At 70.0% G+C, this 56,305-nt stretch carries 54 protein-coding genes (1 of these 54 cut by a window edge); 29 read left to right on the top strand and 25 right to left on the bottom strand.

Translation table 11 applies throughout. From position 1 onward, the window contains the following. From ASH02_RS11895 to ASH02_RS11870, 7 genes are all read right to left on the bottom strand, one after another. A protein-coding gene (locus tag ASH02_RS11895) for an ABC transporter ATP-binding protein (protein ID WP_056681418.1) crosses the window boundary here: on the bottom strand, window positions 1-470 show its 5' end (the start). 505 nt of this gene lie to the left of the window's left edge; 470 of the gene's 975 nt are visible here — the first part of the coding sequence; the start codon lies at window positions 468-470; its stop codon lies off the left edge, out of view. Next, on the bottom strand, window positions 467-1,258 hold the full coding sequence (locus ASH02_RS11890) for an ABC transporter permease (protein ID WP_082563775.1): 792 nt from the start codon (window positions 1,256-1,258) through the stop codon (window positions 467-469). The genes ASH02_RS11895 and ASH02_RS11890 overlap by 4 nt, the downstream gene beginning before the upstream one ends. Then, complete coding sequence (modA, locus tag ASH02_RS25640; RefSeq protein ID WP_082620877.1) at window positions 1,255-1,998, bottom strand: molybdate ABC transporter substrate-binding protein; 744 nt, start codon at window positions 1,996-1,998, stop codon at window positions 1,255-1,257. The genes ASH02_RS11890 and modA overlap by 4 nt, the downstream gene beginning before the upstream one ends. 7 nt (window positions 1,999-2,005) lie before the next feature. Further along, a complete protein-coding gene (locus ASH02_RS11885) occupies window positions 2,006-2,407 on the bottom strand; it encodes a TOBE domain-containing protein (RefSeq protein ID WP_200949830.1) in 402 nt (133 codons plus the stop codon). 95 nt (window positions 2,408-2,502) lie between these two features. Beyond that, the gene (locus tag ASH02_RS11880) at window positions 2,503-3,069 is read right to left on the bottom strand and encodes a maleylpyruvate isomerase family mycothiol-dependent enzyme (protein WP_056681416.1); all 567 of its coding nucleotides are present in this window, start codon (window positions 3,067-3,069) and stop codon (window positions 2,503-2,505) included. A gap of 1 nt (window position 3,070) precedes the next feature. Beyond that, window positions 3,071-3,571, bottom strand: a complete 501-nt coding sequence (locus ASH02_RS11875) for an SRPBCC domain-containing protein (RefSeq protein WP_056681415.1) — start codon at window positions 3,569-3,571, stop codon at window positions 3,071-3,073. Beyond that, window positions 3,568-3,933 (bottom strand): ArsR/SmtB family transcription factor, encoded by a 366-nt coding sequence (locus ASH02_RS11870; protein ID WP_056681414.1) that lies wholly within the window; start codon window positions 3,931-3,933, stop codon window positions 3,568-3,570. Before ASH02_RS11870 ends, ASH02_RS11875 begins: the two co-directional genes overlap by 4 nt. Before the next feature lie 270 nt (window positions 3,934-4,203). On the opposite strand from ASH02_RS11870, the gene ASH02_RS11865 reads away from it, so the two are divergent. Beyond that, complete coding sequence (locus tag ASH02_RS11865; protein WP_056681413.1) at window positions 4,204-4,758, top strand: DUF4245 family protein; 555 nt, start codon at window positions 4,204-4,206, stop codon at window positions 4,756-4,758. Window positions 4,759-4,773: 15 nt separating this feature from the next. Here ASH02_RS11865 and ASH02_RS11860 read toward each other — a convergent pair whose 3' ends face one another. Both ASH02_RS11860 and xseA read right to left on the bottom strand, forming a co-directional pair. Further along, entirely contained in the window at window positions 4,774-4,989 is a 216-nt protein-coding gene (locus ASH02_RS11860; protein WP_056681412.1) for an exodeoxyribonuclease VII small subunit, read from the bottom strand. Continuing rightward, window positions 4,982-6,241, bottom strand: a complete 1,260-nt coding sequence (gene xseA / locus ASH02_RS11855) for an exodeoxyribonuclease VII large subunit (RefSeq protein WP_056681411.1) — start codon at window positions 6,239-6,241, stop codon at window positions 4,982-4,984. The genes ASH02_RS11860 and xseA overlap by 8 nt, the downstream gene beginning before the upstream one ends. 92 nt (window positions 6,242-6,333) lie before the next feature. Between xseA and ASH02_RS11850 the strand changes: the two genes are divergently transcribed. Continuing rightward, a complete protein-coding gene (locus ASH02_RS11850; protein WP_056681410.1) occupies window positions 6,334-7,341 on the top strand; it encodes a 4-hydroxy-3-methylbut-2-enyl diphosphate reductase in 1,008 nt (335 codons plus the stop codon). Between the two features lie 9 nt (window positions 7,342-7,350). Continuing rightward, complete coding sequence (locus ASH02_RS11845) at window positions 7,351-7,971, top strand: L-threonylcarbamoyladenylate synthase (RefSeq protein ID WP_056681409.1); 621 nt, start codon at window positions 7,351-7,353, stop codon at window positions 7,969-7,971. A gap of 39 nt (window positions 7,972-8,010) precedes the next feature. Here ASH02_RS11845 and eccCa read toward each other — a convergent pair whose 3' ends face one another. Then, window positions 8,011-11,982, bottom strand: a complete 3,972-nt coding sequence (eccCa, locus tag ASH02_RS11840) for a type VII secretion protein EccCa (RefSeq protein ID WP_056681408.1) — start codon at window positions 11,980-11,982, stop codon at window positions 8,011-8,013. Window positions 11,983-12,102: 120 nt separating this feature from the next. Between eccCa and eccD the strand changes: the two genes are divergently transcribed. Further along, window positions 12,103-13,494 (top strand): type VII secretion integral membrane protein EccD, encoded by a 1,392-nt coding sequence (gene eccD, locus ASH02_RS11835; RefSeq protein ID WP_056681407.1) that lies wholly within the window; start codon window positions 12,103-12,105, stop codon window positions 13,492-13,494. 27 nt (window positions 13,495-13,521) lie between these two features. Here eccD and ASH02_RS11830 read toward each other — a convergent pair whose 3' ends face one another. The 3 genes from ASH02_RS11830 to ASH02_RS11820 are packed head-to-tail and all read right to left on the bottom strand — an operon-like array spanning window position 13,522 to window position 15,813. Further along, window positions 13,522-14,085: a dihydrofolate reductase family protein gene (locus ASH02_RS11830; protein WP_057294825.1), complete on the bottom strand. Its 564-nt coding sequence runs from the start codon at window positions 14,083-14,085 to the stop codon at window positions 13,522-13,524. Between the two features lie 16 nt (window positions 14,086-14,101). Beyond that, window positions 14,102-14,740: a hypothetical protein gene (locus tag ASH02_RS11825; protein WP_057294824.1), complete on the bottom strand. Its 639-nt coding sequence runs from the start codon at window positions 14,738-14,740 to the stop codon at window positions 14,102-14,104. Continuing rightward, window positions 14,737-15,813, bottom strand: a complete 1,077-nt coding sequence (locus ASH02_RS11820) for a type VII secretion protein EccE (RefSeq protein WP_057294823.1) — start codon at window positions 15,811-15,813, stop codon at window positions 14,737-14,739. The genes ASH02_RS11825 and ASH02_RS11820 overlap by 4 nt, the downstream gene beginning before the upstream one ends. A gap of 81 nt (window positions 15,814-15,894) precedes the next feature. Here ASH02_RS11820 and eccB point away from each other — a divergent pair, with 81 nt between their 5' ends. From eccB to ASH02_RS11800, 4 genes are all read left to right on the top strand, one after another. Next, on the top strand, window positions 15,895-17,262 hold the full coding sequence (eccB, locus tag ASH02_RS11815) for a type VII secretion protein EccB (RefSeq protein ID WP_056681404.1): 1,368 nt from the start codon (window positions 15,895-15,897) through the stop codon (window positions 17,260-17,262). A 143-nt stretch (window positions 17,263-17,405) separates the two neighbouring features. Beyond that, window positions 17,406-17,720 carry a WXG100 family type VII secretion target gene (locus ASH02_RS11810; RefSeq protein WP_156388501.1) on the top strand — a complete coding sequence of 105 codons (315 nt, stop codon included), beginning with the start codon at window positions 17,406-17,408 and terminating at the stop codon, window positions 17,718-17,720. Between the two features lie 11 nt (window positions 17,721-17,731). Continuing rightward, window positions 17,732-18,019 (top strand): WXG100 family type VII secretion target, encoded by a 288-nt coding sequence (locus tag ASH02_RS11805; protein ID WP_056681402.1) that lies wholly within the window; start codon window positions 17,732-17,734, stop codon window positions 18,017-18,019. A gap of 178 nt (window positions 18,020-18,197) precedes the next feature. Further along, a complete protein-coding gene (locus ASH02_RS11800) occupies window positions 18,198-18,860 on the top strand; it encodes a hypothetical protein (protein ID WP_156388500.1) in 663 nt (220 codons plus the stop codon). An 82-nt stretch (window positions 18,861-18,942) separates the two neighbouring features. On the opposite strand, the gene ASH02_RS27385 is transcribed toward ASH02_RS11800, so the two are convergent. Next, window positions 18,943-19,977, bottom strand: a complete 1,035-nt coding sequence (locus ASH02_RS27385; RefSeq protein WP_056681400.1) for a collagen-like protein — start codon at window positions 19,975-19,977, stop codon at window positions 18,943-18,945. 1 nt (window position 19,978) lies between these two features. Next, window positions 19,979-20,320: a hypothetical protein gene (locus ASH02_RS11790; RefSeq protein ID WP_056681399.1), complete on the bottom strand. Its 342-nt coding sequence runs from the start codon at window positions 20,318-20,320 to the stop codon at window positions 19,979-19,981. A 287-nt stretch (window positions 20,321-20,607) separates the two neighbouring features. Here ASH02_RS11790 and ASH02_RS11785 point away from each other — a divergent pair, with 287 nt between their 5' ends. Both ASH02_RS11785 and ASH02_RS11780 read left to right on the top strand, forming a co-directional pair. After that, window positions 20,608-21,417 (top strand): 2OG-Fe(II) oxygenase, encoded by an 810-nt coding sequence (locus tag ASH02_RS11785; RefSeq protein WP_082563771.1) that lies wholly within the window; start codon window positions 20,608-20,610, stop codon window positions 21,415-21,417. 7 nt (window positions 21,418-21,424) lie between these two features. Then, entirely contained in the window at window positions 21,425-22,144 is a 720-nt protein-coding gene (locus ASH02_RS11780; protein WP_056681398.1) for an SDR family oxidoreductase, read from the top strand. Window positions 22,145-22,156: 12 nt separating this feature from the next. Here ASH02_RS11780 and ASH02_RS11775 read toward each other — a convergent pair whose 3' ends face one another. The 4 genes from ASH02_RS11775 to ASH02_RS11760 form a co-directional block, all read right to left on the bottom strand. Next, window positions 22,157-23,407: a S8 family serine peptidase gene (locus ASH02_RS11775; RefSeq protein ID WP_056681397.1), complete on the bottom strand. Its 1,251-nt coding sequence runs from the start codon at window positions 23,405-23,407 to the stop codon at window positions 22,157-22,159. 88 nt (window positions 23,408-23,495) lie between these two features. After that, window positions 23,496-23,963 (bottom strand): DUF6542 domain-containing protein, encoded by a 468-nt coding sequence (locus ASH02_RS11770; RefSeq protein WP_200951141.1) that lies wholly within the window; start codon window positions 23,961-23,963, stop codon window positions 23,496-23,498. Between the two features lie 155 nt (window positions 23,964-24,118). Next, entirely contained in the window at window positions 24,119-25,243 is a 1,125-nt protein-coding gene (locus ASH02_RS11765; protein WP_056684831.1) for a DNA recombination protein RmuC, read from the bottom strand. A gap of 74 nt (window positions 25,244-25,317) precedes the next feature. After that, entirely contained in the window at window positions 25,318-26,298 is a 981-nt protein-coding gene (locus ASH02_RS11760; RefSeq protein WP_056681396.1) for a GlxA family transcriptional regulator, read from the bottom strand. A 70-nt stretch (window positions 26,299-26,368) separates the two neighbouring features. Here ASH02_RS11760 and ASH02_RS11755 point away from each other — a divergent pair, with 70 nt between their 5' ends. Next, window positions 26,369-27,685 carry an MFS transporter gene (locus tag ASH02_RS11755; RefSeq protein WP_235532567.1) on the top strand — a complete coding sequence of 439 codons (1,317 nt, stop codon included), beginning with the start codon at window positions 26,369-26,371 and terminating at the stop codon, window positions 27,683-27,685. Between the two features lie 81 nt (window positions 27,686-27,766). Further along, complete coding sequence (locus ASH02_RS11750) at window positions 27,767-28,528, top strand: potassium channel family protein (RefSeq protein WP_082563943.1); 762 nt, start codon at window positions 27,767-27,769, stop codon at window positions 28,526-28,528. Window positions 28,529-28,634: 106 nt separating this feature from the next. On the opposite strand, the gene ASH02_RS11745 is transcribed toward ASH02_RS11750, so the two are convergent. Further along, complete coding sequence (locus ASH02_RS11745) at window positions 28,635-29,426, bottom strand: exodeoxyribonuclease III (protein WP_056681393.1); 792 nt, start codon at window positions 29,424-29,426, stop codon at window positions 28,635-28,637. A gap of 57 nt (window positions 29,427-29,483) precedes the next feature. On the opposite strand from ASH02_RS11745, the gene ASH02_RS11740 reads away from it, so the two are divergent. Then, the gene (locus ASH02_RS11740) at window positions 29,484-30,206 is read left to right on the top strand and encodes a CDP-alcohol phosphatidyltransferase family protein (protein ID WP_056681392.1); all 723 of its coding nucleotides are present in this window, start codon (window positions 29,484-29,486) and stop codon (window positions 30,204-30,206) included. Here the strand turns inward: ASH02_RS11740 and ASH02_RS11735 are convergent. Genes ASH02_RS11735 through ASH02_RS11725 form a run of 3 tightly spaced genes read right to left on the bottom strand, consistent with a single transcriptional unit; the run spans window position 30,169 to window position 33,175 of the window. Continuing rightward, window positions 30,169-31,656, bottom strand: coding sequence for a PH domain-containing protein (locus ASH02_RS11735; protein ID WP_057294822.1), 1,488 nt, complete (start codon window positions 31,654-31,656; stop codon window positions 30,169-30,171). The two genes, ASH02_RS11740 and ASH02_RS11735, sit on opposite strands and share 38 nt — an antisense overlap. Continuing rightward, window positions 31,653-32,150, bottom strand: coding sequence for a PH domain-containing protein (locus ASH02_RS11730; protein ID WP_057294821.1), 498 nt, complete (start codon window positions 32,148-32,150; stop codon window positions 31,653-31,655). Before ASH02_RS11730 ends, ASH02_RS11735 begins: the two co-directional genes overlap by 4 nt. Beyond that, window positions 32,147-33,175, bottom strand: coding sequence for a M48 family metallopeptidase (locus ASH02_RS11725; protein WP_056681389.1), 1,029 nt, complete (start codon window positions 33,173-33,175; stop codon window positions 32,147-32,149). The genes ASH02_RS11730 and ASH02_RS11725 overlap by 4 nt, the downstream gene beginning before the upstream one ends. A 102-nt stretch (window positions 33,176-33,277) precedes the next feature. On the opposite strand from ASH02_RS11725, the gene ASH02_RS11720 reads away from it, so the two are divergent. Next, window positions 33,278-33,484 carry a LuxR C-terminal-related transcriptional regulator gene (locus ASH02_RS11720; protein ID WP_082563768.1) on the top strand — a complete coding sequence of 69 codons (207 nt, stop codon included), beginning with the start codon at window positions 33,278-33,280 and terminating at the stop codon, window positions 33,482-33,484. Between the two features lie 161 nt (window positions 33,485-33,645). Continuing rightward, entirely contained in the window at window positions 33,646-38,388 is a 4,743-nt protein-coding gene (locus ASH02_RS11715; RefSeq protein WP_156409759.1) for a family 78 glycoside hydrolase catalytic domain, read from the top strand. Between the two features lie 56 nt (window positions 38,389-38,444). Here the strand turns inward: ASH02_RS11715 and ASH02_RS11710 are convergent, their stop codons facing one another. After that, window positions 38,445-39,461, bottom strand: a complete 1,017-nt coding sequence (locus ASH02_RS11710; RefSeq protein ID WP_056681387.1) for a LacI family DNA-binding transcriptional regulator — start codon at window positions 39,459-39,461, stop codon at window positions 38,445-38,447. 191 nt (window positions 39,462-39,652) lie between these two features. On the opposite strand from ASH02_RS11710, the gene ASH02_RS11705 reads away from it, so the two are divergent. The 11 genes from ASH02_RS11705 to ASH02_RS11655 all read left to right on the top strand — a co-directional run bounded on the left by ASH02_RS11705 (window position 39,653) and on the right by ASH02_RS11655 (window position 52,321). Next, on the top strand, window positions 39,653-41,170 hold the full coding sequence (locus ASH02_RS11705) for a sugar ABC transporter ATP-binding protein (RefSeq protein ID WP_056681386.1): 1,518 nt from the start codon (window positions 39,653-39,655) through the stop codon (window positions 41,168-41,170). Continuing rightward, a complete protein-coding gene (locus ASH02_RS11700; RefSeq protein ID WP_056681385.1) occupies window positions 41,167-42,243 on the top strand; it encodes an ABC transporter permease in 1,077 nt (358 codons plus the stop codon). The genes ASH02_RS11705 and ASH02_RS11700 overlap by 4 nt, the downstream gene beginning before the upstream one ends. Next, a complete protein-coding gene (locus ASH02_RS11695; RefSeq protein WP_056681384.1) occupies window positions 42,240-43,325 on the top strand; it encodes an ABC transporter permease in 1,086 nt (361 codons plus the stop codon). The genes ASH02_RS11700 and ASH02_RS11695 overlap by 4 nt, the downstream gene beginning before the upstream one ends. 2 nt (window positions 43,326-43,327) lie before the next feature. After that, on the top strand, window positions 43,328-44,344 hold the full coding sequence (gene rhaS / locus ASH02_RS11690; RefSeq protein WP_056681383.1) for a rhamnose ABC transporter substrate-binding protein: 1,017 nt from the start codon (window positions 43,328-43,330) through the stop codon (window positions 44,342-44,344). Between the two features lie 108 nt (window positions 44,345-44,452). Further along, window positions 44,453-44,812 carry an L-rhamnose mutarotase gene (locus ASH02_RS11685; RefSeq protein ID WP_056681382.1) on the top strand — a complete coding sequence of 120 codons (360 nt, stop codon included), beginning with the start codon at window positions 44,453-44,455 and terminating at the stop codon, window positions 44,810-44,812. A 7-nt stretch (window positions 44,813-44,819) separates the two neighbouring features. Continuing rightward, the gene (gene rhaI / locus ASH02_RS11680) at window positions 44,820-45,983 is read left to right on the top strand and encodes an L-rhamnose isomerase (protein WP_056681381.1); all 1,164 of its coding nucleotides are present in this window, start codon (window positions 44,820-44,822) and stop codon (window positions 45,981-45,983) included. 5 nt (window positions 45,984-45,988) lie between these two features. Continuing rightward, window positions 45,989-48,034 (top strand): bifunctional aldolase/short-chain dehydrogenase, encoded by a 2,046-nt coding sequence (locus tag ASH02_RS11675; RefSeq protein WP_156388496.1) that lies wholly within the window; start codon window positions 45,989-45,991, stop codon window positions 48,032-48,034. Window positions 48,035-48,040: 6 nt separating this feature from the next. Continuing rightward, window positions 48,041-49,465 carry a rhamnulokinase gene (locus ASH02_RS11670; protein ID WP_056681379.1) on the top strand — a complete coding sequence of 475 codons (1,425 nt, stop codon included), beginning with the start codon at window positions 48,041-48,043 and terminating at the stop codon, window positions 49,463-49,465. 11 nt (window positions 49,466-49,476) lie between these two features. Further along, window positions 49,477-50,250: a (Fe-S)-binding protein gene (locus tag ASH02_RS11665; RefSeq protein WP_056684826.1), complete on the top strand. Its 774-nt coding sequence runs from the start codon at window positions 49,477-49,479 to the stop codon at window positions 50,248-50,250. Beyond that, entirely contained in the window at window positions 50,247-51,728 is a 1,482-nt protein-coding gene (locus tag ASH02_RS11660; RefSeq protein WP_056681378.1) for a lactate utilization protein B, read from the top strand. Before ASH02_RS11665 ends, ASH02_RS11660 begins: the two co-directional genes overlap by 4 nt. Continuing rightward, window positions 51,725-52,321 carry a LutC/YkgG family protein gene (locus ASH02_RS11655; RefSeq protein WP_056684823.1) on the top strand — a complete coding sequence of 199 codons (597 nt, stop codon included), beginning with the start codon at window positions 51,725-51,727 and terminating at the stop codon, window positions 52,319-52,321. Before ASH02_RS11660 ends, ASH02_RS11655 begins: the two co-directional genes overlap by 4 nt. On the opposite strand, the gene ASH02_RS11650 is transcribed toward ASH02_RS11655, so the two are convergent. Then, window positions 52,318-52,689: a hypothetical protein gene (locus ASH02_RS11650; RefSeq protein ID WP_057294819.1), complete on the bottom strand. Its 372-nt coding sequence runs from the start codon at window positions 52,687-52,689 to the stop codon at window positions 52,318-52,320. The genes ASH02_RS11655 and ASH02_RS11650 overlap by 4 nt on opposite strands. A 186-nt stretch (window positions 52,690-52,875) precedes the next feature. Between ASH02_RS11650 and ASH02_RS11645 the strand changes: the two genes are divergently transcribed. The 3 genes from ASH02_RS11645 to ASH02_RS11635 all read left to right on the top strand — a co-directional run bounded on the left by ASH02_RS11645 (window position 52,876) and on the right by ASH02_RS11635 (window position 55,736). Continuing rightward, a complete protein-coding gene (locus ASH02_RS11645; protein WP_057294818.1) occupies window positions 52,876-53,817 on the top strand; it encodes a hypothetical protein in 942 nt (313 codons plus the stop codon). A gap of 66 nt (window positions 53,818-53,883) precedes the next feature. Further along, entirely contained in the window at window positions 53,884-54,978 is a 1,095-nt protein-coding gene (gene ychF / locus ASH02_RS11640) for a redox-regulated ATPase YchF (protein WP_057294817.1), read from the top strand. Window positions 54,979-54,980: 2 nt separating this feature from the next. Beyond that, a complete protein-coding gene (locus ASH02_RS11635) occupies window positions 54,981-55,736 on the top strand; it encodes a TIGR02391 family protein (RefSeq protein WP_057294816.1) in 756 nt (251 codons plus the stop codon). Window positions 55,737-56,305 lie beyond the last annotated feature (569 nt).

Below are 56,305 nucleotides of genomic sequence, written 5' to 3'. Positions count from 1 at the left end.
AGCCCGCTCATCGGCTCGTCGAGCAGCAGCAGGTCGGGTTCGGTGACCAGGGCCCGGGCGATCGAGACGCGTTGGGCCTGCCCGCCGGAGAGCTCTCCGGGTCTGCGGTGGGCGAGGTCGTCGACCCCGAGACGCGTCAGCCACTGCTCGGCGCGACGCAGCGCCTCGGCCTTCGGTACGCCGCGGGCCCGGGGTCCGAAGGCCACGTTGTGCCGGGCATCGAGGTGGGGAAACAGCAGCTGGTCCTGGAACACCATGCCGACGCCGCGCTCCCGAGTGGGCACGCCGGTGAGGTCCACGCCGTCGAGCGTGGCGTGGCCGCGCGCGGGCACGAGACCGGCCAGCGCCTTGACCAGGCTCGACTTGCCCGCGCCGTTAGGACCGATCACCGCGATCACGTCGCCGCGGTCGGCGTCGAGCACAGCGTGGACCCGGCCGGGCACCTCGAGGTCGAGCGACAGGGCGCTCATCGGGCCACCAGCCAACGGTCGCGCAGGGCCACCAGCACGACGATCGAGAAGACCAGCAGCACCAGGCTCAGCGACCTGGCGGCCTCGGGCTCGGAGTTGATCGAGACGTAGATCAGCGTCGGCATCGTCTGCGTGGTGCCGGGGTAGTTGCCGGCGAAGGTGATGGTGGCGCCGAACTCACCGATGGAGCGGGCCCAGCCCAGCATGATCCCGGCCAGGATGCCGGGCATCGCCAAAGGCACGGTGACCGCGCGGAAGGTGAGCCAGCGCGTGGCGCCCAGTGTGGCGGCCGCGGCGTCGTACTCACGGCGTGCGGTGCGCAGGGCGCCCTCGATGCTGAGTACGACGAACGGCAGCGCGACGAACGTGTGGGCCAGGACCACGCCGGCCGTCGTGTAGGGGAGGGAGAAGCCGGTCAGCTCTCGCAGGGGTTCGCCGATGAAGCCCGTGCGGCCGAAGGCGCTGGCCAGCGCGACGCCGGCGACCACCGGGGGCAGCACGAGCGGCACCGTGACCAGGGTGCGCACGACCCCGCGCCCGGGGAACTCGACCCGGGCCAGCACCCAGGCCAGCGGCAGCCCGAGCACGAGGCAGATGGTCATCGCGACCGTGGCGGTGAGCACCGAGAGCCACATGGCCTCGCGCAGCTCCGGCGAGGCGAGCTGCTCGCCGAGCAGGGACCACGGCGTGCCCGCGACGAGCGTGACGAGGGGGAGCAGCAGGAGCAGGGTGCCGAGGGCGGCCGGGACCAGCAACCTGACCGGCGGTCGCCCGAGGGGGTCGGTCACGGCTTCCCGAAGCCCGCGTCGTCCAGGATCTTACGACCCTCGTCGGAGCTCACGAAGTCGACCCACTCCTGGGCCAGGTCGCCGCTGTCGTTCTGGTCGAGCGGGGCGATGAAGTAGGGGTTGAGCTGCTCGGCGGCGCCGGGCACGTCGAAGACCAACACGTCGTCGCCGGCGGCGACCGCGTCGCTGGCGTAGACGAAGCCGGCGTCGGCCTCACCCGAGGTGATCTTGGCCAGCACGGACTTCACGTCGACCTCCAGGCTCCTGGGCTCCGCCGTCACCTTGTTCTCCTCCAGCAGGCTCAGGGCGAGCCGACCACACGGTACGTCGTCCGCACAGCGCACCCAGTCGGTGTCGGCGAGGTCGTCGAACCCGGTGATCTTCGCGGGGTTGTCGGCCGGGACGACCAGGACGAGCTCGTTGGTCGCGAACTGCATCGGGTCCGCGGCCAGTGCGTCGCCGTCCTCGGCGATGGTCATGGACTTCTCGTCGGCGGTGGCCAGCACGTCGCCGGGGGCGCCGTCGACGCCCTGCTCGGCCAGGGTCGTGCTGGAGCCGAAGTTGAACTTCACGTCCACGCCGTCGTGCTCGTCCTCGAACGTCGAGGCCAGCGTCTCGAAGGTCCCGGTGAGGGAGGCTGCGGCCAGCACGGTCAGCTGCTTCTCGTCGTCATCGGAGGAGCAGGAGGTCAGGGGGAGCAGGGTGAGGACGGAGACGGCGATCAGTGGGCGCATGCGCATCAGGGGTTCAGTGCCTCTCGATCACGACGTTGGTGGACTTCACGGACGCGACGGCGCGCACGCCCGGTTCGAGGCCGAGCTCGGCGGCGGCCTCGCTGCTCATCAGGCTGACCAGCCGGTAGGGGCCGCAGATCATCTCGACCTGCGCCATCACGGTGTCCCTGACGACCTTGGTGACGATTCCCGACAGCCGGTTGCGCGCGCTGACCGTCGTGCTCCGGGGGTCGTCCCGGTCGGGCCGGTCGGCCAGCTCTGTGGCCAGGGCCGCGAGGTCGGTGCCACGGATGGTGGTCGGGCTGCCTTCCGTGCCGGCCACGGAAGGGAGGCGCCCGCCGTCGATCCAGCGACGCACGGTGTCGTTGCTGACGGCGAGGACTTCTGCCGCTTCCGCTATTCGGTAGGTGGTCACGCGGCGAGTATTCCGCATCTGCGGCTTTCCTGCCCAGACAGTCCGCGAAATTGCTCCTGACGACCAGGCCGGCCGAGCTCGTTCGGGCCAGCCGTTCAGGCCGGGGGCGCCCAGGCCGGGTCGCGGCCGATGAAGCCCATCAGGCGGTCGACCACGGGGGCGTCATCGGCGACGGGCACGGCGGCGCCGTACTGCCCCGACGAGCGCAGCAGCTCCTCGATCGGCGCCATGCCCTCGAGGAGCGTGGCCGCGAAGTCCACGTCGAGGCCGTGCTCCTGGCCGGTCGCGGTCGAGAGGTCCCAGGTGTGCATGAAGACGTCGGCCGTGTAGAAGCGGTCCGCGGCGTCGGCCAGCCGGTGGGTGCCGGCGATCGGGTGGGTGAAGGACTCCTCGCCCCGGGTCTCGATCAGGTGTTGTACGGCGTCCGCATGGTGCTGCCACGCCGCCACCGGGTCGTCGGCAACGGCGGGACCGGCCGGCAGGGTGATTCCGCCCCCGCCCAGGAATCCCGGGAACCACTCGACCAGGTGGGCGACCACGTCGCGGGCCGTCCAGCCGGCCACGGGCGCGGGAGCCTCCCAGTCCGGGGTCGTTGCGACCCTGGCCGCGAAGGCGCCGGCGACCTCGCGGTGGCGGTCGGCCGCCGAGTCAGGCAGGGCCATCTCAGACCGACCCGTCGGCGAGCAGGGCGTCGAGCTTGGCGTAGCCCTCGTGGACCCCGACCTCCATGCCGCTCGACAGCATGCCGTCGCGGCTCTCGAACGAGTCGCACAACGAGAACGCGTGCATGCGGGTGCGGCCGTCGCCGAGGTCCTCGAAGGTCATCGTCTCCAGCGCGATGGCCTCGGGCATGCCCTCCCAGGTGAAGGTCTGGACCAGCTTGTTCTCGCCGACGTAGGGGAACGTGCCACGGAAGGCGAACTCCTCGTCCCCACGACCCGCGACGTAGCGGTAGGAGCCGAGCGTGCGGCAGTCCCACTGGTCGATCCGGGTCGTGAGCGAGTCGGGTCCGATCCACTTCGCGAACAGCTCGGGGTCCATGTGAGCCTTCATGAGCTGTTCGGGAGTGCCGGCGAAGTCGCGCCAGATGTGCACGGCGGGGACCTTCGGGTCGGCCTCGATCGCGGCCTCGGTGTAGCGGGCGGTCGGGTTCGTGGTGGTCATGATGCTGTTCCTTCCTTGCGGGTGGGGGTCTCTGCGGTCTTGTCCTCGTTCAGCTCGGCCAGCACGGCGTCGAGGCGGCTGAACCGTTCCTCGGCACGTTGGCGGTATCGCTCGATCCACTTCGTCATCAGGTCGAACACCTCTGCTTCCAGGTGCACAGGTCGACGCTGGGCCTCCCGGCTCCGGCTCACCAGTCCGGCGTCCTCGAGCACCTTCAGGTGCTTGGAGACCGCCTGGACGCTGACGTCGTACGGCGCCGCCAGGTCGTTGACCGTCGCGTCGGACTCGGTCAGACGAGCGACCATGTCGCGCCGGGTCGGGTCGGCCAGGGCGGCGAAGACCTTCGAGAGCTGGTCGGTCATGCGGACACCTTCTTCAACTGATTGGTTGAATAAACCGTACGACGACCAAGGTGCCTTGTCAACCGTTTGGTTGAATAGCCGCAGCGGTTCGCGGCGTGCACGACGTCACACACGCGGCGACCCGACGTGCGGCCGCCAGCGACCGCCGTGGCGGCAGGCGCTAGCGTTGCCGCGAAACCGTTCGACCCACAGCAGGAGCGCCGTGCACAACGCGAAGCACCACGACGACCGGCCCGCAGGTCGTCGTACGACGGACGCCGGGGTCGTGCGATGAGCCAGCAGCGTGGCGGCAGCCACTACTCAGGCAGCAGCATCGGCATGGTCGGCGCGATGATCGTGACTGTCGGCGTGATCCTGGTCTTCGTGATCTTCCGGTCGGTGACCCGCGACGACCTCGACGTCGAACGGGAAGCCATCGACTACCTGCCCGCCGTGCAGGGCCTCCAGAAGAGCGTGGACTTCAACCTCGCCTACCCGCCGAGGCTGCCCGAGGGCGCCAAGGCCGTCGACGTCGAGGGTGCGCTCGGTGCCGGCTGGTCGCTCGACATCCTGACCCATGACGACGAGTTCATCGGGGTCTACCAGGGCGCGGCTCCCGTTGAGGACTTCCTCAAGGAGTACGTCGACGACGATGCCGTCGACAAGGGCGACTCGGTCACCCTCAAGAGTGCGATCGCCCCGACCTGGCAGTCCTGGAAGGACGAGGACGGTGACTACGCGCTGACCGCGGAGCACGACGGCACGGTGGTGCTGGTCTTCGGGACCGCCGACCACGGCACGATCCAGCAGGTCGCCGAGTCGCTGGTGACCGAGCCGGTCACCTGAACCCCGAGGTTCCGCTCACTCGTCGTCGGTGGCCTCGACGGCTGCGTCGAGCCGCTTGCGGGCACCGTCGAGCCAGCCCTGGCAGGTGCGGGCCAGCTTCTCGCCGCGCTCCCACAACGCCAGTGACTCCTCGAGCGAGGTGCCACCGGCCTCGAGCCGCTGCACCACGGTGATCAGCTCCTCGCGGGCGCTCTCGTAGGACAGTTCTTCGTCAGTGGTCTGCTCAGGCATCTGCTTCCTCGGTGTCGACCTCGACCACGGGTGTCGCGGTCTCGATGCTGGTGGTGGTGGCGTGCACGCGTCCGTCGGCGACGCGCACGGAGATCTCGGCGCCCTCGTCGACGCCGGTGACGGACGTGAGGACGTGGCCGTCGGGCCCCTGCAGCACGGCGTACCCCCGGCGCAGGGTGGCCAGTGGCGACAGGGCCGTGGCCCGCGCGGCGTGGTGGGCGATCTCGTCGCCGGCCCGGTCGAGACGGTGGCGCACGCTGCGCCTGGCGCGGTCGCGGAGGTGCGCGACCTCGTCGGCCCGGTCGTCGAGCAGGTTGCGCGGGTCGGCCATCGCCGGCCTGCTGCGGATCGCCGCCAGCCCGGTCTGCTCGCGGTCGAGCCAGGCCAGCATCGAGGAGCGCAGACGTTGCCGGGCCTGGTCGATGCGCTGCGTCTCCTCGGCCATGTCGGGCACCACGCGCCGCGCGGCGTCGGTCGGTGTGGACGCACGCACGTCGGCGACCAGGTCGAGCAGCGGCTGGTCGGCCTCGTGGCCGATCGCGGAGACCACGGGCGTGCGGGCCTTGTGCACGGCGCGCAGCAGGCCCTCGTCGGAGAAGGGCAGCAGGTCCTCGACCGAGCCGCCGCCGCGGGCGATGACGATCACCTCGACCTCGGGGTCGGCGTCGAGCCTCTGCAGGGCCTCGGTCACCTCGAGCGGGCTGTTGTGTCCCTGCATGCGGGCGGCCGCGACCTTCACCTGCACCGACGGCCAGCGCCGGCGGGAGTTCTCGATCACGTCGCGCTCGGCGTCGGAGCCGGGGGAGGTGACCAGGCCGACGGTGTGCGGAAGGAACGGCAGCCTGCGCTTGAGCTCCATGCTGAACAGGCCCTCGGCGGCGAGCAGCTGGCGGCGTCGCTCGATGCGGGCCAGCAGCTCGCCGAGCCCGACCATGCGGATGCCGCGAGCCTGCAACGACAGCGTGCCGCGGACGGCGTAGAACGTCGGCTTGGCCTGGATCACCACACTGGCGCCCTCGACGACCGGAGGGTTCAGGCCGTCGAACAGCGTGCGCGAGCAGGTCACCGGGATGGAGATGTCGGCGACCGTGTCGCGCAACGTCAGGAACACGGTGTTGAGGCCGGGGCGGCGGCTCAGCTGGGCGATCTGGCCCTCGACCCACACCACGCCGAGCCGGTCGACCCAACCCGAGATCGCGTTGGCGATCTGCCGGACCGGGGCCGGTGATTCGAGGGAGGTCTCCATTGCCATGACCGCGAGCCTAGGGGAGGAGACCGACAGCCCGCCTCCGGCTCTCCACAGCGCCGACAGGGCGCGTACACCCGACGTCTAGACTCGGGCCCATGAGCACCGACCTCGGCACCCCTGCCGTCCTCAGTCCCGACGAGGCAGAACGCGCCGTACGCCTGGCCGCGCCGCGTGGCTACTGCGCCGGCGTCGACCGGGCCGTGATCACTGTCGAGAAGGCGCTCGACCTGTACGGCGCCCCTGTCTACGTCCGCAAGCAGATCGTGCACAACAAGCACGTCGTCTCCGATCTCGAGAGCCGTGGCGCCATCTTCGTCGAAGAGCTCGACGAGGTGCCCCAGGGGGAGACGGTGGTCTTCTCCGCCCACGGCGTCTCGCCCGAGGTGCACCGCCAGGCAGAGACCCGCAGCCTGAAGACCATCGACGCCACCTGCCCGCTGGTGACCAAGGTGCACCACGAGGCGAAGCGGTTCGCCGCCGACGACTACGACATCCTGCTGATCGGCCACGAGGGCCACGAGGAGGTCGAGGGCACCGCCGGTGAGGCACCCGACCACATCCAGCTCGTGCAGGGCCCCGAAGACGTCGCCAACATCGTGGTCCGCGACCCCAACCGGGTCTCCTGGCTCTCCCAGACCACCCTGTCGGTCGACGAGACCCTCGAGACCGTGGCCGCGATCCGGGAGCGCTTCCCCGCGCTGCTCGATCCGCCGAGCGACGACATCTGCTACGCCACCCAGAACCGCCAGCTCGCGGTCAAGGAGATCGCCGCCGACGCCGACCTGGTGATCGTGGTCGGCTCCGGCAACTCCTCCAACTCCGTGCGCCTGGTCGAGGTGGCCCTCGAGGCCGGGGCCAAGGCCTCCTACCGCGTCGACGACGCCACCGAGATCGACGAGGCCTGGCTCGAAGGTGTCGACAAGGTCAGCGTCACCTCCGGTGCCTCCGTGCCCGAAGACCTCGTCGACGGCGTGCTGGCCTTCCTCAGCGCCCGCGGCTACCCCGACGCCAAGGCAGTGCACACCGCCGAGGAGTCACTGATCTTCGCGCTCCCGCCCGAGCTGCGTCGCGACCTGCGCGCCGCCCAGAACGCCGGCAAGTAGCCCACGACGATGGCGCGCTACCTCGACGTACACCCGGAGAACCCGCAGCAGCGACTGATCGACCAGGTCGTCGAGCAGCTGCGCGACGACGCGCTGATCGCGTACCCGACCGACTCGGGCTACGCGCTGGGGTGTGCCCTGGGCAACCGTGACGGCCGCGACCGAATCCTGCGGATCCGCGAGCTCGACGACAAGCACCACTTCACCCTGATGTGTCGCGACTTCGCCCAGCTCGGCCAGTTCGTGCACGTGAACAACACGGCGTTCCGGGCGATCAAGGCCTCGACGCCGGGGCCCTACACCTTCATCCTGCCGGCGACCGGCGAGGTGCCGCGGCGGCTGATGCACCCGAAGAAGCGCACCGTGGGCGTGCGCATCCCGACCTCGCCGCTGGTCCACGCGCTGCTCGACACTCTCGGTGAGCCGCTGCTGACCAGCACGCTGATCCTGCCGGGCGAGGACGAACCCCGCACGCTGGGCTGGGAGATCAAGGAAGAGCTCGACCACGTCGTCGACATCGTGATCGAGGCCGGTGAGGTCTCGGCGCAGCCGACCACCGTCATCGACTGGTCGGGCGACGCGCCCGAGATCGTGCGCGTCGGCGCTGGAGACCCCACGCGCTTCGAGTGACGGCGTGCGTGCCGCCACACGGCGTACGCCGGTCAGCGGTCACTTGGTCATGATCGGGGTCTGGATGACCTTCACGCCGGTGCGCCGGTCGACCAGCTTGCCTCGGCCCTGGGGCTGGGGCTCGAACTTGTTGCCGTGCAGCACCGCGCCCTCCTCCTTGGAGCCGGAGAGCAGCAGGCCCGGCGTGCCGAGCTCCTTGAGGCGCTTCTGCAGCGGCTCGAAGCTGCCGCCGCCCGAACCGCCGGCAGAGCGTGTCAGCACCACGTGGAGGCCGATGTCGCGGGCCTGCGGCAGGAACTCCAGCAGCGCGTGGAGCGGGTTGGGCTGGGCGGCCGCGATCATCTCGTAGTCGTCGATGAGCACGAACAGCTTGGGCCCTTCCCAGCGCGGCACCTCCTGCGCCGTCGGGTCGACCTTGATGCCGGCGAGGCGGTCACGCATCGCGGAGGCGATCTGCTTGACCATCTCGGGCGCGTCACCGGAGTTCGTCACGTAGGCGAGCTGGTGCCCGGTCGTGACCGCGCCGATCATGCCCCAGCGGTAGTCGAACGTGACGATCTTCGCCTGCTTGGGATCCCAACGTGTCGTGATGCCCCGGGCGATGGCCCGCAGCACGTTGGACTTGCCGGACTCGACGTCGCCCAGGATCAGGAAGTGCGGCTCGGCGTCGAAGTTCACGAACACCGGCGAGAGCGTGTCCTCGTCGAGGCCGAGCGGCAGCGCCGACTTCTCCTCGTCGGGCACGGGCAGCTGGTCGTACGGCATCTTCCGGGGCAGCAGTCGCACCTCCGGCGCCTCGGGGCCGGTCCACGCGTTGCGCACCCGCTTGACCATGTCGGCCACGCCGTCGGCGACGTCGTCGGAGCTGGAGGACCCGTCGATGCGCGGGAGTGCGGTCAGGTAGTGCAGCTTGTTGACGCTCAGGCCGCGTCCGGGCATCTTCTCCGGGACGTTCTTGGCGGCCCTGCGGTCCACGTCGGACTCGGCGGGGTCACCCAGTCGCAGCTCGAGGCGCTGGCCGATGAGGTCGCGAAGGGCCGGCCGCAGTTCCATCCAGCGCTGGATCGAGACCACCACGTGCACGCCGAAGCCGAGGCCACGCGTGGCGATCTTCGTGATCTGGGCTTCCATCGCCTCGTGGTCCTGGCGCACCGTGCCCCAGCCGTCGACGACCAGGAACACGTCGCCGAACCCGTCACCCGGCTCCGCGCCGGAGGCCACCATGCGGCGGTAGGTCTGCATCGAGTCGATGCGCTTGGCGGTGAAGTGCGCCTCGCGTCCGTCGATCAGCGCGTTCATCTCGGAGACCGTGCGGCGCAGACGCTCGGGGTCCATGCGGGTGGCCACGGAACCGACGTGCGGCAGGTCGGAGAGACCGCTCAGCGTGCCGCCACCGAAGTCGATGCAGTAGAACTGCACCTGCTGCGGCGTGTGGGTCAGGGCCAGGCCGCTGATCAGCGTGCGGAGCAGCGTGCTCTTGCCGCTCTGCGGACCGCCGACCACGACCGCGTGCGAGCTGGCCAGGCCGACCCACAGGGGGTCACGACGCTGCTCGAACGGCTTGTCCTCGATGCCGATCGGCGCCGACAGCATCCGCGAGTTGTCCCACTGCCCGGGGCGCAGACCGTGTTCGGTCTCGGCGAGCGGGGGAAGCAGGTCGTTGAGGGACGGCGACTCGTCGAGCGGCGGCAGCCACACCTGGCGTGCCGGGGTGCCGCGGCCCTTGAGCCGGTCGACCATGATCTCCATCAGCGTCTCGCTCGGCCCGGTCGGCTCGGCCTCGGGCGTCGTGTCCTCCGGCTCGACCTCCTGCTGGCGCGGCTCGAGGTACGCGACCTCGTAGGGCAGCACGTAGCCGCCGACCGCAGACTCGCTCAGCCCCGCACCGACGGCGTTGGGGTTGCGCTTGTACGGCGCGGAGACGTAGGCCGCACGGAACCGCACGAGGCCCTCGCTGGCCTCCTTGAGGTAACCGTGGCCGGGAGCACTGGGCAGCTCGTAGGCATCGGCGACACCGAGCACCGTGCGACTCTCCATCGCGGAGAACGTGCGCAGCCCGACCCGGTAGGACAGGTGGGTGTCGAGGCCGCGGAGCTTGCCCTCCTCGAGGCGCTGTGAGGCGAGCAGCAGGTGTACGCCGAGGGAGCGGCCGAGTCGGCCGATCATCACGAACAGGTCGATGAAGTCGGGCTTGGCGCTGAGCAGCTCGCTGAACTCGTCGACCACGATGAACAGTGAGGGCATCGGGTCCAGGGGAGCGCCCTGTTCACGGGCCTTCTCGTAGTCCTTCAGCGACGAGTAGTTGCCGGCGGCGCGCAGCGCCTCCTGACGGCGCACCATCTCACCGGCGATGGCGTCCTTCATGCGGTCGACGAGGATGAGCTCGTCCTCGAGGTTGGTGATCACCGCCGAGGTGTGCGGCAGGACGTCCATGCTGGCGAACGTGGCACCACCCTTGAAGTCGACCAGCACGAAGTTGAGCATCTCGGGGGAGTGGGAGACGGCCAGTCCGAGCACGAGGGTGCGGAGCAGCTCGGACTTGCCGGATCCGGTGGCACCGATGACCAGGCCGTGGGGCCCCATGCCGCCCTGCGCCGACTCCTTGATGTCGAGGTCGACCGGGTGGCCGGTGGGCCCGACCCCGATCGGCACCCGGAGCCGGTTGCGGGCCGCCCGGGGGCGCCACGTGGTGTCGGTGTCGATGTTGTGCGGGTCGCCGAGACGCAGCAGCTCGGGGAGGGTGACGTCGACGGTGAGCAGGTCGGTGGGGTCGTTCTCGGCGCCGGCGGACATGCGGTAGCGGGTCATGGCGCGGGCCAGCGTCGTGCACTCCGTGGTGGAGAGCGCGTCGGGGGCGCCCAGCGGGGAGCGGGTGATGTCTCCCGAGGTGCCCTCCTTGCGCACGATCGAGACGGTGCCCTTGCGCAGCTCGAGCTGCAGCACACCGGAGGAGTGCTCGGTGGGCAGCACGCCGCGCAGGTCGACCACGGTCACGCCCTGCACCAGGCCGGCGGCCAGCTGGGCTTCAGGCGGAACGCGTCCGCCGTCGAGTACGACGACGAGGTGCGGGCCGTCGGACGCGGCATCGGCACCGAACCGCGGACGGCTGCTCAGCAGGTCACCCAGCCGCGCCTCGATGGCGATCAGGTCGTCGCGGACCAGTCGCACCTGGCCGACGGCGTCGGTGTCCTCGGACAGGGCGTGGGGCAGCCACTTGAGCCATTCCCAGTCACTGACCGTGTTCTTGCCGGCGCAGACGGCGATGCGGACGTCGTCGGGCGACTGCAGCGTGGCCAGCTGGGCGATCATCGCCCGCGCCATGGCACGGGTCTGGTCGACCTGCCCGTTGAGGCTGATCAGGCCGAAGGCACGCAGCGACACGGCCACCGGGAGGTCGGGGACGGACTTGTGGGTGCCGACGAAACGACGCAGCGCGCCTGCGGAGATCGGCTCGAGGTCCTCGACCGGCTTGGTCTCCGGCGTGACCAGCGTGACCGCCAGCCGCTGCGGGCCGCGACCGATGCGGACGGCGAGATGGTCGACATCGGTGGCACGGCGCTCCCACAGCCGGGTGCCGAGTGCGAGGCACCAGAGGGAAGCGGGGTCCGGGTGGTGCCACAGGGCTGCCTTGCGCTGCTGCTCGACGGCCTTGCGGACGCGGCGGCGTACCTGCACGAGGTAGCGCTGGTAGTCGCGGCGGTCGCCGTCGAGCTTGCGGCGCTTCTCGCCGGACTGGCGTCCGATGTTGCCGACCATCATGCCGGCGAAGGCGACCGCCATCATGCCCATCGCGAGCATCATGATCGGGCTGCCGCCGGTGCCGCCGCGCGCCGTCATCATGAGTCCCATGCCGCCGGCGCCGGCCAGCATCGGCAGCATGGTCAGCGCCTGGCCGACCCCGCCGCCCTGGGTGGTCTCGGGCAACTCAGGGGGTGACTCGAGGACGATCTCGCCGCGTGGTTCCCGCGGCGCGCGCTGCCGAGCCGGCCGCTTGAACAGTTGCGTTCCCACACACACCTCCCGAGTCAGCCGGTGCGGCGTGTTCGACCCGCACCGGTGGAAACCACCCTCGATGGTCCACAATGCTGGTGACAATACCGGGCGCGGACCCGGATGACGTCTGGAGGTGTGATGGCTGCGAGCACGATGTCGAGTCTGTGCCGGCTGACGGTGATGACCACGAACACGCGAGTCGATCTCGCGGTGCCACTGGACCTGACCGTTGCCGAGTTGCTGACGAACCTGGTGGGGACCCTCGGCCCAGAGGTGGCCGATCAGGGTGCCGCGGCCGGCGGTTTCGTCCTTCAGCGCACGGGGGAGGCGCCGTTCGACCCAGCCCTGACCTTGCGGGCAGGGCAGATCAGCGACGGCGACCTGCTCCACCTGCGCATGCGCGCGACCCAGTTGCCCGAGGTGGCCTACGACGACGTGCTCGATGCCGTCGCCACCGGTGTGCTCACCAAGTCGGCGCGGTGGTCCGACGCCCACACCGCACGGGCCTGCACCTGGTTCGCGTCGTTGTCGATCGTCTTCGTGCTCTTCGCCTGCCTGCTCTCGGGTCCGTCGTGGATCGCTCCCGCGGCCATCTCCGGAGCCCTGAGCCTGCTGCTGCTCGGCGGCGCGGTCGCCCTCGACCGGGCCTACGCCCAGCCCGGGCCAGCCCTGGTGGCGGCCGGCTTCTCGATCGCCACGGCCTTCGCGGCGGGCGCCATGGTGGTCGGTGGCGACGAACGCGTGTGGTCGTTCGGCGCGACCCAGCTGTTGCCCGGTGCCGCTGCCGCGGTGCTCATCGCCCTGGTCAGCCTGGTCATGCTGAGCCGCGGCGTCCCCGGCTTCACCGCCGTGATCGGCAGCGGTCTCCTGGCCGCGATCGGTTCTGCGGCCGCCGGTTTCGGCGACCTCGACGTCGCGGCGACGGCCGCATTCACCGCGGGCGTGGCGCTCCTCCTGTCACCGATGATCCCGATGGTCGCGTTCAAGCTGTCCCGACTGGCGCTGCCGTTCGTCCCGACCGGTGCCGACGACCTGCGCAACGAACGCACGACCGTCGACGGCACCCGCGTGCTGGGGCAGGCAGTCCGGGCCGACCAGTTCATGACCGGCATCGTGGCCGCACTCGCCGCTGCGGTCGGTGGCGGTGCGGTGTTCCTCGCCTCCGCCGGAACCGTCGAGCAGGTGCTGGCCGCCGTCCTCGGTGGCATCGCACTCTTCCGGGCGCGCCTGTTCACCGGTCGCTCGCAGCGCCTGTCGATGCTGATCGCGGCGGCGGCTGCCGGCGTGGCCGTGCTGGCCGGGCTGTCCGCCGACGCCGAGCCGCTCGTGCGACTGCTCGTCCTCGTCGTACCCGTCGCTGCACTGGCCCTGGCCATGTTGGCCCTCGTGGTGGTCCTTCCGGGTCGCCGTTACGCCCCGCCGACCAGCCGTGCCGCCGACATCTTCGAGTCGCTGCTGGTGCTGTCCGTGCTGCCGCTGATCCTGGGCATCGTCGGGGTCTACGGCAAGATCCGCGAGATGGTCGGCTGACGTAGTCGATCGGGGGCGGGAAGGCGCTCAGCGCCTGGTCTCGTACCTGCTCAGGACCACCCCGCCGGGAAACGTACGCGTCTCCACGAGGTTCAGGTTCACCCAGCTGTCCAGCGCGGTGAAGAACGGTGTGCCGCCGCCCACCAGGACCGGATGGGTCACGATCGTGTACTCGTCGACCAGCCCGGCCCGCATGGCCGCGCCGGCGAGCATGGCACCACCAACCCGCATCGGCTCGCCGTCCTCGGCCTTGAGCCGGGTGATCTCCGCGACCGCGTCGCCGGTGACCACGCGGGTGTTCCAGTCGGCCCTCTCGATCTGCGAGGAGAAGACCACCTTCGGTGTGTCCCGCCAGTTCCGCGCGAACTCGACCTGCGCCGGGCTGGCATCGGGCTGCTGGTCGCCGGTCGGCCAGTGAGAGCTCATGGCCTCCCACAGCTTGCGCCCGTACAGCAACAGGCCGGTCGCCAGCTCCTCGTCGAGCCACCACTGGAACAGCTCGTCGCTCGGCACACCCCAGCCGATGTCGTCACCGGGCGCAGCGACGTAGCCGTCGAGTGTGAGGTTCATGCCGTAGACCAGTTTCCGCATCGCGCCCTGCCTCCTGTCAGCCGCGCAGGGCGTCGCGTTCGCCCGGCGTGGCCTCGAGGCGCACCAGCTGCACGCTGCCTCGCGCCACGACGGCGACCGCGTGCGGCGGTACGACGGTCAGGGACGCGGCCGCGTCACCCAGGTTGAAGACCCGGCCGGCCGCGTTGGCCAAGGTGGTGCTCAGTGCGCCGAAGAACGCCACGTCGGCGTTGCCGAAGCTCGAGAGCCGTGCCGCGTCCGCCTCGTCGTGGCCCTCCGGCAGGTTGCGGAGATCCAGCAGGCACTGCCAGTCGGAGACCTCCGCGAGCGGGCGAGGCTCGTCGGGCCGGTCCTCGATGACCAGGCCCGGGCCCTGGATCGCGGGCGGCAGTGGTCCGTTGGCCGGCACCAGCCGGGTGTCGGAGCCGTTCCGCAAGGTCGGTGCCCAGGCCGCCTCGCGGTTGGTGACGATGCGCACCGCGACACCGGACACGGCAGCGCGCAGCGACATGAGCTGGGCGGCGTAGGGTCCCGAGAACACCACGATCCGGGTGCCACGGGGCCGGAGCAGGCGCAGCGTCAACGGGCCGGACTTGTTGCGGCCGAGGAACACTCCGGTGGTCGGTGCCGGTACGACGTGCTCGGGCATCAGGGGCTGCCGCCAGGCGCGGCTCATGCTGCCTCCGCCGAGACGCCGAGCAACGTGGTGGCCTTGAGCAGTGGCACCTGCTCACCGAGGACCCGGTTGATCCGCAGCCCGAGGTCACGGCTCACCGAGTCGAGATGGTCGACCGCACCCTGCACCACCTCGGTCGGGCCGCTGAGGCGCAGCAGGAGCAGCAGCGTGGGATGGCGGTGAAGCGGTCCCGGCTGCAGGACCGCACTGGTCGCCACGATCGGCACCGGGAGCACCGCGGCCAGCTGGTCGAGCTTGGTCACCGCGTCGTCTCCCGAGACCGCGAAGGTCATGGACATGGACCCCTCCAGTCGGACGTCGTTGAGTGATTCGGTGGCCGAGGGCAGCGTGCCGTCCGGGGACATGGGCACGGGCCCGAGACAGCTCGCGCTGTCCATGGCCACGACCTTCTCGGTCAGGCGGCGGACCTCCACGCCCGCCGAGGCCAGCACCTCTTCGGCGCGCAGGACGCAGCGGCGCAGGATCTGGTGGATCGCGGCGTGCCCGCCGCGTTGTGCGATCACGTCGGCGGCGTACACGGTGTCGAGCGTCAGCACCAGGTGCCGCATCGCCAGGCGGGGCGCGGGTGCGACCGGGCCGGCCGGGTTGCCCGCCGTGGCCGGTGCCGTCATCGTGACGAGCCGGACGCTGGAGAGCGGGACGTCCTCGACGGTGAGCAGCGTGGCCAGTCGCTCCAGCGGGATCGGGGCGTCGTCGTTGAACACACCGGCCAGCGGAAGGGCCAGCGGCACCGACCATGTCGTGGCGTCGCGGATCGCGCCGACCGGTACGCCGCCACCGGCGGTCGGAACGCTGACGACCTCGTAGGAATCACCAGTCAGGGATGCGATTCCCTGGCCGCGGAGCCGCGATCGACGCGAGCGCATGGCCAGCCAGGATCGCACCACCTGGTGGAGACCGCGTCGGCGTACGGACACCAGGGCCAGTGCCGCGGCGACCACGGCGACGACGCCGCCGGCGGGCATCCAGATGCCCTTGAACGCGACGGCGACCAGTGCGGCGGCAGCCGCAATCTCCAGCAAGACCAGGCGGGGGCGCGAGAGGAGTGACATGAGGGTGAGTATGCCGGACCTCTATGGTTGTCCTCGACCTATGGTGATTGCCGTTCTTGTCCGGTTCCGAGTGAAGGGGGCGTGGTGCAGACCCGCCGCGATCAACTGCACGCGTATCGCTTCATGACCCGACGTGCCATGTCGGCACTGGTCACGGGCGAACCCGACTCCGTCGAGCCGCCGATGCGACGGCTCACCGTGATCACCATCAGCGGGATCATGATCGCCATCGTGGTCGCCGCGGTGTTCGCCGTGATCGGCATCCTGAAGGGCGGCGGCGGAGACGCCTGGCGCGAGGAGGGATCGGTCATCGTCGAGGAGGAGACCGGCGCCCGCTTCGTGATGATCGACGGAAAGCTGCACCCTGCCGTCAACTACGCCTCGGCCGTGCTGTCCACCGGTGCCAGCAAGCTGGTGGAGGTCCACCACGTGCCGCGGTCCGACCTCGACTCCGTGCAGCGATCGACGACGATCGGCATACCTGGCCTGCCCGATTCGATGCCCTCGCAGGAAGAACTCGTCCGCGGCCCGGTCACGGTCTGCTCACAGGCCGAGGCCGAAGGCGTCAACGTCAGCGCCGTGGTCCACGTCCAGGTGGGCGGCGACTCGTCCTCGCAGCCGCTGGACCCTGATGAGGCTCTCTACGTCGAGTCGTTCGACGGCGAGCGGTTCCTGCTCTTCCAGGGTCGACGCCATCTGGTCAGCGAGACCGTCGAGCCCGCCCTGCAGATCACCCAGGACCCCGTGAAGGTGGGCAGCGCCTTCCTCACCGCGATTCCCGTCGGCACACCGTTCGAGACGCCGTCGATCGACCAAGCGGGCTCGCCCACCGAGGAAGCCGGGCGCTCCATGCTGGTCGGCCAGGTGATCGAGGTCGACGACGGCACGTTCCGCGTCGTACTGCCCGACGGCATCGCCACCATCACCGACGTACAGGCCAAGCTGCTCCGCACCGCGAAGCTCGACGGGCAGCGCCGCGACCCCGTCCCGATGTCCCTCTCCGACGTGCTCGACATGCGTGAGTCCGACGGCATGGACGGCGAGATGGAGGGGCTGCCCTCGGCGATGCCATCACAGTCCTCCGCCGCGTCGACCGCATCGGGTGCCTGCGTCGTCTTCGACGAGGACTCGTCGGCCCTGCGGCTGGCCGTGCCCACGGACAGCCAGGCCGGTACGCCGACCAGCGAGTCAGACGCCTCGAAGCACGGCAGCGCCGACGACGTCTCACTCTCACCCGGCGTGGGACTCATCGCCAGCACCCCCGCCAGCAACATGGTCTACCTGATCGGCGAGCCGGGGGAGGCCTACCCCGCGCAGGGGATCGGCACCCTGGCCAGCTTCGGCTACGACGGCGACGACGCCGTGGAGATTCCGGCCGAGCTGCTCGGCGTCATCCCACACGGGGACGCGCTCGACCCGGCCCGGGCCCGGCTTCCGCTCCAGCAGTGAGCCCACCCGACAGTGAGCCTGAACGCCGGCTGATGCCGGCGGCCGGATCCGGCACGACCCTGTTCTCTCGCAAGTTGCCGGTTTAGGCTCTCGGGAGATGGGAATTGGTACGTCACCGACCACTCAAATGGAGAGGAAGTACCGTGTCCGGATTCAATACCAGTCAAGAGGCGATGGCCGCTGGGGCGGCCCACGTCGACGAGGCTACCCAGCAGGTGCAGGGCCACATCAACACCCTGCGAACCGAGATCGAGACGATGCTGGGCGGATGGGGTGGCGGCGCTGCGACCGCGTTCCAGAACCTCCACCAGAACTTCGAAGGCCAGGCGAACCGCATCAACAGCTCGCTGCAGTCGATGCAGGAGGCCCTGGTCTCCACGCGTACGACGTACGCCGCACAGGAGGAGCAGGAATCCTCCAACATCACCAACCTGTCCAGCCAGATCAACGAGATGTGAGGTAGTAGGTCATGAGTGAAATCAAGGTCAACTTCGGATCCCTCGAAGCTGGTAAGGCCGGCATCCAGAAGACCCACGGTCAGCTGGTCTCCACCCTCGACGACCTCGAGGCGAACCTCCAGCCCATGCTGCAGACCTGGGACGGTGCGGCTCGCGAGGCGTACTACCAGTGCAAGCAGGAGTGGGACAACGCCGCCGCGCAGATGGCGACCACCCTGGGCCAGATCGGCACGCTCGTCGGTTCCGCCCAGGAGAACTACCAGCAGGCTGAGGGCACCGCCACCAACATGTGGCAGTGAGCTGACGCTCGCCGTACGACGCCGCAGCACTGCGGCCGCTATGTGCCCCGACTCATTCCATGGGTCGGGGCACACGCATGTCCGGACCTGGGGGATGAAAGCCCTGTGTCCGGACGGTACCGTCGGGGTCATTCCGCGCCCCGACCACGGGCGACGACTCGACAGCGAGGATGAAGACATGAAATTTCTCGGGCTGCTGGTTTCCCTCGTCATGGCGTTGGGGCTGACCGCGTGTGGTGATGACGACTCGGGCAACGGCGACAAGGGGAGCAAGGGTGGCAGCGGTGACGGTGGCTATGCCCAGCCCGAGGGCCCGGCGCCCGACCTGTCCACGCTCGAGGGCGGGACGACGCCGCTCAAGGCCGCCAACGGCGGCGCCTACCCCGACGCCTGTTCGGTGTTGAGCGAGGAGATGGTGCTGAAGCTGTTGCCGGCCGCTGGAGAGGACGGCGAGGCCGGCGTGCAGCGCTCGTCGGAGGACCAGAACGGCACGCCCTACATGTGCCAGTACTTCTCCGGCACGGCCGACGACGAGAACGTGGGATTCATCATCGTCAGCTTCGACCAGAACGCCGCGGTCGTGGACCGCGCCGTCGTCGAGGATGCCTTCAACTCCTCGAAGGAGGCGGCGGCCGACGACGAGGACTTCGTCGACTACAAGGACGAGCTCGGCGCGGGTTCGGACGCCTTCTTCGACGGCGTGAAGGTGAACGTCCTGGTCGGGGGGATGATGTTCGACGTCACCGCCAGTGGCACTGAGCCCTCGAAGGACGACAAGGCGCTGTGGCGGGACAACGTCGATGTGCCGGTGGCGGAGAACATGCTCTCCCGGTTGCAGTAGCACGTACCCAGGCAGACACAGAAGTGGCGCCCTACCCGCAGTGCGGGTAGGGCGCCACTTCTGTGTCGCGGTGGGGCTGAAGTCACTCGCCTTCGATGACCGAGGACGGTGCGTCCGGGTTGCCGCCCCAGACGTCGTCGTCCTCACTCAGCCAGGTGGAGCGGTCGGTCTCGCCCTCTTCACCGCCGCCACCGCCCCTGCCCGGCATCATGCCGGGGCCGGGGCCGGGGCGTCCGCCGGCGCCCATGGTGCCGACCGACGGACCGGTGCCCGGTCCGGGTCCACCGGGACCGGCAGGTGAACCGGGGCCGGGGCCGCCCGTGGGCAGGCCACCCGGCGAGAGACCGCCGGGACCGGGGCCGGGGCCACCGGGACCGAGGCCGGCCAGGTTGGAGCCGGTGTCGAGCCCGGGTCCGGGAGGTCCAGGAGGACCAGGAGGACCAGGAATGGGGCCGGGAGGACCAGGAATCGGTCCGGGCGGTCCGGGAGGTCCGGGCGGACCGGGAATCTCCGGGCCGGGGATGGGTCCCGGAGGCCCAGGCGGGTGTGGACCGGGAATGGGTGTTCCGGGTCCGGGGGGTCCGGGAGGTCCGGGCGGTCCCGGAGGTCCGGGCGGTCCGGGAGCCGGGTTGGTCCCCGGCGTGTTCACCTCGGCGTTGGACGGCAGCTTGTCGAGGCCGTTGTGGTTGATGTTGTCGAGGAGCGTCTGGTAGCGGGTTCCCGCATCGCCGCCGGAGTTCTTCGCGGTGTTGAACGCCTCTCCGACGCCCGACATGCCCTCGTGCACCTGGCGGGACGCAGTCGACAACGAGCCGGAGGTGAGGTGCAGCTGCTCGAGGTTCTTGATCGCCTTCTCGGCGGTGTCGCCCTCCCAGTTGGCCTCACGAGCCTTCTGGATGGCCGTGTTGAGCTGCTGCTCGATCTGGTTGAGGGTGCCGTGGATCTCCTTCCACGTTCCTGCCTTGTTGAGGATCTTGCCCTCACTGACCAACGCCAGCTGCTCGTTGAACCAGTCCTCGTCCGTTCCGGCGGTGCCGCCCTCGACGAACAGGAAGCCGCCGGGGTTGTGGAGCTCGACGTTGACGTAGCTCTCGCCACTGGTGTCGAAGCCAGCCATGTCAGCCTCCCACGTTCGGCGGAACCGGAGCGGTGCTCGTGCTCGAGTTCTGCTGGTTGGCGGCCTGTTCGTTGGCCTTGTCGGTTCCGTGGAGCGTGTCGATGGTGGAGCGCATCGCTGCGTGCACCTCGGCGGCCTTCGTCCTCAGGTTCCCGACGTGGATCTTGACCGCATTGGTCACATCGCTGACTTCGCCGCCGAGGTAGGACCAGCCTCCCTCGGAGTCGGACAAACCCATGTCCGACATGATTTCTGCTGAGTCGTCCATCGATCCCAGGCCGTGGGTGTCCCCATCGATGATGCCCGGGATACGTGCCAGGGCTTCGTAGGCCTCCTCCAGCACGTCAGGATCGAACCTGGTTCCTGTCCCCATAGTCTTCCGTCCCAGTTGTCGGGGCGCCCTCGCACTCGCAAACCCAGTGGCTCCGGTCGTGTGTGGTGCGCCGTGGTTCAGTTGGTGATCGCTGGCGTACCCACTGTCCAGCGGATCAAACCCGAGATTAGGCAGGCGAGCATGAAGTGTCGAGCCCGACGCACAGTCGAACCGGCGGTTGTGCTCTCGCAGGTTTCGGAGCGAAAGTCCGTGGGAAGCGTCGCGACCATGACACCCCTCACGATCGGGTCCGGCTCATGACGGCGTCGGCCCAACTCACTCGCACCGGAGAAGGTTGGTCGGCACTGCCCGACCCGCACAGCCTCGGCGACGTGCTCGCGCATCGCCGGTGGGTACGACGCCGCAGGCCGTTCGACCACGTCGTCTCGACCGACGTGTTCACCCCGGACTTCTACGGCCAGCTCCACGACCAGGTGCAGGGCATCCTGGACGACCCGGAGATGTTCGCCCGCAACATGCCGGGCTACGACGCCTCGTCATGCGAGCTCAAGACGCACCGCGAGGGCCCGCTCGGCGTGTTCACCTCCCGGGCCTGGCACGACACGTTGGCCGGCATCTGGGGAGTCGAGGCCACCGGCGACGTCTCCGCCACGCTGCATCATCACGCACCCGGCGGCAAGAGCGGCTGGCCGCACAATGACCTGAACCCCAGCTGGTTCCCCGGACCGCCGCCGAAGAGCGACGAGATCCAGATGGTCGAGAACGACCTGGTCGATCACCAGCGCGGCACCCGTGCGGAAGGTGTCGAGGCTCGGGAGAACGTCCGCGCGGTCGCCGTGCTGTTCTACCTCGGCAACCCGGCGTGGTCTCCGGGCGACGGTGGCGAGACCGGGTTGTTCGAGTCGGCCAGCGCCGCCGCGCACGGGCCCTCGGCCGCGGTGCCGCCGATCAACAACTCCATGGTGATGTTCGAGTGCACGCCCTTCACCTGGCACTCGTTCCTGACCAACCGGAAGCCGCGCACCTCCGTGGTGATGTGGCTTCACCGGACCAAGGAAGATGCCGTTTCGACGTGGGGGGAGCAGAGCATTGTCCACTGGGGATGAACGTCGCGTGTGTGTGCTCACCGGAGCCGGTGGGCAGCTCGGAAACGCCTTCTGCCAGAAGTACCTCAAGGACTACGACATCGTCGCGGTCTGCCGCCACCGGGCGCCGAACGTGCCCTCGCAGTACGACTCCTTCGTCGACCCGCTCGACCCGACGGCCGACGTCGACGGCGGCCGTGTGTTCGTCGTACACACCGACCTCGAGAAGGAGGGGGAGCCGGAGCACGTCGTCGACCTGGTGCTCGCGCGCTACGGACGCGTCGACCTGCTGGTCAACAACGCCGCGTTCTCGGTGTGGCACCGCAACGGGATGATCGACGGCGACGCCGCGCTCAACGACGCGGCCCGGCACTTCGCGGTGAACGTTGAGCTGCCGATGCGTCTCGGCGTACGCCTGGCCCAGAAGTTCTGGTCCTCGCGTGCCGCGGAGAACCGTGCCGCGAACCGCAACGTCGTCAACGTCTCCAGCCTTGCCGGCACGGGAATCTACGGTGGCGGCCAAGCCGTGTACGCCGCCAGCAAGGCCGCCCAGAACCAGATGACCCGGCACATGGCGCGCGAGTTCGACGGGTTCGGCGTGCGGGTCAACGGGCTTGCCCCCAACAGCTTTCCGGGCATCGTCAGCACGGAGTCCGTCGCCGACGCAGTCGTGCGACTGGACCGTGAGTCGGTCACCGGCAAGATCCTCGTCGTGGACAAGCAGACGGGCGACACCGCCACGAGCTGAACGGGCAGGCACTCAGCCTCGGGGCTGGGTGCCGTCCGCGGTGGCCCCACGCCGCTCGGCGGTGTGGCGCCAGGCGATGCTGCCGACTCCGAAGAGGAGCGCGGCGCCGAGCAGGCCCGCGGCGACGGCATAGCCCCTGTCGCGCAGCGTGTGGTCGGGCGGCTCCGGCAGGTTGGGTGCCGGGACCGCGGGAAGCTTCGCCTGCTGCGGCAGGATGCGGGAGTCGTCGCGTTCGGCGGTGATCGCGACGTAGGGGTTGACGATTCCCCAGCCGTAGCCGGCGTCGGGCACGCTCACACCGGGACGGTCTGCGGTGGCCTTGATGCGGTTGACGACCTGCTCGGCCGACAACCTCGGGTGGCGCTCACGCACCAGGGCGACGGTGGCGCTCACGAACGGGGTCGCGAAGCTGGTGCCGTCCTCGGCGTAGTAGCCCTGGATCTGGGTGGGGGCCAGGATGCCGACTCCCGGTGCGGCCACGCCGACGTAGTCGCCGGTGATGGAGAACTGCGCGATCGCGTCGTTGGCGTCGCTCGCCCCGACGACGAGCACGTTCGGGAAGTCCTTCCCCTCGGCGTACTTCGCGGGATAGAGCGCCGGGACGCCCTGGCCGTCGTTGTTGCCCGAGGCGGCCACGACGACGATGTCTGCCGCCTTGGCATGCTCGACCGCCGCCCGCAGCTCGGGGGTGTCGGGGGACTGGAGGGACAGGTTGATCACGTCGACCTTCGCCGCGATGGCGGCCTCGATGCCCCGGGCCACCGCCGCGGCATCGCCGCCGACGTCCTGGCTGCTGGAGTCGCGGTACTTGATCGGCATGATCGTGGCGTCGGGTGCCAGGCCCTCGAAGCCGACGCCGTCCTCCTGCTGGGCCGCGATGATGGCCGCGACCCGGGTGCCGTGGCCGTAGTCCTCACAGTCGTTGACGTCCGTCGCGCCGTACCCGCCGCCACCCATCACGTTGGTGGGCTTCGTGGACTCGAGGCTGCTCACCTGCGGCTGGTTGTTGACGTTCAACCCACTGTCGACCACTGCGACGGTGATGCCGGCTCCGGTGGCCAGGGCGTGGACGCGTTCGAAGCCGAGGCGCTCCTGGGCCCAGGGGATCTCGGCGGAGGCGGGGAAGCCGGGCTTGACCGTGCACCCACCGGGCTCGGCGACCGGGGGAGGGGCAGCCCAAGCGGGCCCGGACAGTGCGACCAGGCCGACGATCAGTCCCGAGACCAGGCGCGCGCGTCTTCTCAGCGCTTCTGACGTCCTCACCCGAGTCAGGGTAGTCACCGCCGCGACATCGACAACAGCCGGGCGCACGACGTGCGGCCTTCGACGGCGTACGCCGAGGTCGACGGCCTCAACGATCGAGCAGGGTCCGGTCGCCGGTCCGCGGACGCGGCGGGACGATCTGTACGGGCCCGGCCGCGCGCTTGCGATAGACGTGCTGCCGCATGGCGAGCACCCCCAGGCACAGGGCGTAGCCGAGGATCAGTGCGCCCGAGTGGTGCGCCAGCCCCGCGACCACGGCCTGGACCGTGCCGTCGCCCTTGGCGGCGATGACTCCGGGCGAGGCAAGGCCGAGGAGGCTGAAGATGCCGAGCATCAACAGGGGAGGCAGCACGCCGACGGTGAAGAAGTCGGCCTGGCGCACGCGCAGCGCCATCGTCACGCACAGGGCGACGAAGGCCAGGTCGAAGAGCCAAGTGATCTCACGGTGGACGGCGAGGTCGGCCAGAACGGCGGTGAGCGCGACGGCGATCCCGAGAGCGGCAACCAGCCGTCCGGGTTCGGTGCCCTCTTCCCAGAGGGTGCGCGCACGGGCCACAGGGCCACGGTAGGACCGGGAACGCCTGCGCGAGGCGCGCCGCGCCGGTCGAGGCCTGGCCCGGGTCGCCCGACGCGCACCCGGTGCGCGCTCACGAGGGTCGGTCACGGGCAAAGACTAGTCGACCCATTACGGAGGCGCCGGCCGAATGCCGCCTAGCCGATCTGGCGATCGTCCGCGGGACCGGCCTCGCCGGGCACGGGAAGATGCAGCTCGGGGCGAGGGTCGGCCACCACGTCGAGCAGCTCGGTCGCGGTCAGGGGACGAGGCGTGTCGGTGACCGGCTCCACGGCCTCGAGGGTCTCGCCACTGACGCCGAGCTCCTCGAAGCGTCGCGCGGTGACGAACACCCGCGACTCGAGGGACCCGACGGCACGGTTGTAGGCCTCGACCGATGCCTTGAGGGAGCGGCCCACCTTGTCGAGGTGGCCGCCCATGACACCGAGGCGGGAGTGGAGGTCGCGCCCGAGGTCGTGGATCTGCCGGGTCTGCTCGGCCAGGCGCTCCTGGGTCCACCCGTGGGCGACCGTCTTGAGCAGGGCGATCAACGTGGTGGGTGTGGCCAGCACGACGTTGCGGGTGGCGGCGTACTCCAGGAGGGAACGGTCGCCGTCGAGGGCGGAGGAGAGGAACGCCTCTCCGGGCAGGAAGAGCACCACGAACTCAGGGGTGTCGACCAGCGCCTGCCAGTAGCGCTTGGTCGACAGGGCGTCGATGTGGGCACGCACCTGGCGGGCGTGGCGGGCCAGATGGGCTTCGCGGACGTCGGCGTCGTCGGCCTCGGTGGCAGTGAGGAACGCGTCGAGGGGCACCTTCGAGTCGACCACCACGTCGCGACCGCCCGCGAGGTGGACCACCATGTCGGGGCGCAGGGCGGCGCCGTCGACCACGACGTGATGCTGCTCGGTGAAGTCGCACCGGTCGACCAGGCCGGCCAGCTCGACCGCGCGGCGCAGCTGCATCTCGCCCCACTGGCCGCGCACCTGCGGCTTGCGCAGGGCGGTCGAGAGCGAGGCGGTCTCACGGCGCAGGCCCTCGGCCGAGTGGCGCACCTCCTCGACCTGTTGGCGCAGCTGGCCCTGCCACGTCGCCCGGTTGTGCTCGAGGTCGCGCATCTGGTCGGCCAGCCGGTCGAGCCCGTCGCGGACCACGGTGTCGTCGGCGACCCGGCGCTCGAGGGCGGCCACCGCCTCACCGCTGTCGGTCGGTCGGCCACGGTTCCACAGCACCCCGATGACGACGCCGAGCACCAGCCCCACGATCAGCAGCAAGATCTCCATGACCCCGAGCATGCACGAGGCCACCGACAATGCCGTTCAGGACGCGGCGTTCGACGCGGCGCCCGGGCCCCGCGTCAGCCGACGAGCGGAGCCGTGCCCCGGAACGTGCGACGGTAGGCGGTCGGCGAGACTCCGGCCACGGCACGCAGGTGCTGCCGCAACGAGGCGCCCGTGCCGAGCCCGGCCTTCGCCGCGACCATGTCGACCGACAGGTCGGAGGTCTCGAGCAGGCGCTGGGCGTAGCGGATGCGTTGGACGATGAGCCAGGCACCGGGGGAGTGCCCGGTCTCGGCGCGGAAGCGTCGGGCGAAGGTGCGCACACTCATGCGCGCACGGGTCGCGAGCTCGCTCACGGCGATCGGCTGGTCGAGATGGGCGAGGGCCCAGTCGCGCGCCGCGGCGGTCGACTCGTCCACGGCCTCGGGCAACGGCTTCTCGATGAACTGTGCCTGGCCGCCGTCGCGCCACGGCGGCACGACGCAGTAGCGCGCGACGTGGTTGGCCACCTCGCTGCCGTGGTCGCGGCGCACGACGTGCAGGCAGAGGTCCATGCCGGCGGCCAGTCCGGCCGAGGTGAGGACGTCGCCGTCGTCGACGAAGAGCGCGTTCTCGTCGAGGTCGACGTGCGGATAGAGAGCGCGGAAGCTCTCGGCGTGCGACCAGTGGGTGGTGGCCGGACGGCCGTCGAGCAGTCCGGCCGCGGCCAGGACGAAGGCGCCGGTGCAGATCGACATCAGTCGGGTGCCGGGCCTGATCAGGGCGAGGGCATCGCGAAGGTCGTCGGGCAGCACGCCGTGCCGGCGCGGGCCGTCGATCTGGGTGCCCGGGACGATCACGGTGTCGGCCGCGGCGAGTGCGTCGACGGTGCTGTGCGGGGCGATGTCGTAGCCCGCCGAGGTGGGGACCGGTCGACCGTCGAGGCTGGCCACCGTCACGTCGTACCGCGGCTTGCCCGGGTCGGTGTTCGCGGTGCTGAAGACCAGGGTCGGGATGACCAGGTCGTAGCCGATCACCGGGGGCAGGGCGAGGACGACGACGCGGTGCGGAGCGCTCATGGCAGGATTCTTCCACACATTGGCAATTCGGCCACTCGTCGGTCGTGCTCCGGTCAGCGAGGATCTACGGGTGATCGATTCCGAGACCGTTCCCGAGCGCGCCCCGAAGTCGTACCGCGTGCACCCCGCGTGGACCGTCGCGGTGGTCGCGTTCGTGACCCTCGTGGGCGCGGCCGCTTTCCGCTCCGTTCCCGGCATCCTGCTCGATCCTCTGCACCACGAGTTCGGCTGGGCGCACGCCACGATCGGCTCCGCGGTCTCACTCAACCTCGTGCTCTTCGGACTGATCTCTCCCTTCGCGGCCGCACTCATGGACACTTTCGGCGTACGACGCGTGGTGGTCCTGGCACTGTTGCTGGTCTCGCTCGGCAGCGGACTGACCGTCTTCATGACCCAGCCGTGGCACCTCGTCGCGACGTGGGGGCTGCTCGTCGGAGTCGGCACCGGGTCGATGTCGATGGCGTTCGTCGCCACCGTCACGAGCCGCTGGTTCGTGGCGCGACGGGGCCTGGTCGCGGGCATCCTCACCGCCGGCTCCGCCACCGGCCAGCTGATCTTCCTCCCGCTGATCGCCATGGTGGCCGGCGAGCACGGCTGGCGCACCGCCTCGCTGCTGGCAGCCGGTGCGGCGCTGGCCGTCGTACCGATCGTCGCCTTCTGGCTGCGCGACCACCCGCACGACCTCGGCATCACGGCGTACGGCGCCACCGCCGAGGACCCGGGACCCGACCGACACAGCGGTGCCGGGTCGAGTGCCGGGCGGGCGATCCGGGTGTTGATCGCTGCCCTGGGTTCGCGCACGTTCTGGCTGCTCAGCCTGGGCTTCGCGATCTGCGGCATGTCGACCAACGGGCTGATCCAGACCCACTTCGTGCCGGCTGCACACGACCACGGCATGCCCACGACCCTGGCCGCCGGGCTGCTCGCGGTGATCGGCATCTTCGACGTCGTCGGCACCATCGCGTCAGGTTGGCTCAGTGACCGGGTCGACCCGCGGCTGCTGCTGGTCGTCTACTACCTGCTGCGGGGCTTCTCCCTGATGCTGCTGCCGTCACTGCTCGGACCGAGCGTGGAGCCCCCGACGTGGGCGTTCATCGTGTTCTACGGGCTCGACTGGGTGGCCACGGTGCCACCCACCGTCCTGCTGGCGCGCGAGGCCTTCGGGGCCGACGGTCCGATCGTGTTCGGCTGGATCTTCGCCTCGCACCAGCTCGGTGCCGCCGTCGCCGCGACGGGAGCCGGCTTCATCCGCGACGTGCAGGGCACCTACGCGCCGGCGTTCGTGATCACCGGTGCGCTGTGCCTGGTGGCGGCCGTCGCCTCGGGTGCGATCAGGCGAGTCCCGTCGGCGGACCCGGCCTCACCCGAACCGGCGCTGATGGACTGACCCGCCGGGAGAGACGGCCGGACGGGCGGCCATTGGGCGAGGCGCTGTCACAGACACCTTCCCTTTGCCATGCTGACCGCCATGACTGAGGACAGGCGCACCCACTGGGAACGGGCCGCGGAGTGGCCCCTGACCGGGCTGGCCCTTCTGTTCCTGGCCGCCTACGCGTGGCCGATCCTCGAGCCCGACACCCCGGCCTGGTGGGTCACGGCGTGCCAATGGATGACCTGGATCGCGTGGGCTGCCTTCACCGTGGACTACCTGGCGCGGTGGTTCCTGAGCCACGATCGACGCGGCTTCGTCCTGGGCAACGTGCTTGACCTGTTGGTCGTCGTGCTGCCGATCCTGCGACCGCTCCGCCTGCTTCGACTGGTGAAGCTGCTGGGCGTCCTCAACAGGCACGCGGGTAGCTCGCTTCGTGGCCAGGTGATCGTCTACGTGACCGGCGGGACCGGGCTGGTCCTCTTCGTCGCCGCCCTCGCCGTGCTTGACGCCGAGCGCGGTGCGGAGGGAGCGAACATCGGCACCTTCTCCGATGCACTGTGGTGGGCCATGACCACCGTGACCACGGTGGGATACGGCGACCAGTTCCCGGTGACGACGACGGGACGCTTCGTCGCGGGTGGCCTCATGGTTGCCGGTATCGCCCTGCTCGGAATCGTGACGGCGTCGTTCGCATCCTGGCTGCTCGACCGGGTGTCGGAGGTGGAGGAGGAGTCGAACGCGGTCACCCGCCGCGACCTCCGCGCGCTGACCCGTGAGATCGCCGCGCTCCGGGCCGAGGTGGTCGCGTTGCGCTCGGGTGAGGTAGCGGGCCAACCTCTGCCGCATCCAGAATCCTGAGGCGGTCACCTGGCGAACTCGGGGCCGACGCCGGCTCAGCGGTGGCCCAGCGCTGTTGCGGGGCGTGTCGACGACACTGGGCTACCGCTGAAGGCCGCGTGAAGGGTCAGGAGATGTCGACGACGACGGGGGCGTGGTCGGACGGGCTGCCCTGGCCCTGCGCAGGGTCGCGTTCGTCGGTGTCGATGCGCGCCCCGGTCACGCGTGCCGCGAACGACGGGGAGCCCAGCACGAAGTCGATGCGCAGGCCCCGGTTCCGTTCGAAGCGCTGCCGGTAGTAGTCCCAGTAGGTGTAGACCTCGGGCCCGGGCGTGTGCGGGCGTACGACGTCGACGTACCCGTCGTCGATGAACGACTGGAACGCCTCGCGCTCGGGGACGGTGACGTGGGTCGAGTTCTTGAACTGCGCCATGTCGAAGACGTCCTCGTCGAGCGGCGCGATGTTCCAGTCCCCGACGAGTGCGGTGTCACCGGTGAGCCAGTCGCCGCCGGCCGCCGCGCGCAGACGGGTCAACCAGTCCAGCTTGTAGGCGTAGTGCGGGTCCTCGATCTTGCGACCGTTCGGCACGTAGAGCGACCAGATGCGTACGCCGCCGCACACGGCGCCGATCGCGCGCGCCTCGGAGGCCAGCGGGTCGCCGAACTGTGGCATCTCCTCGAAGCCGACCTGGACGTCGTCGAGCCCGACGCGGCTGATCAGGGCCACGCCGTTCCACTGGTTGTAGCCGGCGGCCGCGACCTCGTAGCCCAGGGACTGCAGCCCCATCAGGGGCAGCTGGTCCTCGCGGGCCTTGGTCTCCTGCAGGGCGAGCACGTCGATGTCGTGGCGTTGCAGGAATGCCTCGACGCGATCGATGCGGCTGCGGATCGAGTTGACGTTCCAGGTGGCGATGCGCATGCGGCGAATCTACGTGGCGTGCGCGGGCGGGCGGCGTACGGGCCCTATCGTTCGGGGATGGACACGTCGACCCGCGGGGCCCGACTCGCTGCCGCGCTGGTGCACGTCTACACCTCGCTCGGGGTGGTGCTCGGGCTGCTGATGGTGCACTTCGCCTACGAGGGCGACGTGCGCACGGTGCTGTGGCTGTTCCTCGCGGCGATGGTCATCGACGGCACCGACGGGTTCCTGGCCCGCCACCTCGAGGTGAAGACGGTGCTGCCCGGCTTCGACGGTGCCCTGCTCGACAACATCGTCGACTACCTGACCTACGCGTTCGCGCCGATGGTGCTGCTGTGGTCGTGCGGCTACCTGCCCGACGGCGTCCTCGGTGCGGTGACCGCGTCGGTGCCCCTGATGGCCTCCTGCTACCAGTTCTGCCGCAGCGACGCGAAGACCGAGGACCACTTCTTCCTCGGCTTCCCGAGCTACTGGAACATCGTGGCGTTCTACGTGGTCGTCTTCGGGTGGGGTACGACGACCGCGGCGTGGCTGTTGTTCGTCTTCGCGGTGCTGGTCTTCGTGCCGGTCAAGTACGTCTATCCCTCACGCACCGCGACCCTGTGGAGGCTCAACATGACGCTCGCCTCGTTGTGGTTGGTGGCGTTCGCCGTACTGACCGCGCAGCTGCCCGATCCCCAACTGTGGTTGGCGATTCTCTCGCTCGCCTACCCGGCGTACTACACGGCGTTGAGTCTGTGGCTCACGTTCCAGCCGGTGCGGTCGCCGGCGGTGAGCTGACCAGGAACGGCTCGAGCATGCCGGGCACGACCGCGTCGGCGAACGTGATGGCCCGGTCGAGCGGCACGTCGCGCACGGTGATGCGCTCGGCCCCTGCGGCAGTCGTGGCGACCAGGGTGGCCAGCCCTCGGCGGCGCTGGAACCAGGTCTGTGACACCACCCAGCCGATCACACCGCCGCGTTCGAGCACGGTGCGCACCCGGGAGGTCACGCCCGAGCCGATGACGAGGTGATCGGCGGTGAGCGCATGGCCGAGGTGGCGGTACTCCGCCTCACCGAGCGCGATGCCGACGAGCAGCACGGCGAGCGTGACGAGCACCGGCAGCACGGGGGTCACCGAGAAGAAGACCGCCGGCACCAGCGCGACGACGACGGCCGGCAGGAGCAGCCGCACACCACGGAGGTGACAGCGCCGGCGGGCCCGCGACCCGTGCTTCGTCAACGGAGTGCGCAGTGGGGCCGGGTCGCCGAGCACGTCGTCGCCCACCCGTCGGGTCTCCGACGTCGGACACGGCGGCAGGACGGCGTACACGCCCTCGTCGAGGCCGGTGACCAGCGTGTGCAGCTCGGCGCCCCCGACCGCGCGGAGCAGGGCGGTCTCGCGCAGCTGCACGCCACGGACCCGGGCCTCCTCGATCGTGGTCGACGCAGTGGTGAAGAGCCCGCGGGTCAGGCGGAGGTTGCCCTCCTCGCGGAACAGGCGCAGGCCCCACCACTGCACGGCGTACGCCGCCATCGACAGGAGGGTCCACACGACGAGGCCGCCGACCAGCAGGACGACGACGACGAGCAGGAGCGCGCTCTCGATGCGCTGGACGTCCTCCTGGTCGACGCTGAAGTCGATGCCGACGTCGCCGACGAACTGGCTCAGGCCACCCAGGGCACCGAGTGCGATCACCAGGCGGCCGAGGCTGAACGGCGCGAATCGGACCCAGGATCCCCGGAAGCGGGCGAGGTCGGGGCTGCGTGGCGCCGGCTCGGTGTCCACGTCGGCGTCGTCCGCCGGGTCAGGGGTGACTGCGGCCCGGGTGAGCAGCAGGTTGCGCAGCTGCTCGGCCTGCGCGGTCGAGAGGGAGTCGAGCTCGATGCGGGTGTCGTCGACGCCGGTGCCGACCTCGACCTTCTGGATGCCCAACGCCCTGTGCAGCAAGGGCGCCTCGAGGTCGACGCTGCGGATCCGGTCGAGCGGTGCGGTCAGCCGGGTCTTGTTGAGGAGCCCGCGGGTCACGACCAGCTGGTCACCGGCGATGCGGAACCGGGTGGTCACCCACGGGAGGACGCCGATGCCGACCGCACCCACCAGCACCACGGGTGCTGCGAAGAGCAGCCAGCGCGGTTGCTGGGTGCCGACTCCGATCAGAGCAGCGAGTGCCGGCACGAGGATCTGGCGCAACGTCTTGAGCGGTCCGACCAGCATCGTGCGACGGTCGAGACGCTGCCACTCGCTCACGTGGCGTCGCCCTCGCTGGCTGCCGTGATCTCGGTGAGCTCGGCGACCACGCGCCGGGCCACGTCCTGGTCGAGGCCCTCGATGGTGATCGCACCGGCGGCCGACGCCGTGGTCACGGTGATCGCGGAGAGCCCGAAGAGACGCATGATCGCGCCGCGCCTGGTGTCGACGGTCTGCACGCGCGACAACGGTGCGATCCGCTGCCGGGTGACGACCCAGCCCGAGCGGGTGTAGACCGCGCCGGGCGTCACCTCCCACCGGTGGATGCGGTTGCGCAGGCCAGGCATCCAGATCGCGATGGCGGCCAGGGGAGTCAGCACCACGGCGTAGGCCACCCACAGCCACCACGGGCGCGAGGGCAGCAGCACCGCGATCACGACGAGTACGACGACCGTGGTCGCCAGCTCCGCGACGGCGATGACCCGCCACATCTGGACGGCCCTGGGGGAGACCTGGTGGGCCGGCTCGCGGAGCAGGGCTGCTGGTCTGCTCACGTGTCGTCCTGCTTGGGGCGGGGGATGCGGGAGGTGATCCAGTCCTTGGCGGAGCCGACTCCGTCGCCGATCTCGCGCAGCAGCTTGGCCAACGGGTCCTGGGACGTGCGGAAGCTCTCGCCGTACGACGCGGCCGCCTGCCTGGCCGCGTCGGACATCGAGGCCGAGCCGTCGTCCTGACGACGAGGGTAGTCGCCGGCGATGATCTTGACGTAGGTGCCGCTGTCGACCCAGCGGCGCAGCTCGTGGGCCCGCATCACGGGGAACGGGTGGGAGCTGGCCTCGAGCAGCATCATCTTCAGCACGCTGTCGCGCAGGTCGCCGGCGGCCTCGTACTCACTGCCCTGGGCGAGGAACGCCGTGCTGTCGAGCTGCGACAGGTTGCCGCCGCTGGCCGACTTCATGTTGACCCGAAGTGCGGCGGCGGGGTCCTGGGTGGCCAGCAGCCCGGCCCGGTCCGCGGAGAGCTCGGACTTGCGCTCCCACTCGGTGAGCGCCGCGACGATCGCGCGCAGGCCCAGGTTGCCCAGCGGCACCCACGACAGGGCTCCGCTGATCTGCATCAACCACAGCAGCAGTGTGCGATAGAGCGCGTGCCCGCTGGCGGCGTGGCCGAGCTCGTGACCGAGCACGAACCGGAGCTCCTCCTCGTCGAGGGCGTTGACCAGCGCGGAGTTGAGCACGATGAACGGCTTGTCGAGGCCGATGGTCACGGCGTTCCACAGCGGCGAGTTCACGACGTACAGCTCGGGCAGGGTGCGTACGTCGAGCACCGCGGCCGCCTCGGCGTACAGCCGTTGGATGTCGGGGAACTGCCGGTCGTCGACCCGGATCGCCGACCCGAGGAAGCGCAGCCGGAAGGCGCGTTCGTTGACCATCGCGGTCATCTTGCGCAGCACGAAGTCGAAGCCCTTGAGCTTGCGCAGCGCGACCAGTGCGCCCTGATCGGCGGGATGCTCCCAGGCACGGGAGCTGATGTCGGTCAGCGTGACCCTGCGACGGGCCGGCTGGTTCTCCCCAGTCATGGCTCGACTGTAGTCAGGAGGCGTGAATGCCCCCGTGACTGTTGACACAGTCGGCCGGACCTCATACGTTCCGCAGGACTGAAACGTTTTAGGGAATTCGGGATGCAGGCATTGTCAGAAGAGCTGAGCAACGACGACGTCGCGCTGTTGGCCCTGCTTGCCAGCGGCCTGCCGGCGGAGACCGTAGCCCGACGACTCGGCCTCTCCGAACGCACGGTCCGACGACGCATCCGGCTCATCTGCGACAGGCTCGGCGTGGGCACCACCGTCGAGGCGGTCGTGTGGGCGGCGCGGCGTCGGCTCGTCTGACCGCAGGGTCGGTCGTGCTGGTCGCAGCGCGATCGTCGCCGACGCCTGGGCGACGCGGCGCCGAAGTGCCCGAGGAGGTGGCCGGATCCGGTCACGGATGTGGTGCCGATCACGCCGCGCGTGGTTGTATCGCTGAAACGTTCTAAACGATGGAGGAAACCGTGTCGGCAACGGACCCGAACGCCCGCTCGCACAGGCGGGGGACGGCGGCGATGCTGACCGTCCTGGCCCTGGTGTTCCAGCTCGCCCTCGTCGGGACGGTCGCCCTCACGACCCCCACCGCGTCGGCCGACGCTGCCGCGGCGGCCCCACAGGTCGCTCTCACCCGCCTCCAGGTCGAGAAGAAGACGGCACCGGTCGGCATCGACGTCGACCGCCCCCGCTTCAGCTGGGTCATCGAGACCGAGGCACGCGACGTCGTGCAGGAGGGCTACCGGCTCCGGGTCGCCACCAGCCGGGCCGACCTCGACGCCGGTGACCTCACCTGGGACAGCGGTCAGGTCTCCTCCGACCGGTCATCGGGTGTGGAGTACGACGGCCCGGACCTGGCCTCCGCGACCGACTACGTCTGGAGCGTGGAGGTCACGACCAGCGTCGGCACCGCGTCCGCGACAAGTCAGCTGCGCACGGGGTTCCACGACGAGTCGGACTGGGCCGACAGCTCGTGGATCGGCAACGAACGGATCGACACCTCCGACGACCTCACGATGACCGGGGCGTCGTGGATCTGGACCCCCGAGGCGACCAGTCCGGTCGCGCCCGCCGAGCCTCGCGCGTTCCGCACCACCCGCACGACACCGGAGGGCAGGACCGCGCAGAGCGCGGAGATCCTGATCACCGCCGACGACCTGTTCCGCCTCTGGGTCAACGGTGAGCTCGTCGGCGAGAGCCACGGCGCGGAGAACGAGTGGCAGCAGTCGCACCTCTACACAGTGCAGCTCGACCCCGCCAGCAACGTCTTCGCGGTCCGCACGAACAACGGAGCCGGGTCGCCCGCAGGGTTGGTCGCGAAGGTGCGGGTGACCTACACCGACGGCACCACCTCCGTCTTCACGACCGGCACCGACTGGTTGGCGAGCAAGACGGTCCCGACCGGCTTCGAGGCCCCGGCGTACGACGACTCCGCCTGGGGCAGTGCCGCCAAGCAGGCCGACTACGGCAGTGGCCCCTGGGGCTCGGGCGTCCGCGCGCCGAAGACCGAGGTGAACCCTGCGCCCTTGCTGCGTCGCGAGTTCCAGGTCGACGGCGACGTCCGTGACGCGACGTTGTTCGTGGCTGCAGGCGGCTACGCCGACATGTCGCTCAACGGCGCGCCGGTCAGCGACGACGTGCTGTCGCCCGGGTTCACCGACTACGACGACACCGTGCAGTACGTCGCCACCGACGTCACCGACCAGCTCGCGCAGGGTGACAACGCGCTGGGCGCGCAGCTCGGCCGTGGCTTCTACGGCATGACCGGCGGCAACGTCTGGTGGTGGGAGCGTGCGCCCTGGCACGACGAGCCGGTGTTCCGCGCCGTCCTGCACATCGAGTACGCCGACGGCCACACCGAGCAGGTGGTGACCGACGACTCGTGGACCATCCACGACGGCCCGACGGTCTTCGACGACCTCTACGGCGGCGAGGTGTACGACGCCCGCCTGGTCCAGGACGGCTACGACACCGTCGGCTTCGACGACGCGGGCTGGGCATCGGCCAGCGAGGTCGACGGACCCGCCGGCGTCCTGGTCAACCAGCGCCAGCAGCCGATCCGGGTGACCGAGTCCCTGCCGGCCGTCGAGATCACCGAACCCGCAGACGACGTCTACGTCGTGAAGTTCCCCCGGATGCTGGCCGGCTGGGTCGAGCTGGGCGTCGAGGGATCGGCCGGCACCACGGTCCGCGCACAGTACGGCGAGAAGCTGCTGCCCAACGGCCGGGTCAACTTCTCCAACAACGGCGGTTTCCAGAGCGGCTTCCAGACCGACCGGTTCATCCTCGCCGGGACCGGTGACAGTGAGACCTGGGAGGCCCGCTTCTCCTACAAGGGCTTCCAGTACATCGAGGTGACCGGCTGGCCCGGCAGCGAGCCGCCGACGCTGGACGCGTTCACCGCCCGGGTGGTGCACACCGACGCGACGGAGACCGGCTCGTTCGAGAGCTCCAGCGACATCATGAACCGCACCCACCGGGCCGTGGTGGACACGCTGAAGAACAACATCCACGGCATCCCGACCGACACCCCCATGTTCGAGAAGAACGGCTGGACCGGTGACGCCGCGGTGGGTGCCGAGATGTTCATGATGAACCTCGACGTCCACGAGCTCTTCGCCAAGTGGATGCGCGACGTGAACGAGACCCGGTCCACCGACGGCCGCCCGATGGTGATCGCCCCGAGCTCGAGCACGTGGGGCGAGTGGGGCGTCGCGCCGCCGTGGCACTCGGCGTACATCATGATCCCGTGGTGGCTCTACCAGTACGGCGGCGACGACCGCGTGCTCACCGAGTACTACGACGGCATGAAGAAGTACGTCGACCTCGAGTTCGCGCAGTCGGCGAACGGGCTGGTCACCAACCCGCGGCTCGGTGACTGGGTCAGTCCGGAGGCCAGCCCCGCAGGAGGAAACGCACCGGAGGACGTGCGGGTCTCGGGCACCGCCTACCTCTACTCGATGACCACCGCGATGGAGCGGACCGCGCGACACCTGGGCAAGGACGCCGACGCTGCCGCGTTCGCCGACAACGCCGCCACCGTCAAGGCCACGTTCAACGCGACCTTCCTCGACCGGGCAGCCGGCCACTATCGCGGCAACGGCGACCGTGGCTACCGACAGACCCACAACGTGCTGGCGCTGGCCTTCGACCTGGCCCCGGACGAGGGGACCGAGAAACGCGTCGCGGCCAGCATCGTGGCGAACGTGAAGGCACGCAACTACACGCTCAACACCGGCGTGCTCGGCACGAAGTACCTCCTGCCGGTGCTCTCCGACCATGGCTACGAGGACGTGGCGTTCCGGCTCGCCGCGCAGACGGCGTACCCGAGCTGGGGCTACATGATCGAGAACGGCGCCACCTCGATGTGGGAGCACTGGGCGCTCGAGGCCCGGTCCCGCGGCCACTACTTCCTGGGCACCGTGGACGACTGGTTCTACCACTACGTCGCCGGGATCAAGGCCTCCGAGACCACCGGCTACCGCGACCTGACCATCGCCCCGGCGGTCACGAAGCAGATGAGCTGGGCCAGGGCGACCACGGAGACGCCGTACGGTCCGGTCACCAGTGACTGGCGGCGCACAGGCCGCACTCTCCAGCTGGACGTCGACGTTCCCGTCGGCTCCACCGCCACCATCAAGGTGCCCGGTGCCAACGCCTGGGCGCTCACCGAGGGCGGCCTGCCCGCCGCGGAGGCGGAGGGCGTCCACGACGTGGCGTACGCCGACGGCACCGTGGTGGTCACGGTCGGTTCGGGGCACTACAGCTTCGCCTCCGACGAGCGGCGCGGCCTTGCCGGTACGGCGGTCGAGGCGATCGCCACGGCCGACGGAGTCGTCACCGCGCTGCGCGACGACGGCAGCATCAACGCCGGCCTGGCCTCGCGCCTGCTCGCCCTCACGTCGACGGCGCGGGCCGACATGATCCGCGCGATGGACGAGCTGCTGGACGCCGACGTCGTCCGTGCGGCCAAGGCCCTCGCCGCAGCCCACCGCGACATCGAGTCCGCCCAGGAGGTCGCCGGCCGGCTCGATCTCGAGGCCGATGAGGCAGCCAGCCTCGACGCGGCCATCGTGGCCGTCCGAGACGCCCTGGACGCCGCCGTCGCCGACTACCTCGAGCTCGACCTGACGGCGACCGCCGGCGACGACGTGCTGCGGCCGGGTGACGAGGCGCCACTGACTGTCGAGGTGGGCAACGCCGGGAGCGCCACGGTGCACGACGTCCGCGCCACCCTCGACGGTCTTCCCGAGGGCTGGGCCACTGCTCCGGCCAGCACCCGCCTGAGCAACAAGCTGGCCGGTGGCGACACCGCTGACGGCCGGTTCACCGTCACCGTCCCGCAGCGGCAGAGGCCGGGCACCACCCGCGGCGCGGCAACCGCGACGTACGAGTTCGAGGACGCGCAGCTCAGGCTGGGGACGGGTTTCGACCTCGAGGTCGCCTCGCCGGTGGTGGTGGACACGGTGACGGTTGCGCCGAGCCCGGTCCGACCGGGCACGACGGTCTCCGTCACCGCGACGGTGCGCAACATCGGCCGCGCACCGGCCAGTGGTCGCGTCACGGTCGAGGTGCCGACGGGCTGGACCGCTCCGGAGCCGAGCGACGTGCTGGACATCCCGGCGGGGGCGACCCGCAGCGTCTCCCTCGACGTCGGCGTGCCGCGCGACGCCCGGCAGGCCGTCGAGGACTTCGCCCTGGTCGCCCACGTCACGAGTGACGGTGAGGTGCTCGCCTCGGGGACGGGGAACGTCCGGGTGGCCATCGACCCGAGCCCGGGGACCGCCGCAGGGTACGACCACCTCGACCTCGGCGTCGCCGCGGCCGAACAGGCCCATGCGCTCACCGCCTCGGCGTCGTCCGGGACCAGCAGCGAAGCGGGCCTGACCCGGCGGTACGCCGGTCACCTGACCCCGTTATCGCAGTTCCAGTTCGACCTGGCCGTGGTGCCCGGCGATGCGTTCGTGCTCCGGGCGGTGGAGACCTACGACCGGGCCCAGACCAAGCGCTACAAGGTGTACGTCGACGGCACCGAGGTGCTCCTGCGCACCTTCGCCCACACCGGTGGCGTCGGAACCGAGACCTACGAGTTCACCGTCCCGGCGGCCCTGGCCGCGGCCGACGGCACCGTCCGGGTGAAGTTCGAGAACCAGGGTGACCCCGCCTACTACGACCCCTCGATCGCCGATGTCTGGAGCCGGCCGGTGAGCTGATCCGGCCGTCCCCGTCCGACCCGAACACCCCGCTGGCCGGACGCCCCTGGGGGTGTCTAGTTCGCCCGGGTCTCCGTGGAGGCCCGGGCGACCAGCTCGGGCGTGAAGGTGATCTGCTGGTGGACGTGGTCCGGGTTCTCGACCTCGTCGAGCAGCAGCTCGGCAGCGGTCCGGCCGAGGCGGAGGCGGGGCTGGCGCACGGAGGTCAGCGGCACCGCCGCCGCACCGGCGTACTCGATGTCGTCGAAGCCGACGATGGCCAGCTCGTCCGGCACGGAGACCCCGGTCGTCACGCAGTGCTGGAGCAGACCCAGGGCCAGGAGGTCGTTGGCGCAGAACGCGGCCGTGGGCCGGCGCGCCCCGGGCATCCCGGCCAGTCGCTGCGCGGCCTGGCGACCCTCGCCGACGCTGAGCGCGGAGGTGTCGATCCGAACGAGGTGACTCTCGTCGAGTCCGGCATCGGCCAGTGCCGCCAGGGCGCCCGCATGACGGTCATGCACCTGCCCGATCGAGGAGGGGCCGCCGATGAAGGCGATCCGCTCGTGGCCACGGTCGAGCAGGTGCTCGAGGGCCAGTCGGCCGCCGAGGACGTCGTCGACGGCGACCGAGCAGTGGGTGTCGCCGGCCCGGGTGCGGTCGACGATCACGATCGGCGTGCCGCGGCCGGAGATCTTGTCGAGCGCGGGCGACTCAGGGTCGACCGGGGTGAGCAGGATGCCGGCGACCCGTTGCTCCTCGAGCCGGTTGAGGTAGTTGGCCTCGCGGTCGGCACGGTTGTCGGAGTTGCACATGTAGAGCGAGAGGTCACGCGCGGCCAAGGTCTCCTCGACACCGCGGGCGACGTCGGTGAAGAACGGGTTGGTCGCGTCGAGGACGACGTAGGCCAGGGTGCGCGAGCGGCCGGCCCGCAGCTGCCGGGCGGACTCGTTGGGGACGAAGCCGAGCTCGGCCATCACCTTCTCGACCCGGGCCCGGGTGCGGGGGCTGACCCGGTCAGGATGGTTGAGCACGTTGGAGACCGTGCCGAGAGAGACGCCGGCCGCGGTCGCAATGTCCTTCACCCCGATTGCCATCGAAGCCTCCCGTTTCGTGAAATGTGGCGCGCCGTTTCAATGCGTGTTCGGTGACTCTAGCGGGCGCAGCATCTGCGCAGGTGGTGGGCGCTCTGGGCAATTGTTGCGGAAACCCTTGACGCTGTGGTGCCGGTCACGTTACGTTACCGAAACTTGAAACCTTTCAATCAACGAAGAACCGGAGGCAGCAGATGCCCGCAGGAAGCGGCGAGGTCGTCCTCGAGCTCCGCGACGTCTCCAAGTCGTTCGGCCCCGTGGTGGCCCTGCGGTCCGGCCGCATCGAGGCCCGCGCCGGGTCCATCCACGCGCTGGTGGGCGAGAACGGCGCCGGCAAGTCGACGCTGGTCAAGATCGTCGCCGGTGTCCACCGACGCGACTCGGGGGAGTTCCTGCTCGGTGGTGAGTCCGTGGACTTCTCCAGCACCGCCGAGTCCAAGGACTCCGGCGTCGCGGTGATCTACCAGGAGCCGACCCTGTTCCCCGACCTCACGGTCACCGAGAACATCTTCATGGGCCGCCAACCGCTCGGCCGCGGCCGCCGCATCGACCGCCGCGCCATGCACACCGAGGCGGAGTCACTCTTTGCCCGGCTCGGCGTCCACATCGACCCGCGGCGACCCGCGCTCGGGCTGTCGATCGCGGACCAGCAGATCCTCGAGATCGCCAAGGCCATCTCGCTCGACGCCCGGCTGCTGATCATGGACGAGCCCACCGCGGCCCTGAGTGGGGTGGAGGTCGACCGCCTCTTCGCCGTCGCCCGCAGCCTCCGCGACGAGGGGCGCGCGCTGATCTTCATCTCCCACCGCTTCGACGAGGTGTTCGGCCTCTGCGACACCATCACCGTGATGCGCGACGGCTCGTACGTCGACACGGTCGAGACCAGCACCACGAACGTCGATGCGATCGTCGAGATGATGGTCGGCCGCGAGGTCGGAGACCTGTTCCCCAAGACCCCGGCCGCCATCGGCGGGCCGGTCCTGACCGTCGAGAACCTCACGTCCACCGGTGTGTTCCACGACGTCAGCTTCGAGGTCCGTGCCGGCGAGATCGTCGGCCTGGCCGGGCTGGTCGGAGCCGGTCGCAGCGAAGTCGCCCGGGCCATCTTCGGCGTCGACTCCTACGACTCCGGCACGGTCACCCTGGCCGACCGCACCATCCCCAAGCACAAGCCCAGCGTGGCGATCCGCCGCGGCATCGCATTCGTCCCGGAGGACCGTCGCAAGCAGGGCCTGGTCACCGAGGCCTCGGTGGCCCGCAACATCGCCGGTGTGGTCCGCGGCGGGCTCGGCACCTTCGGCATCCTCCGTGGCGCCGACGAGGGCCGGGCGGCGCGGCCCTGGGCGTCCCGGCTCGAGGTGAAGACCAGCGCCCTCGACGCCACGGCGGCGACCATGAGCGGCGGCAACCAGCAGAAGGTCGTCATCGCCAAGTGGCTGGCCACCAACCCACGGCTCCTGATCATCGACGAACCCACCCGCGGCATCGACGTCGGCACCAAGGCCGAGGTGCACCGGCTGCTCTCCGAGCTGGCCGGGCAGGGGATGGCGATCCTGATGATCTCCTCCGAGCTGCCCGAGGTGCTCGGGATGGCCGACCGCGTCCTGGTCCTCTGCGAGGGACGGCTCACCGCCGACATCCCGCGCGACCAGGCCACCCCCGAGGTCGTCATGAAGGCCGCCACGCAGACCCTCCAGGAGGCCTCCGCATGAGCGACACCACCATCCGGCCGACCGAGGCCGCGCCCAGCGCCGAGCTCGAGCGGCTCATCGAGCCGAGCAGCCAGTCGCGGTCGACGCGACTGTTCAACACCGTCTTCCGCTCACGCGAGATGTCGATCCTGCTGGTGCTGCTGCTGGTCATCGCGGCCGCCACCGTCAAGACACCGAGCTTCCTCTTCAGCTCCAACTCCTGGCGCGACCTGCTCCTCACCCCGTCGATCCTGCTGCTCCTGGCGGCCGGTCAGGCGGTCGTGATCATCACCCGCAACGTCGACCTGTCGGTCGGGTCCGTGCTGGCGTTCACGGCGTACCTCACCGGCCGGCTGTTCATCGACCACCCCGGCCTGCCGGTCGTGGCCGTGGTTGCGGCCGGAATGCTGGCCGGTGCCCTGCTCGGGCTGGTCAACGGGCTGTTGGTCGCGATCGGCAAGGTGCCCGCGCTCGTGATCACCCTCGGCACGATGTACGTCTACCGCGGCATCGTGCTCAGCTGGGCCGGCAGCGACCGGGTCAACGCCAGTGACATGCCCGAGGGATTCCTCAGCCTGGGCACCAGGTCCGTGCTCGGCATCCCGGTGCTGTTCATGGTGGCCGCTGTCGTGGTCTGCCTCGTCGGCTACTACCTGCACTCGCATCGCGGAGGGCGCGAGCTCTACGCGATCGGCTCCGACCCGGACGCCGCGGTCCTCTACGGCCTGCCCGTCCGGCGCCGCGTGATCGCCGCGTTCGTCTTCAGCGGCGCCCTTGCCGGTCTGGCCGGTGTCGTCTACGCGGCCCGCTACGGCACCGTCAGCTCGGGCGCCGGCACCAGCATCGAGCTCGAGGCCGTGGCCGCGGTGGTCATCGGCGGGGTCGCGATCTTCGGCGGCAGCGGCACCGTGTGGGGAGCCTCGCTCGGCGCCATCCTGCTGGTCACCATCGACCGTGCCCTCCCCATCCTCGGCATCCCCGACTTCTGGCAGCGCGCCGTCGTCGGCGCCCTGATCCTCAGCGCCATCGTCCTGGACCGGATCCTCGCGCTCCGGCAGGCCCGCAAGCTCGTCACAGCGAGGGATGAGTCATGAACGCGACCACCACGACCGCCGGACCCACCACCCGTGACTACCCGGCGTACGGCCGCCCCCTGTGGCAACGCTGGTTGTTCACCCGCGAAGCCGCGGTGATCGCCCTGCTGCTGGCCGTCTGGTTCTACGCGCTCAACAACGTCGCGTTCTTCGACGGCCCGCTCACCATCACGTTCCTGCTGCAGGACATGACGCCGATCCTGTTGATCGCGCTGCCGATGACCCTGATCATCATCACCGGCGAGATCGACCTGTCCGTCGCCAGCGTCGTGGGACTGAGCAGTGTGCTGGTCGGGGTGCTGCACCAGGACGGCTGGTCGATCCCGGCCGCCGGCCTGGCCGCCCTCGTCGTCGGCCTGCTCTGTGGGGCGCTCAACGGCTTCCTGGTCGCGTACGTCGGCCTGCCGTCGCTGGCCGTGACCATCGGCACCCTGGCGCTCTACCGCGGACTCGCGGTCGGACTGCTCGGCACCAAGGCCGTCACGGACTTCCCCGAGAAGTGGACGACCCGGGCCAAGGAGAACATCGGCGACTCGCCGTACCCACAGGTGATCATCATCGTGATCCTGCTGGCCCTGGTGTTCGCCTTCCTGTTGCACTTCACCTCGTTCGGCCGAGGTGTCTACGACATCGGCCTGAACACCGAGGCCGCCCACTTCACCGGCGTCAACGTGCGCCGCACCAAGCTGATCCTCTTCATGCTGGCCGGGGTCGTCTCGGCCCTGGCCGGGATCTACTACACGCTGCGGTTCGGCAGCTCCCGCGGCGACAACGCCTCCGGCATGGAGCTGCGCGTGATCGCCGCCGTCCTTCTCGGTGGCGTGTCCATCTTCGGCGGCCGCGGGCGACTGCACGGCGTGATCGCGGGAGTCCTGTTGATCGGTGTCATCGCCAGCGCCCTGCGCCTGGAGCACTACACCGTCAACGTCATCAACATCATCATCGGTCTGCTCCTCGTGGCCTCGGTGATGTCCAACAGCGTCCTGGCATGGCTGTCCTCGACAACCGCGACCAGACGGAACAAGCGGGGCCCGAGCCCCTCAGTCGCGCCGGCCGGCGTGGGAACAGAAGGAAGGCAATGACCATGAAGTTGCACTCGAAGCGGGCCTGCGCGATTGCGGCACTCCTGCTCAGCGGCGCGATGATCCTCACCGCATGCGGTGGCGGCGACGGCGGCGGTTCCTCCGACGAGGTGACCGTGACGTTCCTGCCCAAGAACCTCGGCAACCCCTACTTCGACACGAGCGACAAGGGCGGCAAGGCCGCGGTCGACGAGTTCGGTGGGAAGTTCGAGGAGGTCGGACCCCAGGAGGCCACCCCCGACGGCCAGGTGGAGTACATCAACACCGCCGCGCAGCAGCAGGTCAAGGGGCTCGTGGTCTCGGCCAACGACCCGAAGGCCATCTGTGACGCACTGAACCAGGCCCGTGACGCAGGCACCAAGGTCGTCACCTTCGACTCCGACACCGAGACCGACTGCCGTGACGCGTTCGTCAACCAGGCCAGCGCCGAGGGCATCGCGAAGGTGCAGGTCGAGATGATCGCCAAGGCGATCGGTGACAAGGGCGAGATCGCGATCCTCTCGGCGTCGGCGAACGCGACCAACCAGAACGCCTGGATCAAGATGATGGAGGAGGAGCTCGCGGCCAACCACCCCGACATCAAGCTCGTCGACACCGTCTACGGCGACGACGACGACCAGACCTCCTTCGACAAGACCGCCGCGCTGCTGCAGTCGCACCCGAACCTCAAGGGCATCGTGTCGCCGACCACCGTCGGCATCGCCGCTGCGGCCCGCTACCTGTCGGACTCCGACAAGAAGGGCAAGGTCGCGCTGACCGGTCTGGGCACCCCCAACCAGATGCGCGAGTACGTCGAGAACGGCACCGTGGCCGAGTTCGCGCTGTGGAACCCCGAAGACCTCGGCTACCTGGCGGCGTACGTCGCGAAGGCGCTCGTCGACGGCGACATCAAGGGCGAGGAGGGCGACACCTTCAAGGCCGGAAAGCTCGGCGAGTACACGGTGGGCGCCGACGGTGAGGTGCTGCTCGGCGACCCGTTCGTCTTCACCAAGGACAACATCGGCGACTTCAACTTCTGATCGCTGCACTCCCCGTTCCCGAGGGCGCCGGCCGTTCCGTGGTTGGTCCGGCCGGCGCCCTCGACACCAACCCAACCGTCCAGCCCGTCATCCGCGAAGGAGGCGACAGTGCAGCGTGCCTGTTTCCAGCTCCAGGTCCGGTCAGACCGCATCGAGGACTACGTCGCCCGACACGCGGAGGTGTGGCCCGAGATGCTCGAGGCCCTGGCCGCACACGGCTGGCACAACTACTCCCTGTTCCTGCGCGACGACGGCCTGCTGATCGGCTACGTCGAGACGCCCTCCATCGAGGAGGCCGTTGCAGGGATGGCCACCACGCACGTGAACGCCCGCTGGCAGGCCGAGATGTCGGAGTTCTTCGAGGAGCTGGGCGACGCCCGGCCAGACACCGGTTTCGTCCAGCTTCGTGAGGTCTTCCACCTCGAGGACCAGCTCGGGCGCCTCCCGGCGCACCGCACCAGCAAGTGAGAGAGACATGACGACCTTCGCAGACATCACCGAGCGCCTCGGGGCGCTCGCCATCGAGGTCCCCTCCTGGGCCTACGGCAACTCGGGCACCCGTTTCAAGGTGTTCGGCAGTGCCGGCACGCCGCGCACCGTCGAGGAGAAGATCGCCGACGCGGCCACGGTGCACCGCTTCACCGGGCTCGCGCCGTCGGTCGCCCTGCACATCCCGTGGGACCTGGTCGACGACTTCGCCGCGCTCAAGGCGTACGCCGAGGACCAGGGCGTGGTGCTGGGCACCATCAACAGCAACACCTTCCAGGACGACGACTACAAGCTCGGCAGCCTCACCCACGCCGACCCCAAGGTGCGGGACAAGGCGGTCCAGCACAACCTGGACTGCATCGAGGTGATGAACGCGACCGGGTCGCGCGATCTCAAGATCTGGCTGGCCGACGGCACCAACTACCCGGGCCAGGGCGACATCCGGGCCCGCCAGGACTGGCTGGCCGAGAGCCTGCAGCGCATCTACGACCAACTCGGCGACGACCAGCGGCTGGTGCTCGAGTACAAGTTCTTCGAGCCGGCGTTCTACCACACCGACGTCCCGGACTGGGGCACGTCGTACGCCCACGTGAGCGCCCTCGGCGACAAGGCGATGGTCTGCCTCGACACCGGTCACCACGCCCCCGGCACCAACATCGAGTTCATCGTCGCGCAGCTCCTGCGGCTCGGGAAGCTCGGCTCGTTCGACTTCAACAGCCGCTTCTACGCCGACGACGACCTGATCGTCGGCGCGGCCGACCCGTTCCAGCTGTTCCGGATCATCGTCGAGGTGATCCGCGGTGGGGGGTTCGGTCCCGACAGCGACGTCGCCCTGATGCTCGACCAGTGCCACAACATCGAGGACAAGGTGCCCGGCCAGATCCGCTCCGTCCTCAACGTCCAGGAGATGACGGCACGGGCACTGCTCCTCGACACCGACGCCCTGGCCTCCGCGCGGGAGGACGGTGACGTGCTCGCCGCCAACTCGGTCTTCATGGACGCCTTCTACACCGACGTGCGACGCGACCTGGCCGGCTGGCGTGAGGAGCGCGGGCTGCCGGCCGACCCGATGGCGGCCTACGCGGCCAGCGGCTACCAGCAGCAGATCGCGGCCGACCGAGTCGGCGGCCACCAAGCAGGATGGAACTGATCCCCATGGCGAATGACGTCAACCCCACCGTGACCGAGCTCGTGACCCGGTCCAACCGTCTCGGCGCGGACCCCCGCAACACCAACTACGCCGGCGGCAACACCTCCGCCAAGGGCATCGAGAAGGACCCGGTCACCGGCGAGGACGTCGAGCTGCTCTGGGTGAAGGGCTCCGGCGGCGACCTCGGCACCTTGACGGACTCCGGCCTGGCCGTGCTCCGGCTCGACCGGATGCGCGCCCTGGTCGACGTCTACCCGGGCGTGGACCGCGAGGACGAGATGGTCGCCGCCTTCGACTACTGCCTGCACGGCAAGGGCGGCGCCGCCCCGTCGATCGACACCGCGATGCACGGCCTCGTGGACGCGGCGCACGTCGACCACCTGCACCCCGACTCCGGCATCGCCATCGCGACCGCCGCCGACGGTGAGAAGCTGACCGAGGTCATCTTCGAGGGGAAGGTCGTGTGGGTGCCGTGGCGCCGGCCCGGCTTCCAGCTCGGACTCGACATCGCCGCGATCAAGGAGCAGAACCCCGAGGCCATCGGCTGCATCCTTGGCGGCCACGGCATCACCGCGTGGGGCGAGACCTCCCAAGAGGCCGAGGCGAACTCCCTCTGGATCATCGAGACCGCGGCCACCCACATCGCGGAGCAGTCCCGACCCGATCCCTTCGGCCCGGCACTCGAGGGGTACGCCGCCCTGCCGGAGGCCGAGCGCCGCGCCAAGGCTGCTGCACTGGTGCCGACGATCCGTTCCATCGCGTCCGCCGACCGTCCCATGGTCGGCCACTTCACCGACTCGACCGAAGTGCTGGACTTCCTCGCCGCCACCGAGCACCCGCGACTGGCCGCCCTCGGCACCAGCTGCCCCGACCATTTCCTGCGCACCAAGGTCAAGCCGCTGCTGCTCGACCTGCCCGCCTCGGCGACCGTCGAGGAGTCGGTGGCCCGGTTGCGCGAGCTGCACGCCGCCTACCGCGAGGACTACCAGGGCTACTACGACCGCCACGCGACCCCGGAGAGCCCGGCGATCCGTGGCGCCGACCCGCTGATCGTCCTGGTGCCCGGGGTCGGCATGTTCAGCTTCGGCAAGGACAAGCAGACCGCCCGCGTCGCGGGGGAGTTCTACGTCAACGCGATCAACGTGATGCGTGGTGCCGAGGGACTCTCGACGTACGCCCCGATCGACGAGGCGGAGAAGTTCCGCATCGAGTACTGGGCGCTGGAGGAGGCCAAGCTCCAGCGGATGCCGAAGCCGAAGCCGCTGGCGACGCGGATCGCCCTGGTCACCGGTGCCGCCTCCGGCATCGGCAAGGCGATCGCCACCAGGTACGCCGCCGAGGGCGCCTGCGTGGTCATCGCCGACCTGTCACTGGACAAGGCGCAGGCAGCTGCTGCAGAGCTCGGCAGCACCGACGTCGCCGTCGGGGTGCAGGTCGACGTCTCCGACGAAGCTGCCGTCGAGAGGGCCGTGGCCGAGGCGTTGCTGGCCTTCGGCGGCCTCGACCTGGTCGTCAACAACGCCGGCCTGTCGCTGTCGAAGTCGCTGCTCGAGACCACCGTCGCCGACTGGGACCTCCAGCACAACGTGATGGCCAAGGGCTCGTTCCTGGTCGCCCGCACCGCAGCGGTCGCCATGATCGAGCAGGGGCTGGGCGGCGACATCGTCTACATCTCCAGCAAGAACTCGGTCTTCGCGGGTCCGAACAACATCGCCTACTCCGCCACCAAGGCCGACCAGGCGCACCAGGTGCGGTTGTTGGCCGCCGAGCTCGGCGAGCACGGCATCCGCGTGAACGGGATCAACCCAGACGGTGTCGTCCAGGGCTCGGGAATCTTCAGCAGCGGCTGGGGTGCCAACCGGGCCGCGGTCTACGGCGTGGAGGAGAAGGACCTGGGCGCGTTCTACGCCCAGCGCACCCTGCTCAAGCGCGAGGTGCTGCCCGACCACGTCGCCTCCGCGGCGTACGCCCTGGTCGGCCCGGACCTCACCCAGACCACCGGCCTGCACATCCCGGTGGACGCCGGGGTGGCGGCGGCCTTCCTCAGGTAGCCGGTCATGGTGCATGTCGCCGCGGTCGACCTCGGCGCCTCCAGTGGTCGGGTCGTGCTCGGAGAGGTCGGCCCGGACCGGCTCCGCCTCGACGTCGTCGCCCGGCTCGCGAACGAACCGGTCGGCACCGGCGACGGCCTGCACTGGAACGTGTCCGGCCTCTACGACGCCGTCCTGGACGGGCTGCGTGCAGCGGTGGCCTCGAGCCTCGGCAGGTTGGCTTCGGTGGCGGTCGACTCCTGGGCCGTCGACTACGGGCTCCTGAGCGAGGGCCGGCTCCTTGCCGAGCCGTTCCACTACCGCGACGCGGGCCGCACCGCCGGCGTGGACGTCGTGCATGCCGTGCTGCCCCATGAGGAGCTCTACCCACGCAACGGCCTTCAGTTCCTGCCCTTCAACACCCTCTACCAACTGGCCGCCGACCCGTTGGTGGACCGGGCGGACCGCCTGTTGCTGGTGCCGGACCTGATCGCCTTCTGGTTGACCGGGGTGCCGGTGACCGAGCGCACGAACGCATCGACGACCGGGCTGCTCGACGTACTCACGGGGGAGTGGGACCGAGCCCTGATCCGGCGGCTCGGCCTGCCCGAACAGCTCTTCGGCGACCTCGTCGACCCGGGCACGGTCGTCGGCCCGGTGACAGGGCCGGCGCTGCCCGACGTCCTGTCCGGGCTCACCGTCACCACCGTCGGCTCCCACGACACCGCCTCCGCGGTGGTGGGCGTGCCGATGCATGGCGAGACCGCGGCGTACATCTCCTGTGGCACCTGGGGCCTGGTCGGGGTCGAGCTGCCCGCCCCGGTGTTGAGCGACGCCGCGCGCGAGGCCAACTTCACCAACGAGGGCGGCGTCGACGGACGGGTCCGGTTCCTCACCAACGTGATGGGCCTGTGGCTGCTCAGCGAGGCGATCCGTGGCTGGGAGCGCACCGGACGGTCAGCGCCACTTGTGACGCTGCTGGCCGAGGCCGCAGCCGTGACCGCACCGGTGCCCGTCTTCGACGTCCAGGACCCGCGCTTCCTGCCGCCCGGTGACATGGCCGGTCGCATCGCCTCGTGGTGCGTCGAGCATGACGTGGCACCGCCCGCCGATCGTGCGTCGACGGTGCGCAGCATCCTCGAGAGCCTGGCCGAGGCCTTCGCGGTCAGCGTGCGACGCGCAAGCCACTTGTCGGGTCGGCGGGTCGACGTGGTGCACGTCGTCGGCGGGGGTGCACTCAACGAGCTGCTCTGCCAGCTGACCGCCGATCGCTGCGGGCTGCCGGTCCTGGCCGGACCGGTGGAAGCCACGGCCCTCGGCAACATCCTGGTCCAGGGGCGCACTGTCGGCGCCGTGTCCGGTGACCTCGAGGCGCTGCGTCGGCTGGTGGCGTCCACGCACGAGCCACGACGGTTCATTCCACGGTCGAAGTCTGCGAGGGTGGCCGGGTGAAGGTCGCACTGATGGTCACCTGCGTGAACGACGCGATGTTTCCCGACACGGGCAAGGCGGTGGTCACGCTGCTGCGTCGCCTCGGTGTCGACGTCGAGTTCCCCGAGGCCCAGACCTGCTGCTCGCAGCCGATGGTCAACACCGGCTACCTCGACGAGGCCGTGCCGGTGGTCCGCACCTGGGTGGAGGCGTTCGCGGGGTACGACGCCGTGGTCACGCCGTCCGGCTCCTGCGCCGGCACCTGTCGTCACCAGCACGGTCTCGTGGCCGAGCGCTCGGGAGACCCGGCCCTGGTGCAGGCGGTCGCCGAGACCGGGCCACGGGTGCACGAGCTGAGCGAGTTCCTCGTCGACGTCCTGGGCGTCACCGACGTCGGGGCCTACTTCCCGCACCAGGTCACCTACCACCCGACGTGCCACTCGCTGCGTCTGCTCGGCGTCGGCGACCGGCCACGACAGCTGCTCGAGGCGGTGCGCGGGCTGCGCCTCGTCGAGCTGCCCGAGGCCACCCAGTGCTGCGGATTCGGCGGCACCTTCGCGATGAAGAACGCGGACACCTCGGTGGCGATGGGTGCCGACAAGGCCCGCCACGTGCGCGAGACGAATGCCGAGGTGCTGGTGGCCGGCGACAACTCGTGTCTCATGCACATCGGCGGGATGCTCTCGCGCCAGCAGGCCGGGGTGCGGGTGATGCACCTGGCCGAGATCCTGGCTGCGACCGAACCGGACGAGACGCAGCCCGTGACCCTGCCCGACGTGGCACGCGGCAAGGGAGTCACGACATGAGCGCCACGTTCGTCGGCATGCCGGCCTTCCCCGAAGCCGCCCGCGAGGCGCTGGCCGACCCCCAGCTGCGCCACAACCTGGCCCACGCCACCGGCACCATCCGTGCCAAGCGGGCCGGGGTGGTCGCCGAGCTGCCCGAGTGGGAGGAGCTGCGCCTGGTCGGGGCCGCGGTCAAGGAGTCCGCACTCCGCTCGCTCGACACCCACCTGGTGCAGCTCGAGGAACAGCTCGTCGCCCACGGAGCGGTGGTGCACTGGGCCCGTGATGCCGCCGAGGCGTGCGCCGTCGTCGCGGAGGTCGCCAAGAGACACGGCGCCGACGAGGTCGTGAAGGTGAAGTCGATGGTCACCCAGGAGATCGAGCTCAACGAGGCGCTCGCCGCGGAGGGCATCTCCGCCTGGGAGACCGACCTCGCCGAGCTCATCGTGCAGCTCGGTGACGACCTGCCCAGCCACATCCTCGTGCCGGCCATCCACCGCAACCGTGCGGAGATCCGCGAGATCTTCCGGACCCGGATGGCCGCCGCCGGTCGCCCGGCCCCCGCGGGGCTGACCGACGACCCCGCCGCCCTGGCCGGGGCCGCCCGTGAGCACCTCCGCGAGAAGTTCCTCCGCGCCAAGGTCGCCGTCTCCGGGGCCAACTTCGCGATCGCCGAGACCGGCACGCTCGTCGTCGTGGAGTCCGAGGGCAACGGCCGGATGTGCCTGACCCTGCCTGACGTCCTGGTCTCCGTGGTCGGGATCGAGAAGGTGCTTCCGACCTGGGAGTCGCTCGACCCCATGATGCGCCTGCTGCCCCGGTCGTCGACCGGCGAGCGGATGAACCCCTACACCTCGACGTGGACGGGCGTCACCCCCGGCGACGGGCCGCAGGAGGTGCACGTGGTGCTCCTCGACAACGGCCGCACCAACGCCCTCGCCGACAAGGTCGGTCGCCAGGCCCTGCGTTGCATCCGCTGCTCGGCCTGCCTCAACGTGTGCCCGGTCTACGAGCGCACCGGCGGCCATGCCTACGGCTCGGTCTACCCGGGCCCGATCGGCGCCATCCTCAACCCGCTGCTCAAGGGCACCGGCGTCGACGAGCAGACCGACTCGCTGCCCTACGCCTCCACGCTGTGCGGTGCCTGCTTCGAGGTCTGCCCGGTGCGCATCGACATCCCGGAGGTGCTGGTGCACCTGCGGACGAAGGTGGTCGACTCCCATCGTGGGGACCGGCCGCCCAAGCCCGAGGCGGTGGCGATGAAGGCCGCGTCGTACGCCTTCTCCGACGCGCGGCGACTGGCCTTCGCCGAACGGCTCTCCGGTCTCGCAGGTCGAGTCGTCGGCCGGTTCGGACGCTCACGTCTTCCCGGCGGGCGGGCCGCCGTACGACGCGTTCCCGGACCGGGCGCCGCATGGACGTCGGCCCGCGACCTGCCGGCGCCGCCGCCGGAGTCGTTCCGCGCATGGTGGCGGCGTACGTCGGGGGGCCGGTCATGAGCGCCCGCGACGAGATCCTCGGCCGGGTCCGGGCGGCGCTGGCCGACGTCGACCGGCAAGCAGACGTCGACGTGCCTCCGGCGCCCCGCCACGAGGGTGGACCCGAGGACGTGGTCGCACTGTTCCTCGAGCGAGTGGCCGACTACCGCGCCGTGGTCGAGCGCTGCGACGGGTCCGACCTCGAGGAGCGCGTGCGCGCCGCACTGCCGTCCGGTGCGAGCGTGGTCGTGCCGCCCGGCCTCGAGATCGAGGTGCCCGGCGCGGTCGTCGACGACGGCCTCACCGCTGTCGAGCTCGACGCTGTCGACGCCGTGGTCACCGCCGCCCGTCTGGGCATCGCGGAGACCGGCACGATCGTCCTGGACCATCAACCCGACCAGGGCCGCCGTGCACTCTCGCTGGTGCCCGACCACCACGTCTGCGTCGTACGCGCCGACCAGGTGGTGCCCGACGTGCCGGACGCCGTCGGGCTCCTCGACCCGTCCCGACCACTGACCTGGATCAGCGGCCCGTCGGCCACCAGTGACATCGAGCTCGACCGGGTCGAGGGCGTGCACGGCCCCCGGGTGCTGCACGTGATCGTCGTCGGCTAGCCCGGCACCACGGGCCGGAATCCGGAGCAGAGCACCCGGAGGTAGGAGATGCGGTCGCCGTCCGTGCGGTAGTACGCCTGCTGCTCCACGACGTGCGCGCCATCAGGGGTCTCGAGCTCGAAGAGGTAGCCCATGCGTTGCGTGTCGGCGACCGTCACGACATCCATGAGGTGGGCCTTGATGATGCGGTCGTGTTCCTCGAACCAGTGGTCGAGGATGACCGAGGCGACCTCGTCGGGTGTGTGCGCCTCCCAGAACCGGTGCGGGGTGAGGCCCCGGAAGTCGATGTCGTCGGCGAACAGGGCACTCAGGCGCGCCCGGTCCCTCGTCGTGATGGCGGCCGTGAACGCAGCAGCGAGTGTGGGCATGGTGTCCCTCCCTCTGTCCCACCGCCCACGGTAGGGAGTCGGAGGGCGTCCGGCATCGTCAATTTCGGGGGCACGGCACGGCATCGGGGTCGGCCGCCGAGTGTTGCAGTTCGACCAGTTCGACGTCCGCCGACGTACGAACTGCAACGCTCGTTCCGACCGGGAGGGGCGTGGTAGACACCGGCCATGGGATTCAACTTCACGATCGCGGCGCTCGCCGACACCCGGCTCGAAGACCTGGCCGGGCTCGGCATCAGGACCACCGGGGCCACCACGTCCGGCGACCTGGCACTCGAGGAGGGCGCGCCGTACGTCGGCGTCCGTGACGGCCAGCTGGTCTTCGCCTGCGCGTCGCCGGAGCTGCTCGACGAGGTGCAGCAGGTCTCGCGCGAGCTCGACGCCCGCGCCGTCGTCGCCGTGTTCGGCAGCACCGCGGACGTGCACGTCTTGTGGATGCGTGACGGCGAACGCGAGCACGAGCGGGTGCTCAACGCCGGCGACGTGATGGACTCACTCGGCGAGCCGTGGCCCGAGGAGGAGGCGGCGTTCGCGCAGGAGCAGTTCGAGTCCGACGCGGTCGCCGAGACCTTTGCGCGGCTGACCGGGGTGCAGGTGCTCGATGAGCAGTGGTTGGCGGGGACCTTCCACGAGCTCGACTGGCCGTTCTCCAGCGATTCCGACCCGCACGAGGGTGAGCACACCGGGGCCGCCGGGCCCGTCGACCAGGACTTCATCGAGGTCGACCGAGGCCTGCTGCAGGGCCTGGCCGCCCTCCAGCGAGCGGGTCTCGCGGTGATGGTGCTGCTCGGCCTCGGCGTGCTCGCGGAGATCGGGTTCCTGGTCCTCGCGGTCACCCGGGACGAGTCGTTCGGTGTGCCGCTGCCGCACCTGGTCTTCGGGGTGCTGGCCCTGATGACCGTGCTGCTCGGCCGCCTCGATGCGGGCCGGCTGATGTGGACCGCTGCCTCCGCCGGGGTGCTCCTCTTCTCGATCGTGGTGACCGGCATCGCGCGCGACCACCACGTGGCGGTGCTGTCGGCGTACGCGGTCTATCTCGCGGTCGTGATCGGCGCCCTGCTGTGGCACGCGCAGCGGGTGAAGGCAGTACGTCGACAGCTGCCGCGCTGACCGGGTCGAGGGCCCGGTCCGGCTCGATTCCGGGGGAGGGGCACGCGGGCCGTAGACTCACCGCCCGTGGCACTCACCATCGGAATCGTCGGGCTCCCCAATGCTGGCAAGTCGACGCTCTTCAACGCACTGACCAAGAACGACGTCCTCGCGGCGAACTACCCGTTCGCGACCATCGAGCCGAACGTCGGGGTGGTCGGCGTGCCCGACGAGCGCCTGCCGAAGCTCGCCGAGGTGTTCGGATCGGCCAAGCTGCTGCCCGCGACGGTCGAGTTCGTCGACATCGCCGGCATCGTGGCCGGCGCCTCGCAGGGTGAGGGCCTGGGCAACAAGTTCCTCGCTCACATCCGTGAGTCCTCGGCGATCTGCCAGGTGACCCGGGTGTTCCGCGACGAGGACGTCACCCACGTCGACGGCAAGGTCGACCCCGGCTCCGACATCGGGACCATCCAGACCGAGCTGATCCTCGCCGACCTGCAGACGGTGGACAACGCCCTGCCGCGGTTGGAGAAGGAGGCGCGCATCAAGAAGGACGTCGCGCCCAAGGCGGAAGCGGTCAAGGAGGCCAAGGCAGCGCTCGAGGCCGGTACGCCGATCATCGCCACCAAGATCGACCGCGACCTGATCCGCGAGCTCTCGCTGCTCACCGCCAAGCCGTTCATCTACGTCTTCAACTGCGACTCCGACGAGCTCGGCGACGAAGAGTTGAAGGACAAGATGCGCGCCCTCGTCGCGCCCGCCGAGGCGATCTTCCTCGACGCGAAGTTCGAGGCCGAGCTGGTCGAGCTCGACGACGACGCCGAAGCGCGGGAGATGCTCGCCGAGATGGGCATCACCGAGCCCGGCCTCGACAAGCTGGCCCGGGTCGGCTTCGACACCCTCGGACTGCAGACCTACCTGACCGCCGGCCCCAAGGAGACGCGGGCCTGGACGATCCCCAAGGGCGCCACGGCTCCCGAGGCGGCCGGGGTGATCCACACCGACTTCCAGCGCGGCTTCATCAAGGCCGAGATCGTCTCGTTCGACGACCTCATCGGCCTGGGCACCATGCAGAAGGCCAAGGAGGCCGGCAAGGTGCGCATGGAGGGCAAGGACTACGTGATGGCCGACGGCGACGTCGTGGAGTTCCGCTTTAATACAACCTCTGCCGCGAAGAAGTAGCCATGCCCCAGACCGTTGATCCCACGTGGGCCAAGGAGGTGCTCGACTGGTGGGTGAAACATGCCGACGCGGCATTGATGGAGGGTAGGGATCGCCGCGAGTTCCAGTTCTGCCGATCTGGCCCGGCGACGGACGCCCTGCTCGCACGTGAGCTCCAGACGCGACGCGTCATCAAAGTCGTCTTGGGTGTCGACAATGTTGGTGCCTTGGTGCGCCCGCTCGGTAAGCACAACTACGTTGAACTCCAGACTGGTCTCGACCTGGCTAGGCGGGCGCTGGGCAACCTAGCGACTGCTGCCGAGACGGCGCAGTACATCACGGGCACGACAGCGCCCACGATGGCCGCGGACTCCTTGCACCCGTTGGTCTGGGATGCGGCCTCAAGGCTGTGGGATGACGAGCACTACGGCTCGGCAGTCCAGCGTGCGGCGACGTTCCTCAACGCCCACGTTCAGGACCTCACTGGGCGGAGGGACGTGTCCGACAGCGCACTCATGGCTGAGACCTTTTCGGCCAACCCGCCGACGCAGGGAAAGCCGCGACTCCGCTGGCCAGGCGGCGACGCAGACCTGACGGTGAAGGCGATGCGTGCTGGGCTCTTGCAGTTCAGTCAGGGCTGCTTCATGGCGATCCGTAACCCGGCGACTCACAGCACAACGGACATGGCCCCGCAGGCAGCGCTGGAACAACTCGCGATCCTCAGCACTCTGGCCCGCTGGATCGACCAGTGTGAACTCGTCGAAGCCGAGACGCTGTAGGTGCTTGCGNCCCCGCACACAGGGCAGGTGCAGGGGCCGTCGCAATTCGCGGCACGCTCGAACGGCAGCAGAAACCCGTACCGCGAAACCGTGGGGCTGCTAGGCAGCGGTGAGCGTCAGCCGTGCGATCCCAGCAGGCCGCTTGACCGCCAGCGCCGCCCGCGTCTCACACCGCGCGACCACGGTGTTGCGACTGAAGCCGGTAGCCACGGACAGTTCGTCGTGCACGTCGATCAGGCCGTACTGGCTGACCGGCTTCTCCGCACCAGGTGTGACGGGGGCGGCATTGTTGTCCCGGCTGGTTTGGCGAAGATACGAGAAGCCGGGGCCGTCGCTGATCGTCATCGCCGGGATCGCGCCCAACATCGACCCCAGCGGCATACCCATCGGNCAGAGGGCAGCAGCGCCTTGGAGCCGAACTGCTGGCGGGACTTCCTAGTGGCCCCGGCGACCTCGGTGGCGAGGCCGTTGAAGGAGAGGTGGCCGAGGCTGCCAGGGGCAGGGCCATCGCGGAGCACGTTGGCAAGGCGCTTGCGGAGGTGGTCGCTGGCTGCCGCGCCAGTGGCGGT

Source organism: Nocardioides sp. Soil796, from assembly GCF_001429525.1.
GTDB lineage: Bacteria > Actinomycetota > Actinomycetes > Propionibacteriales > Nocardioidaceae > Nocardioides.
This window is presented reverse-complemented; position numbering and strand designations above follow the sequence as displayed.

Coding starts and splice junctions, on each gene's coding strand:
- modA (WP_082620877.1), bottom strand. CDS start 1,998: ATGCGCATGCGCCCACTGATCGCCGTCTCCGTCCTCACCCTGCTCCCC.
- ASH02_RS11880 (WP_056681416.1), bottom strand. CDS start 3,069: ATGGCCCTGCCTGACTCGGCGGCCGACCGCCACCGCGAGGTCGCCGGC.
- ASH02_RS11875 (WP_056681415.1), bottom strand. CDS start 3,571: ATGACCACCACGAACCCGACCGCCCGCTACACCGAGGCCGCGATCGAG.
- ASH02_RS11870 (WP_056681414.1), bottom strand. CDS start 3,933: ATGACCGACCAGCTCTCGAAGGTCTTCGCCGCCCTGGCCGACCCGACC.
- ASH02_RS11865 (WP_056681413.1), top strand. CDS start 4,204: ATGAGCCAGCAGCGTGGCGGCAGCCACTACTCAGGCAGCAGCATCGGC.
- ASH02_RS11860 (WP_056681412.1), bottom strand. CDS start 4,989: ATGCCTGAGCAGACCACTGACGAAGAACTGTCCTACGAGAGCGCCCGC.
- xseA (WP_056681411.1), bottom strand. CDS start 6,241: ATGGCAATGGAGACCTCCCTCGAATCACCGGCCCCGGTCCGGCAGATC.
- ASH02_RS11850 (WP_056681410.1), top strand. CDS start 6,334: ATGAGCACCGACCTCGGCACCCCTGCCGTCCTCAGTCCCGACGAGGCA.
- ASH02_RS11845 (WP_056681409.1), top strand. CDS start 7,351: ATGGCGCGCTACCTCGACGTACACCCGGAGAACCCGCAGCAGCGACTG.
- eccD (WP_056681407.1), top strand. CDS start 12,103: ATGGCTGCGAGCACGATGTCGAGTCTGTGCCGGCTGACGGTGATGACC.
- ASH02_RS11830 (WP_057294825.1), bottom strand. CDS start 14,085: ATGCGGAAACTGGTCTACGGCATGAACCTCACACTCGACGGCTACGTC.
- ASH02_RS11825 (WP_057294824.1), bottom strand. CDS start 14,740: ATGAGCCGCGCCTGGCGGCAGCCCCTGATGCCCGAGCACGTCGTACCG.
- ASH02_RS11820 (WP_057294823.1), bottom strand. CDS start 15,813: ATGTCACTCCTCTCGCGCCCCCGCCTGGTCTTGCTGGAGATTGCGGCT.
- ASH02_RS11805 (WP_056681402.1), top strand. CDS start 17,732: ATGAGTGAAATCAAGGTCAACTTCGGATCCCTCGAAGCTGGTAAGGCC.
- ASH02_RS11800 (WP_156388500.1), top strand. CDS start 18,198: ATGAAATTTCTCGGGCTGCTGGTTTCCCTCGTCATGGCGTTGGGGCTG.
- ASH02_RS27385 (WP_056681400.1), bottom strand. CDS start 19,977: ATGGCTGGCTTCGACACCAGTGGCGAGAGCTACGTCAACGTCGAGCTC.
- ASH02_RS11785 (WP_082563771.1), top strand. CDS start 20,608: ATGACGGCGTCGGCCCAACTCACTCGCACCGGAGAAGGTTGGTCGGCA.
- ASH02_RS11765 (WP_056684831.1), bottom strand. CDS start 25,243: ATGGAGATCTTGCTGCTGATCGTGGGGCTGGTGCTCGGCGTCGTCATC.
- ASH02_RS11760 (WP_056681396.1), bottom strand. CDS start 26,298: ATGAGCGCTCCGCACCGCGTCGTCGTCCTCGCCCTGCCCCCGGTGATC.
- ASH02_RS11750 (WP_082563943.1), top strand. CDS start 27,767: ATGACTGAGGACAGGCGCACCCACTGGGAACGGGCCGCGGAGTGGCCC.
- ASH02_RS11745 (WP_056681393.1), bottom strand. CDS start 29,426: ATGCGCATCGCCACCTGGAACGTCAACTCGATCCGCAGCCGCATCGAT.
- ASH02_RS11740 (WP_056681392.1), top strand. CDS start 29,484: ATGGACACGTCGACCCGCGGGGCCCGACTCGCTGCCGCGCTGGTGCAC.
- ASH02_RS11725 (WP_056681389.1), bottom strand. CDS start 33,175: ATGACTGGGGAGAACCAGCCGGCCCGTCGCAGGGTCACGCTGACCGAC.
- ASH02_RS11720 (WP_082563768.1), top strand. CDS start 33,278: ATGCAGGCATTGTCAGAAGAGCTGAGCAACGACGACGTCGCGCTGTTG.
- ASH02_RS11710 (WP_056681387.1), bottom strand. CDS start 39,461: ATGGCAATCGGGGTGAAGGACATTGCGACCGCGGCCGGCGTCTCTCTC.
- ASH02_RS11705 (WP_056681386.1), top strand. CDS start 39,653: ATGCCCGCAGGAAGCGGCGAGGTCGTCCTCGAGCTCCGCGACGTCTCC.
- ASH02_RS11700 (WP_056681385.1), top strand. CDS start 41,167: ATGAGCGACACCACCATCCGGCCGACCGAGGCCGCGCCCAGCGCCGAG.
- ASH02_RS11695 (WP_056681384.1), top strand. CDS start 42,240: ATGAACGCGACCACCACGACCGCCGGACCCACCACCCGTGACTACCCG.
- rhaS (WP_056681383.1), top strand. CDS start 43,328: ATGAAGTTGCACTCGAAGCGGGCCTGCGCGATTGCGGCACTCCTGCTC.
- rhaI (WP_056681381.1), top strand. CDS start 44,820: ATGACGACCTTCGCAGACATCACCGAGCGCCTCGGGGCGCTCGCCATC.
- ASH02_RS11675 (WP_156388496.1), top strand. CDS start 45,989: ATGGCGAATGACGTCAACCCCACCGTGACCGAGCTCGTGACCCGGTCC.
- ASH02_RS11670 (WP_056681379.1), top strand. CDS start 48,041: ATGGTGCATGTCGCCGCGGTCGACCTCGGCGCCTCCAGTGGTCGGGTC.
- ASH02_RS11665 (WP_056684826.1), top strand. CDS start 49,477: ATGGTCACCTGCGTGAACGACGCGATGTTTCCCGACACGGGCAAGGCG.
- ASH02_RS11660 (WP_056681378.1), top strand. CDS start 50,247: ATGAGCGCCACGTTCGTCGGCATGCCGGCCTTCCCCGAAGCCGCCCGC.
- ASH02_RS11655 (WP_056684823.1), top strand. CDS start 51,725: ATGAGCGCCCGCGACGAGATCCTCGGCCGGGTCCGGGCGGCGCTGGCC.
- ASH02_RS11650 (WP_057294819.1), bottom strand. CDS start 52,689: ATGCCCACACTCGCTGCTGCGTTCACGGCCGCCATCACGACGAGGGAC.
- ASH02_RS11645 (WP_057294818.1), top strand. CDS start 52,876: ATGGGATTCAACTTCACGATCGCGGCGCTCGCCGACACCCGGCTCGAA.
- ASH02_RS11635 (WP_057294816.1), top strand. CDS start 54,981: ATGCCCCAGACCGTTGATCCCACGTGGGCCAAGGAGGTGCTCGACTGG.